This is a genomic window from Pseudomonas sp. GM78, from assembly GCF_000282475.1.
In the GTDB taxonomy this organism is placed as follows: Bacteria; Pseudomonadota; Gammaproteobacteria; order Pseudomonadales; family Pseudomonadaceae; genus Aquipseudomonas.
In genome coordinates, this window is the sequence record NZ_AKJF01000037.1 from 1 (window position 1) to 47214 (window position 47214).

Annotated in this window: 44 protein-coding genes, 1 tRNA gene and 6 pseudogenes; 28 read left to right on the forward strand and 23 right to left on the reverse strand. The window is 57.6% G+C overall.

All coding sequences use genetic code 11. From position 1 onward, the window contains the following. The 7 genes from PMI35_RS34545 to PMI35_RS27485 form a co-directional block, all read left to right on the forward strand. The coding region (locus tag PMI35_RS34545) for a pyocin knob domain-containing protein (protein ID WP_008055633.1) at window positions 1-985 on the forward strand (985 nt) is incomplete at its 5' end. Beyond that, window positions 982-1632 carry a hypothetical protein gene (locus PMI35_RS0132205; RefSeq protein ID WP_008055634.1) on the forward strand — a complete coding sequence of 217 codons (651 nt, stop codon included), beginning with the start codon at window positions 982-984 and terminating at the stop codon, window positions 1630-1632. The genes PMI35_RS34545 and PMI35_RS0132205, both read left to right, overlap by 4 nt. 4 nt (window positions 1633-1636) lie before the next feature. Then, complete coding sequence (locus PMI35_RS33575) at window positions 1637-2170, forward strand: hypothetical protein (RefSeq protein WP_008055635.1); 534 nt, start codon at window positions 1637-1639, stop codon at window positions 2168-2170. Continuing rightward, on the forward strand, window positions 2167-2568 hold the full coding sequence (locus PMI35_RS27500) for a DUF1353 domain-containing protein (RefSeq protein ID WP_008055636.1): 402 nt from the start codon (window positions 2167-2169) through the stop codon (window positions 2566-2568). The genes PMI35_RS33575 and PMI35_RS27500 overlap by 4 nt, the downstream gene beginning before the upstream one ends. Window positions 2569-2628: 60 nt before the next feature. Beyond that, complete coding sequence (locus PMI35_RS27495; RefSeq protein WP_157295546.1) at window positions 2629-3402, forward strand: hypothetical protein; 774 nt, start codon at window positions 2629-2631, stop codon at window positions 3400-3402. Between the two features lie 265 nt (window positions 3403-3667). After that, the gene (locus PMI35_RS27490) at window positions 3668-4225 is read left to right on the forward strand and encodes a glycoside hydrolase family 19 protein (protein ID WP_008055638.1); all 558 of its coding nucleotides are present in this window, start codon (window positions 3668-3670) and stop codon (window positions 4223-4225) included. A gap of 26 nt (window positions 4226-4251) precedes the next feature. After that, window positions 4252-4482 (forward strand): hypothetical protein, encoded by a 231-nt coding sequence (locus PMI35_RS27485; protein ID WP_008055639.1) that lies wholly within the window; start codon window positions 4252-4254, stop codon window positions 4480-4482. Window positions 4483-4600: 118 nt separating this feature from the next. Here the strand turns inward: PMI35_RS27485 and PMI35_RS0132215 are convergent, their stop codons facing one another. Continuing rightward, window positions 4601-5446 (reverse strand): lipopolysaccharide kinase InaA family protein, encoded by an 846-nt coding sequence (locus tag PMI35_RS0132215; RefSeq protein WP_032831350.1) that lies wholly within the window; start codon window positions 5444-5446, stop codon window positions 4601-4603. Window positions 5447-5649: 203 nt separating this feature from the next. Between PMI35_RS0132215 and PMI35_RS27480 the strand changes: the two are divergent. Both PMI35_RS27480 and PMI35_RS33580 read left to right on the forward strand, forming a co-directional pair. Next, window positions 5650-5874 (forward strand): annotated as a pseudogene (locus PMI35_RS27480) (glycoside hydrolase family 19 protein); the annotation flags it as partial. Next, window positions 5861-6022 (forward strand): annotated as a pseudogene (locus tag PMI35_RS33580) (DUF2514 family protein); the annotation flags it as partial. The pseudogenes PMI35_RS27480 and PMI35_RS33580, both read left to right, overlap by 14 nt. Before the next feature lie 123 nt (window positions 6023-6145). Here the strand turns inward: PMI35_RS33580 and PMI35_RS27475 are convergent. Next, the gene (locus PMI35_RS27475) at window positions 6146-6685 is read right to left on the reverse strand and encodes a hypothetical protein (protein ID WP_032831352.1); all 540 of its coding nucleotides are present in this window, start codon (window positions 6683-6685) and stop codon (window positions 6146-6148) included. Between the two features lie 203 nt (window positions 6686-6888). On the opposite strand from PMI35_RS27475, the pseudogene tnpC reads away from it, so the two are divergent. Further along, window positions 6889-7449 (forward strand): annotated as a pseudogene (tnpC, locus tag PMI35_RS27470) (IS66 family transposase); the annotation flags it as partial. 290 nt (window positions 7450-7739) lie between these two features. Here the strand turns inward: tnpC and PMI35_RS27465 are convergent. Further along, window positions 7740-8063, reverse strand: coding sequence for a hypothetical protein (locus PMI35_RS27465; protein WP_008055646.1), 324 nt, complete (start codon window positions 8061-8063; stop codon window positions 7740-7742). A 90-nt stretch (window positions 8064-8153) separates the two neighbouring features. Further along, a complete protein-coding gene (locus PMI35_RS27460; protein WP_008055647.1) occupies window positions 8154-8363 on the reverse strand; it encodes a hypothetical protein in 210 nt (69 codons plus the stop codon). Between the two features lie 425 nt (window positions 8364-8788). On the opposite strand from PMI35_RS27460, the gene PMI35_RS27455 reads away from it, so the two are divergent. Beyond that, window positions 8789-9244: a glycine zipper domain-containing protein gene (locus PMI35_RS27455; RefSeq protein WP_008055648.1), complete on the forward strand. Its 456-nt coding sequence runs from the start codon at window positions 8789-8791 to the stop codon at window positions 9242-9244. Between the two features lie 59 nt (window positions 9245-9303). Further along, the gene (locus tag PMI35_RS35075; RefSeq protein ID WP_008055649.1) at window positions 9304-10650 is read left to right on the forward strand and encodes a tetratricopeptide repeat protein; all 1347 of its coding nucleotides are present in this window, start codon (window positions 9304-9306) and stop codon (window positions 10648-10650) included. Between the two features lie 683 nt (window positions 10651-11333). Here PMI35_RS35075 and PMI35_RS27445 read toward each other — a convergent pair. The 3 genes and pseudogenes from PMI35_RS27445 to PMI35_RS35145 form a co-directional block, all read right to left on the reverse strand. Next, window positions 11334-12278 carry a hypothetical protein gene (locus PMI35_RS27445; RefSeq protein ID WP_008055652.1) on the reverse strand — a complete coding sequence of 315 codons (945 nt, stop codon included), beginning with the start codon at window positions 12276-12278 and terminating at the stop codon, window positions 11334-11336. A gap of 399 nt (window positions 12279-12677) precedes the next feature. Beyond that, window positions 12678-13043, reverse strand: a complete 366-nt coding sequence (locus tag PMI35_RS27440; RefSeq protein WP_008055653.1) for a GNAT family N-acetyltransferase — start codon at window positions 13041-13043, stop codon at window positions 12678-12680. A gap of 514 nt (window positions 13044-13557) precedes the next feature. Next, window positions 13558-13756 (reverse strand): annotated as a pseudogene (locus PMI35_RS35145) (hypothetical protein). Window positions 13757-14132: 376 nt separating this feature from the next. Between PMI35_RS35145 and PMI35_RS27435 the strand changes: the two are divergent. Further along, complete coding sequence (locus tag PMI35_RS27435; RefSeq protein ID WP_008055654.1) at window positions 14133-14933, forward strand: GNAT family N-acetyltransferase; 801 nt, start codon at window positions 14133-14135, stop codon at window positions 14931-14933. A 53-nt stretch (window positions 14934-14986) separates the two neighbouring features. Here the strand turns inward: PMI35_RS27435 and PMI35_RS27430 are convergent, their stop codons facing one another. Next, window positions 14987-15196 carry a hypothetical protein gene (locus PMI35_RS27430; protein WP_008055655.1) on the reverse strand — a complete coding sequence of 70 codons (210 nt, stop codon included), beginning with the start codon at window positions 15194-15196 and terminating at the stop codon, window positions 14987-14989. A gap of 473 nt (window positions 15197-15669) precedes the next feature. On the opposite strand from PMI35_RS27430, the gene PMI35_RS27425 reads away from it, so the two are divergent. Beyond that, window positions 15670-16095: a LexA family protein gene (locus PMI35_RS27425; protein ID WP_008055656.1), complete on the forward strand. Its 426-nt coding sequence runs from the start codon at window positions 15670-15672 to the stop codon at window positions 16093-16095. Beyond that, the gene (gene umuC, locus PMI35_RS27420; protein ID WP_008055657.1) at window positions 16088-17365 is read left to right on the forward strand and encodes a translesion error-prone DNA polymerase V subunit UmuC; all 1278 of its coding nucleotides are present in this window, start codon (window positions 16088-16090) and stop codon (window positions 17363-17365) included. The genes PMI35_RS27425 and umuC overlap by 8 nt, the downstream gene beginning before the upstream one ends. Window positions 17366-17402: 37 nt before the next feature. Here umuC and PMI35_RS27415 read toward each other — a convergent pair whose 3' ends face one another. Beyond that, window positions 17403-21551 carry a CheR family methyltransferase gene (locus PMI35_RS27415; RefSeq protein WP_008055658.1) on the reverse strand — a complete coding sequence of 1383 codons (4149 nt, stop codon included), beginning with the start codon at window positions 21549-21551 and terminating at the stop codon, window positions 17403-17405. Window positions 21552-21969: 418 nt separating this feature from the next. Between PMI35_RS27415 and PMI35_RS27410 the strand changes: the two genes are divergently transcribed. Then, window positions 21970-22056 (forward strand) — tRNA-Leu (locus tag PMI35_RS27410). Between the two features lie 72 nt (window positions 22057-22128). Here the strand turns inward: PMI35_RS27410 and PMI35_RS27405 are convergent. Continuing rightward, complete coding sequence (locus PMI35_RS27405) at window positions 22129-23133, reverse strand: AraC family transcriptional regulator (RefSeq protein WP_008055659.1); 1005 nt, start codon at window positions 23131-23133, stop codon at window positions 22129-22131. A gap of 152 nt (window positions 23134-23285) precedes the next feature. Here PMI35_RS27405 and PMI35_RS27400 point away from each other — a divergent pair, with 152 nt between their 5' ends. The 9 genes from PMI35_RS27400 to PMI35_RS27360 all read left to right on the forward strand — a co-directional run bounded on the left by PMI35_RS27400 (window position 23286) and on the right by PMI35_RS27360 (window position 32575). Beyond that, on the forward strand, window positions 23286-24266 hold the full coding sequence (locus tag PMI35_RS27400) for a quinone oxidoreductase family protein (protein ID WP_008055660.1): 981 nt from the start codon (window positions 23286-23288) through the stop codon (window positions 24264-24266). A 10-nt stretch (window positions 24267-24276) separates the two neighbouring features. Continuing rightward, window positions 24277-25125, forward strand: coding sequence for a TauD/TfdA dioxygenase family protein (locus tag PMI35_RS27395; RefSeq protein WP_008055661.1), 849 nt, complete (start codon window positions 24277-24279; stop codon window positions 25123-25125). 57 nt (window positions 25126-25182) lie between these two features. After that, window positions 25183-26238 (forward strand): 3-keto-5-aminohexanoate cleavage protein, encoded by a 1056-nt coding sequence (locus PMI35_RS27390; RefSeq protein ID WP_008055662.1) that lies wholly within the window; start codon window positions 25183-25185, stop codon window positions 26236-26238. 126 nt (window positions 26239-26364) lie between these two features. Continuing rightward, entirely contained in the window at window positions 26365-27675 is a 1311-nt protein-coding gene (locus PMI35_RS27385) for an MFS transporter (protein ID WP_202949497.1), read from the forward strand. Window positions 27676-27711: 36 nt separating this feature from the next. Continuing rightward, complete coding sequence (locus tag PMI35_RS27380; RefSeq protein ID WP_008055666.1) at window positions 27712-28443, forward strand: SDR family NAD(P)-dependent oxidoreductase; 732 nt, start codon at window positions 27712-27714, stop codon at window positions 28441-28443. 88 nt (window positions 28444-28531) lie between these two features. Then, window positions 28532-29134: an HD domain-containing protein gene (locus tag PMI35_RS27375; RefSeq protein ID WP_008055667.1), complete on the forward strand. Its 603-nt coding sequence runs from the start codon at window positions 28532-28534 to the stop codon at window positions 29132-29134. Window positions 29135-29215: 81 nt separating this feature from the next. Beyond that, window positions 29216-30094 (forward strand): SDR family NAD(P)-dependent oxidoreductase, encoded by an 879-nt coding sequence (locus PMI35_RS27370; protein WP_008055668.1) that lies wholly within the window; start codon window positions 29216-29218, stop codon window positions 30092-30094. A 55-nt stretch (window positions 30095-30149) separates the two neighbouring features. Continuing rightward, window positions 30150-31001 (forward strand): fumarylacetoacetate hydrolase family protein, encoded by an 852-nt coding sequence (locus PMI35_RS27365; protein ID WP_008055669.1) that lies wholly within the window; start codon window positions 30150-30152, stop codon window positions 30999-31001. A 215-nt stretch (window positions 31002-31216) separates the two neighbouring features. Continuing rightward, a complete protein-coding gene (locus PMI35_RS27360; protein WP_008055670.1) occupies window positions 31217-32575 on the forward strand; it encodes a DUF1329 domain-containing protein in 1359 nt (452 codons plus the stop codon). A gap of 135 nt (window positions 32576-32710) precedes the next feature. On the opposite strand, the gene PMI35_RS27355 is transcribed toward PMI35_RS27360, so the two are convergent. Continuing rightward, on the reverse strand, window positions 32711-33091 hold the full coding sequence (locus PMI35_RS27355) for a hypothetical protein (protein ID WP_008055671.1): 381 nt from the start codon (window positions 33089-33091) through the stop codon (window positions 32711-32713). A 200-nt stretch (window positions 33092-33291) separates the two neighbouring features. On the opposite strand from PMI35_RS27355, the gene PMI35_RS27350 reads away from it, so the two are divergent. Continuing rightward, window positions 33292-33804 (forward strand): DUF3016 domain-containing protein, encoded by a 513-nt coding sequence (locus PMI35_RS27350; protein ID WP_008055672.1) that lies wholly within the window; start codon window positions 33292-33294, stop codon window positions 33802-33804. Between the two features lie 15 nt (window positions 33805-33819). Here PMI35_RS27350 and PMI35_RS27345 read toward each other — a convergent pair whose 3' ends face one another. Further along, entirely contained in the window at window positions 33820-37962 is a 4143-nt protein-coding gene (locus PMI35_RS27345; protein WP_008055674.1) for a CheR family methyltransferase, read from the reverse strand. Window positions 37963-38370: 408 nt separating this feature from the next. Between PMI35_RS27345 and PMI35_RS35150 the strand changes: the two genes are divergently transcribed. Then, complete coding sequence (locus PMI35_RS35150) at window positions 38371-38703, forward strand: hypothetical protein (RefSeq protein WP_008055675.1); 333 nt, start codon at window positions 38371-38373, stop codon at window positions 38701-38703. Between the two features lie 7 nt (window positions 38704-38710). Here PMI35_RS35150 and PMI35_RS27340 read toward each other — a convergent pair. From PMI35_RS27340 to PMI35_RS27325, 4 genes and pseudogenes are all read right to left on the reverse strand, one after another. Continuing rightward, window positions 38711-39547, reverse strand: a pseudogene (locus PMI35_RS27340) (TolC family protein); the annotation flags it as partial. A 30-nt stretch (window positions 39548-39577) separates the two neighbouring features. Beyond that, window positions 39578-40450: pseudogene (locus tag PMI35_RS27335) on the reverse strand (Ig-like domain-containing protein); the annotation flags it as partial. 124 nt (window positions 40451-40574) lie between these two features. Beyond that, entirely contained in the window at window positions 40575-40784 is a 210-nt protein-coding gene (locus PMI35_RS27330) for a hypothetical protein (RefSeq protein ID WP_008055678.1), read from the reverse strand. Between the two features lie 93 nt (window positions 40785-40877). Then, window positions 40878-41714 carry a hypothetical protein gene (locus tag PMI35_RS27325; protein ID WP_008055680.1) on the reverse strand — a complete coding sequence of 279 codons (837 nt, stop codon included), beginning with the start codon at window positions 41712-41714 and terminating at the stop codon, window positions 40878-40880. Between the two features lie 179 nt (window positions 41715-41893). Here PMI35_RS27325 and PMI35_RS27320 point away from each other — a divergent pair, with 179 nt between their 5' ends. Further along, window positions 41894-42535, forward strand: coding sequence for a TetR/AcrR family transcriptional regulator (locus tag PMI35_RS27320; RefSeq protein WP_008055681.1), 642 nt, complete (start codon window positions 41894-41896; stop codon window positions 42533-42535). Window positions 42536-42579: 44 nt separating this feature from the next. Here PMI35_RS27320 and PMI35_RS27315 read toward each other — a convergent pair whose 3' ends face one another. The 7 genes from PMI35_RS27315 to modA all read right to left on the reverse strand — a co-directional run. Next, window positions 42580-42864 carry a hypothetical protein gene (locus tag PMI35_RS27315; protein ID WP_008055682.1) on the reverse strand — a complete coding sequence of 95 codons (285 nt, stop codon included), beginning with the start codon at window positions 42862-42864 and terminating at the stop codon, window positions 42580-42582. Window positions 42865-43060: 196 nt separating this feature from the next. After that, window positions 43061-43291, reverse strand: coding sequence for a hypothetical protein (locus PMI35_RS27310; protein ID WP_008055683.1), 231 nt, complete (start codon window positions 43289-43291; stop codon window positions 43061-43063). A gap of 128 nt (window positions 43292-43419) precedes the next feature. Then, window positions 43420-43641: a hypothetical protein gene (locus PMI35_RS27305; RefSeq protein ID WP_008055684.1), complete on the reverse strand. Its 222-nt coding sequence runs from the start codon at window positions 43639-43641 to the stop codon at window positions 43420-43422. Window positions 43642-43713: 72 nt separating this feature from the next. Further along, on the reverse strand, window positions 43714-44733 hold the full coding sequence (locus tag PMI35_RS27300) for a DNA topoisomerase IB (RefSeq protein WP_008055685.1): 1020 nt from the start codon (window positions 44731-44733) through the stop codon (window positions 43714-43716). Between the two features lie 75 nt (window positions 44734-44808). After that, on the reverse strand, window positions 44809-45888 hold the full coding sequence (modC, locus tag PMI35_RS27295) for a molybdenum ABC transporter ATP-binding protein (RefSeq protein ID WP_008055686.1): 1080 nt from the start codon (window positions 45886-45888) through the stop codon (window positions 44809-44811). 3 nt (window positions 45889-45891) lie between these two features. Beyond that, window positions 45892-46572 carry a molybdate ABC transporter permease subunit gene (modB, locus tag PMI35_RS27290; RefSeq protein ID WP_008055687.1) on the reverse strand — a complete coding sequence of 227 codons (681 nt, stop codon included), beginning with the start codon at window positions 46570-46572 and terminating at the stop codon, window positions 45892-45894. Then, on the reverse strand, window positions 46573-47214 hold a 642-nt coding region (modA, locus tag PMI35_RS27285; RefSeq protein ID WP_008055688.1), incomplete at its 5' end, for a molybdate ABC transporter substrate-binding protein.

Consider the following 47214-nt stretch of genomic DNA (forward strand, 5'->3'; position numbering starts at 1 on the left):
GGCAGCAGCCGCTTCAGCTACCGCCGCGTCTGGGTCAGCGACAGCTGCTGCAGGTAGTGCGACAGCCGCAAACACTAGCAAGGTAAACGCCGCAACGTCTGAAGCGAATTCGCTCGCTTCCAAGAATGCCGCAGCCACCAGTGCGACCAATGCGGCAGCCTCCGCTGCTCAGGCCGTACAGGCAGCGGCCGGTATTGCCGATGGGCCGGTTACCAGCGTCAGCGGAAAAACTGGAGTTGTGACACTGGTCAAGGCGGATGTTGGCCTTAATTTAGTGGACAACACTTCGGTAAAGGCGGCTGGTATGGGTATTAATACCCAGCTGTCTGATACACCCGATATCGACGATTACACCCTACCAAATGGGTGGTATGGAGTAGGGCCTGGTAGTGCCGGTGTTAGGCCATTTGGGAGTAACTCGGGAGCGCTTCAGGTTTCAAGCCGAGCGTTTGGCACGACAACACGGGTTAATCAACTAATGTTCGTGGAAACAGGTGTGGCACCCCGCCTGTTTATTCGAATTAATTACAATACTGCTTGGACTGATTGGGTCGAGATCACGTTACCGTCAGTAGCTGGGCTGTCGCGCAAACCCCTCACCACAGGAGAAGCCAGTGCGACCGCTCGCGAGTGGTCTGACACACTCAGTATTCCCAAATACATCGACAAGCTGAGCACGGCAACCGCTGCTGCATCGCATGCGCTAAATCTTTCGGTGGCAACAGTATTTGATCTGACTCTTTCCGTTAACACGACATTTACCATATCTAACATGCCTTCTCTATCCGGGGAGAGTTTGACCCTAGTGATCAGGGTTCGGCAGGCCGCCGCTCCGAAAACGATCACATGGTTCAGTGGCATCACCTGGCTTACGCCGGGCGGTCTTGTTCCAGCAGTCCCCGCGGCAAGCCAGATCGTTGAATACATCCTGAGCACAACGGGCACCGGCACTACTTGGGTCGGCCGTGTAGGGGCTTCGACATGAGACTATCGACAGCGCTTATGGGGGGCAGTCAGCAAATCCCGACTGTCTCCGGCACGCCCTATGGCGGGGGCTTTTACGTTGGACGGATGCTGGTGGGCGCGCAGAAATATGCCTTGATTGTGGCCCCTAAGGCCAGCGGGCAAACCACATCGGCGTGGAAAGCGACGAACACCACGACCGCGAACACGGCCAGTGCTTGGGATGGCTTCAGTAATACGGCCGCCATGGTGGCCGATGCCGTGAATCATGCCGCCGCTCAATGGTGCGCAGCGCTTTCGATTGGTGGATTTGCTGATTGGTTTTTGCCAGCAACCGAACAACTTGAACTCTGCTATCGCAATTTAAAACCTCGCACAAACAGCAACGACGCAGCGGCAGCTTCAGGCTTCAACGGTAACTCTGATCCACAGGGCATTACCTATACCGCCTCGGACCCGGCGCAAACGCCATCAGATGCATTTCGCTACGTGGTGGCAACCAACGTGCATGGGCCTGAAGAATTTGATGTTACGGCGGCCTATTGGACTTCGACCAATGCCAGTGCGGCGAGTACTTACACGAAAGAGTTTTTAACCGGTGCGCGAGCCGATGCGACCAAGGTCAGCAGTCTTTTAGTCCGTGCCTGTCGAATGATTAAAATAGGATAACTTCATGAAATTGGTACTGACAGTCACTCGGGAAGTCATTAGTCCTAACGAACTGCGCGCGGCTTACCCTGAAGTGTCGTTTCCACCTGACAGCGACATGAACAATGAGATGTTGCAGGATTATGGCGCGGCGGTGCTCGAGGAGGATCCTCGCCCGGAACTGCAGCCGCTGGAAGGCCTGGATTACGGTGATATCCGCGAAGAGGATGGCCGCTGGTTCCGCGCATGGGCCGTAATTCCGGCGGATCCCGCCCAGGTGGCCGAGGCGGTTAGGTCGACTTTCGAGCAAGCGATTCAGGGCCATCTGAATGCTGCCGCTGTGGCCGCAGGCTACGACGATATCGGCACGGTCGTGAGTTACGCGGAAGAGCCGGCCGTGCCGAAATTCCAGAATGATGGCATCGCTTTTCGCAAGTGGCGCTCACTGGTCTGGGCCTATGCCTACGAGCAACTGGATGCGGTGAAGTCGGGTGAGCGTGAACAACCTACGGTGGGTGAATTCCTGCTTGAGCTGCCGGTCGTGGAGTTGCCAGCATGAGCCGCTTCGTCACCACCCTGAAGACCGAACAGACCGACCGGCGCACCTACACGCTGCTGGCTGACCTGGTGCTGGCCGATGAAGACGAACGCATGATCATTGTGCCGGCCGGCTTCGTCACGGACTTTGCCAGCATCCAGGTTTTGCATAACGCCTTTCTGTTCGTGTTGTTCGCCCTGGTGTCCGGTTACGGCAACTACGCCGCGACCGTGCACGACTGGCTGTACTGCGGCGGGCAGGTGAGTCGCAAGGAAGCAGACGCGGTGTTGTACCGGGCGCTGCGCGCAGAGGGTGTCGCGCGCTGGCGGGCCTGGCTGTTCTGGGCTGGCGTCCGAATAGGCGGCGCGAGGCGCTACGGCCGAAATGCGAAAGAATCGACATTTCCTCGGGCGCCCTAAAGAGTATTCGCCGCGTGCCGATAAGTTCATTTCACCGGTGTTTTATAAATATGGAGATTCATGATGCTTAGCCGTTTATTCGCGATGGTTGCATTGATTTTTTCGACGAGCGCATTTGCCGTGTTGCCTTCAGCGCCCTTTACCCCGGAGTCGGTTCAGGAGATTTCGCATGAGTTCGAGGGGTATGTTGAGTCCTTCAATAAGGAAACAGCTCAGTTAGGCGCGGGCACGCCGCAAATGGCGTATGTTTACGGTAGATATATCACTGCTGCATTCGCAGATGCTGGCTACAGCTTAGATGAAACAATTTATACATACGTCTCAAAGGCACGTCCGAACAATTTGAATATGCATAGATTTATACAGGATCTAAATCTTGGAGCGATTCTTCTCCCTATAACACAGCCAGCAATTGCTGATGCCTATATTCAATCCGGGGCTCTGACCAAGCGAACTTACTCTTTCATAGCGGATCGCTCTAATAAGTATCCAGTCACCGAAGCGGATTACATTCTGGAAGGATACCCTACGGACTTTCCAATTAGCGCAGAGACCGAACATTCTAATTTTACTGAGATCGGGCATCTCATCGAAGGTAAGGCGGGCGGAAATTGGGACGGCTGGATAGTTTTTACTAAATCGGATGACGGCTCCGATAGTCATGCGATAGGCTTGGTGGAAGTCGCCAAAATGGATGAAGGCGAAAAGAGTATATTAAGTGGGGTTGTGGCCGACAAAAGCAGGGTGAAAGTAGAAGGTGGTTTAGTTCGCAATCCGCGTAGCGATACATTCATTGACCGCTCTCAAGATTTTTTGATTAAAACGATTCATTAATGAATGGTGTGCCTTTCTGAAAAAGGTCGATTGATTCCTGACAGACCCCGACAAGTTCGGGGTTTTCTTCGTCTGGAGATTGAAAAGACAAAGCCCTGGCGGTTCGCAATCGCCAGGGCTTCTATTTTCTCTGCGTACCCTCATAGGCGGAGAACGTGGCGCGGATGCTACCAGCGCGCCCTCCGCCAACCTGATCGCTGACGACTACAAATTTCAGCTATCCAGCCCGCCGAGTTGCGGGCTTTTTTTCGTCTGGAGAAAAGCTATGCCAATCACCGCGCAGCAACTGCTGCAAATCCTCCCGAACGCCGGCACTAAAGCCGGCGTTTTTGTTCCTGTGCTGAACACGGCCATGGTCCGGTTCCAGATCGTCGGCGCCAAACGCATGGCCGCCTTCGTTGCCCAGATCGGCCATGAGTCCGGCCAGCTGGTCTACGTCCGTGAGATTTGGGGCCCGACCCCAGCGCAGGCCAAGTACGAGGGTCGGAAGGACCTGGGCAGCTCCGTCCCGGGCGACGGCTTCAAGTACCGCGGGCGGGGACTGATCCAGATCACCGGCCGCGTGAACTATGCTGCGTGCGGCGAAGCCCTGGGCCTGGACCTGATCAATCAGCCGGAGCTGCTGGAGCAGCCGAAAAACGCCAGCCTGTCGGCCGCATGGTTCTGGGCCACCAATGGGCTGAACACCCTGGCTGATGCTGGTGACTTCGAAAAAATCACGCGCCGGATCAATGGTGGGCTCAATGGGCAGTCAGAGCGATTGAAGTTGTGGGCGAAGGCTACGGCAGTGCTGTCGGCCGGGACGTATGCCGATATCCTTTAGCCGATCACTCTAATAAAGGTGGTGGAATGGAAGGTGTAGAGCTGAGTCCAAAGATTGAGCGCGAAGCCGACAAGCTTCTTGCTCAGATTGCACAGGCGGACTCGATGATTGTTGCGGTGAAAGCCGGCGCACGCGCTGAGGGGTTTGTGCTTGGCTTGGAATCGGCCCGCGCGCTAAGTGAGGCAACCATTGATCGGCTCTACGTAATCTTCGATACCGCGACGGAAGAGCGGCTGAGATCGCTGGCCGCAACTTAGAACAAGCCGCTTTCCTCGGCTGGCTTTATCAGGTCGGGACCCTGATTGCGCACGTTGCCAACCGCGCGGTCCACCTTGAACCACTCAAACGTCCCTGTTGATTCCCCGTTGAGCATGCTCAACTCAAATCCAAGACACCTTCTAAAAAAATACGCCTGCGTTCTTTTCGACCGATTTTCTCGTGTTTGCCGGCTTGGTAAAAAGTTTTGAATTTTTCCGGATCAAGGTGCTTGTACGCCTCTATCGCCTTTGCCGCTAACTCATCGTAACGGGCTTCGGTGATGAATCGGTAAATCTCCCGGTGATAGAGAAAGCCGAACTGAAATCCCAAAGTTTCGCTCGGATATTGAGGAGGGGTGTGAAAGCAATTCTCCAAGTCGATGGCTTTCGCAGGCTGGCTGCTTTGTTCGTCAAGCATCAAATTGGCGGCCCATAGGTCCATATGAGTGATACGCCTCTCATGGAGGGCACCCAGTGCTGCAAAGGACTTTTTGATCAGCGTATCTACCTCGTCCGGATTTCGTTCAAGCCATTGCAAGCCATCGATATGCTGATCGAGCAACCGAGTGATGATGAAAAACTCTTCAATTATTCCCAGGCGAGATTTTTTAAAGCCGTACCCCATCAACGCAGGCACATCCGCTCCGCGCTTACATGCCTCAACCGTGTTCAAAAGTTCTTCGACAGGCCAATCAAATCTTCCATCACGCTGGGGCTTCCCGAGTGTTATCCGAATTTTGGCTTTAATGCTATCAACAACCTGGGCTTTAGCGAACAGATGTGCATCGCTACAGACTACAGGGGTGCTGACTCTTTTAACTTTCGTGTGTCGTCGATTATGGATGAGCCCGAACAGAGCTTGGGATGTGCTAGCAGAAGGGGGGTGTTTCAGATATAGAGTTGAGCGGGCGCTCTTGACAATACAGGGAAAGTCAAGGCGAAATTGATCTTTGTCGATGGGCATTGCCACTTCCATGTCTTCTTGGTAATAGGAATTTTATATAATTATCACGGAATTTTCACATTTATATGATGACTGATCATTTCGGAGGCCCGTGTTGCATTTTCTTGCAGTGACACAAAAGCGGCGGCGAGTTGTATAAGGGCTTGTGTTCTGTCGGCAGGACAGTGGAGATGAATCGCAGGATATTTCTTGTGGAGAGCCTCATGCCCATCACCGCGCAGCAGCTGCTGCAGATCCTCCCGAACGCCGGCGCAAAAGCCGGCGTTTTTGTTACTGTCCTCAACACGGCAATGCAGCGTTATCAAATTGTCGGCTCCAAACGCGTGGCCGCGTTCATTGCCCAGATCGGCCATGAGTCTGGCCAGTTGGTCTACGTCCGTGAGATCTGGGGGCCAACCACCCAGCAAGCCAAGTACGAAGGCCGCAAGCCAGGCAGCTACCCGCGCAGCAATGGTGCTTGCCAACGTGCTCAAGCGCGCTGACGAAAGAGCGGGCGATCTGGCTGAAGTTGCTGACCAAGCCAGAGACGGGGGGGTGATCTGCGAGCAGGCCTACATTTCAATCGGGGAAAATTAACATGACGCCGGCGGCTTGATCACGCCTGCCCCCTTAATTGCGTGCGTGCACCAGTGAAAATCATCCTTCGGCTCAAAAGCAGCCGCAAATGGCAGGCAGTCGAGCCGCCTGTACGCTCCGCTTTCAGCTTTTATAGCTGACCTCAAACACGGCAACCGCCATATGCAGAGGATTTCGATTGTTGTCATCCTTCGCCCAGTGCCGGATTGGGTGGTATCTCTTAAGGGAGTACGCCACCTGGCTGCGCGCTCTCGGGTGATTACGCCTGCGTTCCGCCTCCTGCTCTTGCAACATCGTGAGTAGGCGCTCTTCGGATTTTTTTGTTGTGAACACCAGATAGTTGGTTTCCAATCGGGCGCCCGCATGTACGGTTCTAGTGACATAGGCTAGGCGGATCAAATCCTTCAAAAGATGAGCGCTACGCGAACCCCTCTTGAATTCCAGCACGTGTGCCGGCGTGCCTTTCTTGCCAGTTCGGAGCACTAAGTCAAATCGACCGTTGCCACGTAGATCATCATTTCCCATCAGGTCGTCGATTTCGTCGTCATCGACCCCTGCATCAGCCAGGGTTTGTTTTACAGAAGCTTCCAAGCGATAACCGAAGTTTGCAAAGGACTTGGCTACATGCTGCGCCACGTGAACGGCCATGAAATATTCAGGCATACGGCTCAAGGTAAGCGGCCAGCGAACACACCTTCAGAAATCCGGAATTAAGGGCGATGGTGTCCGCCTATTTTTAAGCGGACGCGATCACCCTTATCGCCAGGATTTCCATGCGCCAACGAAGCTCCTATCCCAAACCCTTCAAAGCCCAAGTCGTGCAGGAATGCCTGGAGCCCGGTGCCTCAGTTTCCAGCGTCGCCATCATCACCGAAATCGGCTGCATGGCGCATGCCCGCCGTAAGTTCTTCGACCTGCATGTGGCGAACAAAAGCCAGTTGGCCGAGCAAGCGCTGCACTCAATCGGTGGGTTGTACGAAGTTGAACGGCAGGCCAAAGACATGAGTGATGAAGAACGATGGCGATTACGCCAAGAAATAGCGGTGCCCATCGCACAGAAGTTACATGAGTGGATGCTGGCTCAGCGCGACCTCGTGCCTGAGGGGTCGGCCACGGCCAAGGCTCTGGATTACAGCTTGAAACGCTGGGTAGCGCTGACGCGCTACCTAGAAGATGGTGCCGTGCCCATCGACAACAACCCGGTGGAGAACACGATCAGGCCATGGGCGCTTGGGCGCTCCAATTGGTTGTTCGCCGGGTCTCTGCGCAGTGGCAAACGAGCGGCAGCGATCATGAGTTTGATCCAGTCGGCACGCATGAACGGGCATGATCCGTACGCGTATCTCAAGGATGTACTGACGCGATTACCGACGCAGAAAGCCAGCGAGATCGAGCATCTACTGCCGCATCAATGGATGCCTGGCTGATCTACGCAAGGCGTATTCCCCGTACGCTTACGGCTCAAGGGCATGTCGGCATGCTTGTGCGCCATATCGCTGGCATGAAGGAGGCCCTCTACGATGGCGTCAAGACGATTATTCGGAGATGATTTTTGTAGCGACGTCACTATGGACCCCTTCTAATTAGTGCGCTGCCATCCAGCAGAGCGCGTCCACGCCGTCGACGGCGAGGACTCGATCAGGTTATCGGCGGATGTCGAGGATCTCTTGAGGGATGGGACCCTCCCTGGCGGTGTTACGTCGGGAGAGCTCAGCTGCTAGGCTTCTTCTGCAACCTGGGAGTTCATAGCAATAATTGCTTCAGCCTGAGCCTCAGACATCATTCGCAAAGCCTCGGCCGGATTCGTCTCTGCAAATTTCAGCAGCCAGCTTCTCAGCTCCGCTTGGTCAAATTCGAACTCTGCCAGAAACGAGCCGGTAAGAGACACGCGTTCAATTTTACCGTATGCGCTGAGTCCATCGTGCCATGTGAGTGAGCCTTTCTTGCTCTCAACAAACCCCTGCGATGTGTGCTTCACGGGTTTGAGTACGTGATTGTGAGCGTGGACCTCACGCTCCCAGCCTCTGAATGTGACCTTCATGAAAATGCTTTCCTTGCCTAACGAGCTATTGATAATAGCAATATGCTACGTGTCCAGATTGATTCGCTCAACCTGGAAATATGCGGCTCGTCATTCGGGGGGCATTAAAACCGCAAGCGTCAGCTTGATGAACTCTTCATTCTTGTCGATGGTGTCCAGGGCACCGCGTACGTTGTCGGCAACCTCGGCCGCGCCGCGCTGCTCGACCCAATTCGATAGCTCCATGATGGCGGCTTCGAGGGCGAGTTGGTTTTCGTTGATCTTGAAGAGCAGGGAAGGGAGCAGGTCTGAGTTGGGCATCGCGAATCCTCCGTGGAGATGTCAGCGTAGCACCGGAAGGCCGGGGGAGGCCGGGTCGGAGGGTTCAGAAAAAGCAAAGCCCCGAAGGTTCGCGGCTCCGGGGCTTCTATTTTCGCCCGCATCCCTTAATGCCTGGCGAACGTGGCGGCGAGAATACCAGCGTTGAAGCGGTGACTCACTACGATCGGGAGATTGTGTTCGGCGCGTTAGGACGATCGACCGCCATTAGTTTCGCGAAGATGAGTGAATTGAGCGCAAAGGCTGGCAACTAATGTATGCGCATCCTAAGCTCTCTAAAGTGCGTTTTAACCTTTCCTTGTTTCAGGATTTGTCGCTCTTCAAACTGAGACATTCTCAGGAGGCACGTCTGAGTTTCCTCAATAAGGCGAGCAAGTGCCCGTCTTCAGGCATCCTGGGAGTAGCACATGAGCACTCGATTTTGGAGCGTCCTTCTCATCAGTGTGCTGGTCACAGCATGCAGTTCAACCGGTAATAAGCAAAGCTTGGGCGCGATGTTGGGTGGCGCGGCAGGTGCGTTAGTCGGCGCCAAGGTATCAAAGGACTCCAACCGAGCCGCCAGCGTCGCAGTTGGTACAGCCGTAGGAGCCCTAGTGGGCTATGGAGTTGGTCGCTATCTGGATGACCAGGACCAAAAGCAACTAGCTGCTGCCACCGTCAAGACGGCAGAAAGTGGCAAGGCGCAAGAAGTTCGTAATAGCGAAACGGGTACGACCATCCGCACCACGCCGGTACCAAACACCTCTCAGGCGTCGAGTGACGGTTGCCGGACGGTCAAGCAGTCCGTCGAATTACCTGACGGACGCCACGAAACCGAGGACGTTCGACTCTGCAAAGGACCCAATGGTTGGGAAGCAGTGTGAGCCCCACGCGAGTATTAGCCATTCCGCTGGCCAGCTGCCTGTTGGCCAGCGGAATAGTCATGGCCGAATGGGAGAGGTTATCGCTGCCCAAGTATCCAGGTATGACAGCGATCATCGACCATTGCGCGCAGACCCTGCCGGTCTCGATAGTGGCTTTGAAGACGAATGACCTGGCGGATGGTACCGCGGTGCGCAAGGTTATCGCCTGGGCGCAACTAATGGCGCAGATGGAATGCCCTCAGGCGACGGCCATTGTGTTAGAGGCCAGTGTCCATGGAAAACATGTCTACAAGGGTATTGCGCACAGAGCCGATGGCTGGGTTTTGTCCGAGGTCAAGCCTCCGAGTACAAAGGTGCAGATAAAGACTAGTGCTGCTGAAGCCCCAAAGATTAAGACAGTGGCAAAAGATACTCCACGCACTGACGGGAGTACTGTCGTTACTGCAAAGGAAAGTCCCAGCCCATCCAGCGAAGTTAATGAGCCCCTTCAACCGCCCGCAGGCCCGCCAAAAACAGTTGTCCCCGTCAGCGAAGCCAGTGTTGCAGCAATGCAGAATGGGGCGGTTGCCAGTCAAGCGCCATCCGGCGGCGATCCCGACAAAATTGTACAGGGGCATAGTTCTGAGGGGGCATCAACCAAGCAGGCCCCAAAGACGCATGCCTCTGAAGCTCTGGAGGGGCTGCGTCTGGCTGCAGAGCAGGGCAATCCCGAAGCTCAGCATGATCTCGGGTTTGCGTACTACAACGGTCGCTACGGCTGGGGTTTGGAAAAGGACCTGCAGCAGGCCGCGTTCTGGTATCAGAAAGCGGCGGAACAGGGGCAGGCCGAGGCGGCGAACGATTTAGGAGTAATGTACGCCAAGGGTGTGGGGGTAGCACAGGACAAACAGCAGGCGGCCCATTGGTATCAGAAAGCAGCGGAACAGGGGTACGCCACGTCTCAGAATAATCTCGGGGTAATGTATACCAACGGTCAGGGAGTGGCACAGGACCAACATCAGGCGGCCTCGTGGTTTCGGAAAGCTGCGGAACAGGGCTTCGCCAAGGCTCAGTTTAATCTCGGGGTGCTTTACTTCAATGGCCGCGGCGTGGCACAGGACCGGCAGCAGGCGGTCTCGTTGTATCAGAAAGCGGCGGAACAGGGCTACGTTGAGGCTCAGTACAATCTCGGGGTGCTTTATTTCAGAGGCGAGGGATTGACAAGGGACCTAAAGCAGGCGGCCTACTGGTATCAGAAAGCCGCGGAACAGGGCTACGCTAACGCTCAGTACAATCTCGGGTTGATGTACGCCAAGGGCGAAGGCTTGGCTCCAGACGAACAGCTGGCTCGCACCTGGTTTCAGAAAGCCGCGGAACAGGGCCACGCTGGGGCTCAACATGCCCTGAATATCACAATGAAAAAGTGAAGGGTAACTGTCACGATTGAGCGGAAAAGACCACTTTCTGGCTGCCTACACGCAATGTGAAGTTTTCTATCATGCTTGATCTCTGACTACGCAATCTTTTCACAAACGCGACCCTTCGTAGGCGGTTTAGCTGCCGTTCCTATCTGGTCATTGTCGATTCTACGAATTTATTCTGCGAGGTGCATCAGACTACCCGAAGGGCGCTAAACGTGCCCGGCCGCGCCGCTGATTGACCCGGGCAGTGAGTTTCATGATGACGGCATCCAGGGCGATTTGTTTTTCATTGAACATGAAGAGGAGGAAGGAGTGGGTGAGAATTTGGCAGCGCGAAAACTCCGTGGAAATTTCGGCGTAGCGATACTTGGGGGGGGCGAATGGTAGGAAGGACGCCATGGGAGGGGATCAAGCTTGTACCAATTTTTGTACCACTGACCGTGTAAAGCAGGTTAAAACCGGGTATTCCAAAGTAAGGAAGTGCCCGATTTCATTGGCCCTGAGTACTTTGCCTTACCCCTTTAGAATCGCGATGTATTTCTGCACTGACGAAATTAAGCCGATTGCTGGGCGCAAACGACTGCAGTCGAATCAAATCCGACGCTGGCGCAGGCCGCAAGCGGCGGCACAGAAGGCGCCCATAGGTGCAGCTTGTTAATGTCCGATTCACCGATTAGGAGATTGCGCTGTCATTTGCGAAGTCGATCTCGGGTTTCGAAGATATACGCCATTTCGTGGCCTGCCTGCCAGTGCTTCATATCATGATGCTTTTCGGCAATGTTGAGAGCCACCTTACCCAGCTCTATTGCAGCTGCACTTAAGAGACCTACCTCAAGACCTCCAAAAAGGCCTGCGACGACACCAGCACTTGCAGAAGTTTGAAGTGATTTCGCATCCAATAGCATTCCTAGCGACGAGGTTAGCGTGGTGAAACCGAACTTCTTTGTCGCTAGCTCATAGTCATCGACCCGACGAAGTAGGTCATCTTCAATAAAAGATGCAGATTGCCCTTGAAAATCTTCGTGCAGAAAAAGTCGCAGACGAGCAAGTTTTCGCCGTGAGGCGTCATCTTTGCGAACGTCCAGAATCTGACGCCAGTCAGCGGCGGTTGCGTCGATCAAATGCAGATTTGAGAGCGTCAAACTAGGATCTGCATGACTTCCAACTGCCTCAGTTGGGAGGGCGACAGAAAAATTTCGCACTCCTAGAGAACTGGCGAACTCAGATAATGCCTGTCGTATCGATGAGGCTCCATGGGCCTGGGCGTTTGAAAGGTATGCATTCAGAAGTTTTTGATGTTCTTCTTGGGGGTCGTGTTGGGAGTCTTTCCGTGGATCAGGTGCCCACAGCTTGGCATACGGAGATGCCTTTCTAGCGAACTCGACCCACTTGTTCGCGGTGAACTCCATGACGCGGGTGGCATGGCTATAGGTAACCGTATCGCCCTCAACTCCATCAATCAAATGTGAGAGCGCCGCAGAAGGGATGGGCTCGGGGTGGCCGATGAGAATGTCGCCGATGTCGGGGTCGCCTTGCATTCGACTCATGTTTAGCGGAAGGACTTGGTCGAAGTACAGAGCCGCTTCCTTGAAGTTCTGGAAGCAGAGGATTGCACTGGCACGGAGGTAGGTCATACAAGCAGTCCTAACGTTGGACGTAAGCGGCGCCGAAGCGCAGCGGTGAGGAACAGAGCGGTGCTAAGGCTAACGTTGGTGATAGCGGGCAACAATCCCTGTCCTCACGATCTGTGGCGATTCTCTACTTCGTCCAGCGGCGGCAGGCTTATCTGGATGGGGGATTCAGTCGGCAGGAGGCCGTGAGGGTTGTGCGCAAAACCTCCTCTGGAGGCCGCGTGTTTCCGTTTGCATAAGCACAAAAAAGAGGATGTTTTGCCACTGCCAGAAATGAATATTATCCTTATATAACGAGTACATGGGTCGTTATGGTCCCCAGCATGGGGTGCTAGTGAGATTTGGCGGTTAGGCAAAGAACGCTAGCCAGCCAAACCTGGTTCCGCTTCTCTATAAAAAATTTCAATCGACATAGTCGTCAAATTCTGACGGTTCTGTGTTGTCCAGAATTTTTTCGCGTAGGCAGCGAGCAATCAGGGCTGCACCTTCTAGCGTGTAGTAGCTATCACTGCTTGCATGTCGGCCACCCACAGCGTTTAAGCTTGGCTTTCCGAAGCTCCTGCCATGAATATCTGCGGCCACCTTCATCATCGCGGTTCCAATCCCGGCCTTTTGGTATTCGAGGTCAACATTCATGGCGAAGAGAGAAATAAAGCCGTCGCACTCATCAAATTCGATACAGCCAATAAGTCGGCCCTCATAACGGGCCTCAATATCCAGGTCAGCATCTATTACTATGGTTCGGCCTTTTGTGTCAGTGAACTGCATGATTTTCCTGCTGGTAAGCGATTAAAATAGGGTTGATTTTGGGCCAGTGATAGCGAAATAGACCGTACCAAAGTGTTTGAAAATTCACGTAAATGCTGCTGTCGCCTTACTGAAAAGCACCTGCATCATCGCATGATAAACCTCCCCTGAGGCTGCGGCCCCATCCAATAGAGGGGTAATTGTCTAATAACGTTGAGCATGGAATGCTAGGGCGACAAGGAGAAGCATAAATCCCCTGACGTATGCAAAATCGGCATAGCCTTCGGTATCAGAAGGACGTAGTGAATGACCATTGTCTGCATAAATCAGGGTGTTTTTCGGTCCGCAATCAGTAGCTGGTGAGCGGAAACATTGGCCTCTATAGCAACCTTTAAGGCTTGATTGCGGCCCGAAAAAGCTATGACAAGGCGCAGCCTGATTGATTTTCCCTTGGGACTTAAAATCCCTCGCCTATTGAGTGTGTCGGTTCGCTAGAGGCCCAGGGTGACGACCGCCAGCTGCAATCACTCCGGTGTCAACTCACCGCTAGCGTCAGCTTGATGTATTCCTCATTCCTATCGATGGTATTTAGGCAGCAGCGCACGTTGTCGGCTACTTCGGTGGCACCGCGCTGCTCGGCCCAGTTCTACAGTTCGACAGTTCGAGAGCTTCTAGAGCGAGGTGGTTTCGTTGCTCTTGAAGAGTAGGGAAGGGAGCAGATCGGAATTCGGCACGGGCAAGTTCTCAGATGATGAGAAATAGCGCAGCACCTTTAAACAAACTGACGAACGGTCGGCAGGACGCCGAATGAGGGAGTGAAGCTCGTACCAATTTTTGTACCACTGACCGTGTAAAGCAGGTCAAAACCGGGTACGTCTAAGTAAGCAAGTGCCCGGATTTATTGACTATTGTTACTTTGCCTTACCCCTTTAGAATCGCGGTGTAATTTTGCACTCTCGGAATTAGGTCAGTTGCTGTGTGTCTCGAAGGGCTACAACCGACCCTAAGCTGACAGTGAAGCAGAGCCAACTACTGGTACGTACTTGGACGCAAGCGTATTGTTCGATGCGCTTTCCCTCCCTTGGAAATCTTCAAAAAAGGACGACTTACATGGATGTTGAACTGGCACATCAGATTGAGGCCGCAGAAAGCGAGTATTTACGTTCGCGTGTTCAGAACTTGGCAGGGATAAGTGGAAATCCTTATGGCGCACGTGTTTTTTCCAACGGAGACTTTCCGTGCTTTCAGGTGAACGCATCACCTAGCCCAATGTTCAACCGCATCTACGGCGACAGCGCCCGTGATCCCCAGGCACTGTTGAAGTTGCTCAAAGATTCAGCGGAACATTCGGTCGTAACTCCCCTTATCGGGAAACCTGCTGCGTTGGGGCAGTACTCACTTGTGGGCGAAGTGCAGCTTGAGCGTTTGAGGGGCTGGACTCACTTGCAATTTGCGTGTGCCATCGAGAAGGTGGTCTTGAGTCGCCACTCATTCGAAATCGAGGAAGTCACGTCAAAAACTCTTGCTCAGTTCGCAGATGTGCATGCGGGTGGTTTTCATACCAAACCAGAGTACCAATTGCTGAATCAAGCATCATTCGCAGAGCAGACGTCGAGCGGACGTCTGAAAATCTGCGTCCTGAAGGCTGATGGGAAAGTCGTGGCAGGAGCCTCAATGTATCTGGCCAGTAATGGCATTGCCTACCTTGGAACGGCTGCCACCCGAAAGGATGCCCGGGGCCTTGGCTACCATGGAGCACTGATATCTCATCGAATTGAGCAAGCGAAGAAGCATAGCTGCCACTTGATCGCCGCGACCGCGCTGGCCAGCTCCCAAAGTCGCCGAAATCTGCAACGTGCCGGGTTGACGACATCTCATGCCCAAGCACTGTACCGCCTCGCAGATAACTAAGATAAACGGCTGAATACGACCGTCCGCTCTTGGCCGATCACTGCCTGTTGCGTTCACTCCGGCGTCATCATCACCGCGAGCGTCAACTTGATGAACTCCTCGTTCCGGTCGATTGCGACCAGGGCACCGCGCACGTTGTCCGCTACCTCTTCTCCGGCATGCTGCTCGATCCAGTTCGATAACTCGAGTATCGCGGCTTCGAGGGCCAGCTGATTTTCGTTGATCTTGAAGAGCAGGGAAGGGAGCAGGTCTGAGTTTGGCATCGCGATTCCTCCGTGAAGAGGTGAGCGTAGCATCTGGGAAATGAAGTGTTCGAGGGGAGTTGAATTCGGTCGGCAGAACGCCGGAGGAGGGGGTAAAATCAGTTCCCAAACTCAAGGGCAAGCCCGCATTCTACGCGGTCTGTAGTGCATCTGTTTTGCCTCAGTTTCGGAACTAAAAAAGGCTACAGGCCGCAGCCAGTATGCGTTTCACTAGCGGATTGCAAATCCGCCTACGCCGGTTCGATTCCGACCTCGGCCTCCACTATAAATAGCCCCGTAGATCAATGATCTACGGGGTTTTTTATTGCCCTCGGGAAAGTGAAAGTTTCCGCAATTTTTGGAAGGTGTTCCGCAACCACAACTTCGAGTGCGCGTTGACTCACCCATCTATCAGATTTTTCCTACAAAAAAATTGACCGCAAGGCCTTCTGGACGTTAACTGTATATTCGTACAGTATTGGAAGTCGTGCGTCATGAGCTTTGCAATTTTAGGACCTATTGGCCAAGGCGGTCGCAAACTGCCGCTCTGTCTGTTCCGGGTGCCGGCAGGTTTTCCATCGCCCGCAGCGGATCACATCGAAGCGCACATCTCGCTGGATGAAGTGCTGAACATTCGCGCACCGCACGTCTACCTGGTATCGATAACCGGGGAGAGCATGCAAGGGGCGGGGATTTTCGAGGGGGATCTGGCGGTCGTGGACCGCTCGCTTGAACCCGCCCATGGGCATATCGTCGTTGCCTTGCTGAACAACGATCCGGTCTGCAAGCGTCTGTGCTTCCGGGGCAAGGATGTGATCCTGTTGTCGGAGAACCCCAAATACCCCCCGCGCTATGTTCTTGAGAGTGACGAGCTGTCGATCTGGGGTGTGATCACAGGCAGTGTGCGCAGCCATGTCTAAGCCAGCGCCGGTCTACGGTCTGATCGATTGCAACAGTTTTTACGCAAGCTGCGAGCGGGTATTTCGCCCGGACCTGGCCAAGGTCCCGATCGTTGTCCTCTCGAACAACGATGGTTGCGTCATCGCGCGTAGCTACGACGCCAAGCCTTTCGTGAAAATGGGCGAGCCGTATTTCCAGATTAAAAACAAGCTTCGACAGCAGGGCATCGTCGCCTTCTCCTCAAACTATGCCCTGTATGGCGATATGAGCGAGCGGGTGATGACGCTGATCGAGTCGATGGTGCCAGCGGTCGAGGTGTACAGCATCGATGAGGCGTTTGCCGACCTGACCGGTATCGAAGGGCTGGACGTATTCGGTCGTCGGATTCGCAGCCAGGTGCTGCGGTGCACGGGTATCCCGGTAGGCGTTGGCATCGCCCCCACCAAGACCCTGGCCAAGTTGGCCAACCACACGGCGAAAAGATTGCAGGCGCAGACTGGCGGTGTGGTGAACATTTGCGACCCGGTGAAACGCGATTGGGTGCTGCGCAACACCGACGTGGGTGAAGTGTGGGGCGTGGGCCGACGCATGAAAATGCACTTGAATGCACTGGGCATCAAGTCCGCCATGGACCTGGCCAAGGCGGATGCCTGGTCGCTGCGCAAACACTTCAGCGTGGTGATCGAGAAGACCGCCCGGGAACTGGCGGGAACGCCGTGCCTGGAACTGGATGAACCGGACCCGCCAAAGCAGGAGATCTGCTGCAGCCGAATGTTCGGCATGCGGCTGAAGGAACTTGCACCGATCAAGGAGGCCGTCGCCACCTACATGATGCGCGCCTCGGAAAAGCTCAGGGCGCAGAATTCCCTGTGCAAGAAGATCAGGGTCAGTATCCGTACCGGCATGTTCAATCCCGAGGAGGCCAAATACGCGAACGGTGTGGTGGTGGATCTGCCGTACCCAACAGACGACGTGCGCCTGCTGACCAGGACGGCCGTCGACGCGCTTGATCGAGTATTCCGCCCGGGATACGCCTACAGCAAAGCTGAGGTCATGCTGCTGAACCTGTGCCAGCCCGGCGAGTATACGGATGATCTGTTCGCCGCCTCGCAACCGGCTGAGGCCAGTCGCGTGATGGCGGTGCTGGATCAGATCAACGGAAGGTGGGGAAGGGGAACGCTTCGGGCCGCCAGTGTGCCAACCCATCCGGATTGGGGCATGCGCCGGGAAATGATGAGCCAGAGCTACACCACGAAGCTCGACCAGCTTTGGAAGGTCCAGGCCATATGAGCTTGTCTGCGCAAGCTCACCGTATCAGCTGCGCACCTCAATAGGGTCTTGAATTACACGCCTCATCAATGATGTCGATAAAATCATCATGGGACACCGGCTTGCTCACGTGGTAATTAAAGCCCGATTGCCTGGCCTTTTTCTCGTCGGTGCTGGTGGTATAGCCCGTCAGGGCAATGGCCGGTGTGTGTTTGAGTTGGGCGATCTGGCGAATGGCGTGAATCAGTTCGTGCCCATTCATGAGCGGCATGCCGATGTCCGAGATGATCACGTCGTAGCTGCTGTCCCTGGCCGCTTGCAGGGCCTTGAGCGGATCGCTGAAGGCATCGACGTGGGCATCCTCCATTTCCAGCAACATCTGCAGGACTTCCATCACGTCGCTCGAATCATCCACCAGCAGCACTTTCTGGCCGATCAGGCGCCCCGGTTCAGCGGGGCTTTGCGGTTGGTCGTTGGCGTGCTGTGGCGTCTGGCACAGTGGCAACAGGACGGTAAACCGGCATCCGCGGCCCAGGCCTTCGGAATGTACGTTCACCGAGCCGCCATGGGCTTCGACCAATTGGCGCACCAATGACAGGCCGATGCCCAGGCCTTCGCGCTGTTGCGGGGTGTGCTGGTTTTCCGCCTGGCTGAACAGGTCGAACACCTTGTGCAGGTTATCCTGTTCAAGCCCTGCGCCGCTGTCGATGACATCCAGGCGTGCCATGCCGTCGACCTGGCTGGCAATCAGCTCGACTTGACCATTTTCCGGGGTGAACTTCAACGCGTTGTTCACCAGGTTCCAGATGATCTGTTCCAGGCGTGTGCTGTCGGCATCGACCACCAGCGGCGGCTCGGGGGGCTGAGGCACCTGTAGCGTGATGACGCACGGATGCTGGTCATTGACCACCACGGTGTGAATGTCCTGGAGAATCCGGACCAGGTCCACGGCCTGTTTTTTCAGCTTGAGCTTGCCGGTGCGCACGCGGGCGACATCCAGCAGGTCGTCGATGATGCGCGCCTGGCTCGTCACGGCATAGCAGATGGTATTGACCGCCTTCATGGCCGGGCCGACGGATTTGGTCATCGGCAGTCGCCGCAGCAGTTCGGCATTGAGCTGGATAAGGTTGAGCGGGTGCTTGAGCTCGTGGGACATCACGGCAAAGAACTCGTCCTTGAGGTGACTGCTGGTCTGGGTTTCGGCCAGTTGCTGGCTTTGCTGGTCATGAATGCGCTTGTGACCGGTGAGGTCGCGGGCAATCTTCACATAGCCCTGCAGGCTTTCCCCCTTGAGCAGGGCGACTTCGCCGCTGCAATAGAAGCGGCTGCCGTCCTTGCGCAGGTGCCAGCGCTCGTCTTCGCCTCGCCCATGTTCGCGTGCCGCCGCCAGTTCAGCCTCGGGCACGCCATCGGCGCGGTCCTCGGGGGTGAAGATCAGGTCGTAGCAGGCGCCCAGGACTTCGTCCTTGGCGTAACCGAAAATCAGCTGCGCACCGGTGTTCCAGTCGGTGATCATGCCGTGGTCGTCGAGAATGATGATCGCGAAGTCGTGGGTGCTTTCCGCGACCAGGCGCATGCGCTCCTCACCCAGGCGCAGCTCGTCTTCGGCGGCGCGACGCTTGGTGATGTCAATGAAGGTCAGCACCGTGCCGTCGATGTGGTCCTCGCTGGAACGGTAGGGCAGCAGGCGGGCGATGTACCAGCGCTGGTCGTTGCTGCTGACCTCGCGTTCGATCATGTTCAGCGAATCGAAGACGGTCGCCGCGTCCTCGGCCAACTGCGGGTAATCCAGGCGGTGGGTGATGTCCATCAGCGAGCGCCCGGTGTCGACCGGCAGCATGCTGAAGATGTCCGTGGCCCTGGGGGTGAACCAGCGGATGCGCATGTTGCGATCGACGAAGACGGTGGCAATGTCGGTGGAGGCAATCAGGTTGGTGAGGTAGTCGTTGATCTTGTCGGTTTCTTCAACCTTGGTCTTGAGCTCGTAGTTGACGGTCAACAGTTCCTCGTTGATCGATTGCAGCTCTTCCTTGCTGGTCTCCAGCTCTTCGGTGGCCGAACGCAGCTCCTCGTTGATGGCCTGCATTTCCTCGTTGGAGGCCTTGAGCTCTTCGCTGGAAACCTCCGATTGCTCGATGGTCTCCTGCAAATGCAGCTTGGTGCGCTGCAGCTCTTGCTCGAGATTGCTCAACATCCGGTTTTCGGTCTGGTTGGCGACGTTGGCGAGGGAGTCCTGAGGCACTACTTCGCGCTCTTCGAAGATCACCAGGACGTACTCGTTTTCTGTCTCGTCGTCCTTGTACGGGTGCGCGGTCAGGTCGACCAGGTAGTTGCGCTGCTCACGCTCGATCCGCACTTTGCGCGAGGTCACTGGCGTGCCGGCCTGCTGCACCTGAAACAGCGTGGTACGGATCTCCAGTCGCAGGTCCGGGTGGGCGAGCGTCAGCAAGTTGCGCGACAACTCTCCCGCCACGTAACGCAGGAAACGTCCGGCACCTTCGGTGATGTGCAGGATATTGGCATGGGTGTCGACGATGATGCTCGGCGGCGCGGCCTTTTCCAGGGCGCGCAGGTGGATATCGGCGTAGGACGTCTTGCGCACGGTTTGGGTGACGACTGGGCTGCTGGCGACGGTGGTGCGCACGTAGCCACCCCGCGGCATGGCCGGTGCCCGCCGGGTATTGGCCAGGCCGCTCTTCGCGCGGAAGATGCGGTTGCGTTTGTCCACGGGGGTGAACAGGTCCAGGCAGGCGTCAGCGGACTCGGAAGACCCCAGGAACAGGTAGCCGCCTGGGCGCAAGGCAAAATGGAACATCTGCATGATGTCGCGCTGCACGTCGCGGTCGAGGTAGATCAGCAGGTTTCTGCAGACGATCAGGTCGATTTGCGAGAACGGCGGGTCCAGCAACAGGCTGTGCCTGGCGAACAGCACTTTCTCGCGGATTTCCTTGCGTACGCGAAAGTGCTGTTGCTCCCGGCTGAAGTACCGGCGCATGTAGGACGACGGCACGTCCGTTGCGATCGCCTCGGGATAGACGCCGTTGCGGCCGAAGGCGATGGCCCGGTCATCGATATCCGTGGCGAAGACTTGCAGCTTGGCAGGGCTGTCTTGCTGCACCAGCTGTTCGGTCAACAGCATCGCCAGGCTATAGGCTTCTTCACCGGTGGAGCAGCCCGCCGACCAGACACGGATCTCATCACGGTGCGGCAGTGAGTCCTGCAACGACTTGAGCAGGCCGGGCACGACATCGCGCTCCAGCGCCTGGAAGGCTTCCCGGTCGCGAAAGAAATTGGTAACGCCGATCAGCATGTCGCACAGCAGTTCCCGGGTTTCTTGCGGGTGTACTTGCAGGTACTGATAGTAGGCGGCCAGATCCGGTTGCGCGGTCACTTGCAGGCGCCGCTCGATGCGGCGCAGCACCGTGGCGCGCTTATAGTGCTTGAAGTCGTGGCCAGTGCCCGCGCGCAGTTGCAGCAGAATGTCCTGCAGCAGCTGTTCCGCGACGACAGCGTCGCGCTCGCTGGCAGCAGGGCCGATACTGGCGTCAGGGTCGTCGGTGATGGGCAGGTGAATGGCTTGCGAGTTGTGCCACAGCTCCAGCAGTTTTTGCGGCATTTGCACCACCGGCAGCACCAGATCGACCATCTGGGTGTCGATGGCGGCGCGGGGCATGCCGTCGAACTCGGCATCTTCAGGGGCCTGCACCAGCGTGACGCCGCCTTGTTCCTTGATGCGCGACAACCCCACCGCGCCGTCGGAACCCGTGCCCGACAGCACCAGGCAAAAGGCACGCTCCTTGTGCACATCCGCCAGATCCCTGAAAAACAGGTCGATGGCGATGCTCAAGCCAGGGTGACGATCGGCCGGCGTCACCGACAGGTAGCCATCGCTCATGGTCAGGTGGTGCGCGGGCGGGATGACGTAGACAGTGTTCTTTTGGATGTCAGTGGTTTCGGTCACCTGCAGCACTGGCATCCCGGTGACTTCCTGGATGATCCGGTCGACGATGCTCTGGTGATCCGGTGACAGATGAAGAATGACCACGAAGGCCATGCCGTTGTCATCGGGCATGTGCTGGAAAAATGATTTCACGGCCTGAAGCCCGCCGGCTGAAGCGCCGATGCCTACCACAGGAAAGTCCAGCGTACTCGGGGTCAACTCTCTGCGCTGGGGGGCATCGGGGGCGTGCTTCGTGGAAGACTTCATCAATTAAGGCCTTAAATGGCGATGGCGGCAGCCTGCCGACGCCAATTCAAACGGGTCCAGGAAAGGGGTGAGGATAATGCGGACTGCACCGCATTGCGAAGGCAAATATTGGCGCTGCTGGCACCAGCATAGATCAGGTTGCGGGGTTGGCTGGCCTGGCAGCGGGCGAGGGCGGTGAAAAGGTAGGGTTGTGCCGCCAAACTGTTGAAACATAAGGTGATATTGTCGTTTTCGCGGCGCAATGGGGGCAAGTTCGCTGTCGATCTTGCCCGATGCTGTAAAAAAACACCGTAGATCCATGATTTCAGGCGCTTTTTTTTCCGCAACCGGGTCGATCCAGTGTTCGAAAAACACCGTCGCAAACTTGCTTCGCCCGGACGGGATGTATATATTCCCCCCTCTGATTCACCGCGCTACCGCCCGAATGGCGAAACTGGTAGACGCATGGGACTTAAAATCCCCCGCTCGTAAGGGCGTGCCGGTTCGATTCCGGCTTCGGGCACCATGAATATCAAGGGTTTACCGTTTATGCGGTAAGCCCTTTTTTATTGGCTGCGGTTTTTGAGCGCGCGCCACACTACGCTCGCTGCTTCTCCCTACGCCATGCCGTCACACTGCAACCAAAGCGCCCCGAAAACCATCTCGAAAAGGCACTCAAGGACGAGAAGCCTAGAAGAATGGCGACTTCTGAAAGCGATCGCTCGCGGTTCACGACATAACGGTTCACCAGATCGACCCGAACGTCATCAACAATGGATGAGTAGCTTTGATCGTGATGGGCGAGATGGCGATACATAGTCTTGCGGTCCACGCCAAGCTGCTGGGCCACTTTTTCGGCTACGCATTCGCCCGCCGGCAATAGCGCGAAGACTAATTTGCGCACTTTGTCAGGCATCGTCACGTCGGACTGGGCCAGTTTTGCATCGAGGAATTCCCGTGCATGACGCGCAATCAATGGGTCATAGGACTGGATCGCCGCATCCAGATCGCTGGTGGCCAGGACAATGCCGTCGAATTCATGGTTGAACCGAACCGAAGCACCAAACACCTGCCGGTGCATCGCCAGGTTGGCTGGCGCCTGGTGCGTGAAACAGACACTGCGAGGTTTCCAGGCGGGGCCAAGCAGTTGTTTCAATGTTCGGAAAATCACGCAGGTGACGAGCTCGGTCGCTTGTCGTACTGACCCCCCCATGTTGTCCGTGAGTTCCTGCTTGAAAATCGCCACGCCGTTCGCTTCTTCAATGCTTAAGTCCATTGATTCGTTAGTGAGCCCGAGGCGGCGTGTCAGCGATTGCCAAGCTTTGCGCAGCGTCTGCTCCTCGCGCAGGGCGATGGCCAGGGGACCGAGGTTATCCAGCTGGCGGGTTTGGCCCATGCGCAGGCCAAAGTCTTCGATCTTCGCGGCATACGCAGAGTCTTCCAACAAGTGCATGACCGATTTTGCCGGGATCATGATGCTTGGATCCATCAGCGCCGCATCGGTGATGCCTGCCTTGCGCAATTGTCGATAGGGGTCCAGGCCGACGGAGAGGGCTACGTCGATAAAATTCGTCAGGCTTGAACTTCTAAGCAAACTCGGCATTGGAACTCCATTTTTGCCTCGAGATGTAAAAAAAATACCCCAGAATGTCAAGTCCAACAGCGGACATTCGCGGATACTTTTTCTACGAGTGGCGCTAACCACACTGATATTGAGCGCAATCGATCGGCATTTCGTATTCGAGGAGAATCAATTTGGCACACGTAATTCGTATGAATGAAACAGGTGGTCCGGATGTTCTGCGGTGGGAAGAAATAGAGGTTGGCGATCCGGGTCCTGGGCAGGTTCGGTTGCGTCATGAAGCGGTGGGCCTGAATTTTGCCGATACCTATTTCCGCTCGGGGCTGTACCCGATGCCGCTTCCCGCCGGCATGGGCGTGGAAGGCGCTGGCGTGGTCCAGGCCGTTGGCGAAGGGGTGAGCAATGTTGCGGTCGGCGATCGGGTTACCTACACCGGCTTCCTTAACACCTTGGGTGCCTATAGCACCGAGCGCCTGATACCCGCGGCGCCCTTGATCAAACTGCCCGATGCCATTTCGTGCGAAACAGCGGCGGGCATGACCATGCGCGGGCTGACGTCGTCCTACCTGATGCGTCGCATCCATGACTTCAAGGCCGGCGACACCATCCTCATGCATGCGGCGGCGGGCGGGGTCGGACTGATCGTGTCGCAGTGGGCCAAGCTGCTCGGTGTGACGGTTATCGGCACCGTATCGAGCGAAGCCAAGGCCGAGATTGCGCGGGCCCATGGTTGTGACCATACGATCAACTACAGCCACGAAGACGTGTCCGCACGGGTCCGCGAGTTGACCGATGGCGTTGGCGTCAACGTGGTGATCGACAGTGTGGGCAAAGACACCTTCGATGCCTCTTTGAATTCGGTCAAGCGGCGCGGGCTGGTCGTATGCCTGGGCTTCGCCTCCGGCCCGGTCTCAGGCTTTGATCCACAAATCCTTGCCACCAAGGGGTCGCCTTTCCTGACCCGTCCGGCACTGGCGGATTACATCGTCGATCCGGTGGAAAAGGCCGCACTCGCCGGGGAAATCTTCGGTCATGTTGCAGCCGGTCGCATCAACATCCCGATCAACCAGCGTTACGCGCTACAGGACGCGGTGCAGGCCCATCGCGATCTGGAAGCGCGCAAAACCACGGGTTCCTCGATTTTCGTGATCTGAGGAGGTCACCATGCGAGTTGAACAACTGACCTGTTCCATCGGTGCCGAGCTAACCGGTGTCAATGTAGCCGATGCAATCCACGACGATGAAGTGTTCGGGCTTATCCGCGAGGCGTTGATCAAACATCGGGTACTGTTTCTGCGTGACCAGGACATAACCAGGGCTGAACATGCGAGGTTTGCACGCCGCTTTGGCGATCTCGAGGACCACCCGGTAGCGCCAACCGACCCCGAGGCGCCCGGTCTGGTGCAAATCTACAAGCGCCCGGACGCGCCGCTCGAACGCTATGAGAACACCTGGCATACCGATGCCACCTGGCGTCAGGCACCGCCGATGGGGGCCGTGCTGCGCTGCGTGGAGTGTCCGCCAGTAGGGGGTGACACGATGTGGGCCAATATGGTGTTGGCCTATGACAACCTGCCGGATCAGGTCAAGGCGCAGATAAGCGACCTGATTGCCAGTCATAGCATCCAGTCGAGTTTCGGCGCGGCAATGCCGCGTGAAAAACGCCATGCGTTGAAGGCCCAGTTTCCGGACGCGGAGCATCCGGTGGTCCGCACTCATCCTGAAACCGGCGAAAAGGTCCTGTTCGTCAATGCCTTCGCGACGCACTTCGTGAACTACCACACCAAGGAACGCGTGCGTTACGGACAAGATTGCAACCAGGCCGGTGGCGACCTGCTGCAATACCTGATCAGCCAGGCGTACGTACCGGAATATCAAGTGCGCTGGCGCTGGAGGAAAAACAGCATGGCGATCTGGGACAACCGCTGCACCCAGCATTACGCCGTGATGGATTATCCACCGTGCCATCGCCAGATGGACCGCGCCACGATCATCGGTGACCGGCCTTATTGAGCGGGTAGGCACAGCCTTTTTCCAATCCGATCCAACTAGCTGACAGTGAGATAGAAAATGCAATTTCTAGACGATTCGCTGCACCCGGAAAACCAGGAAAAAGTAGTTATTACCGTCGCTCCGTACGGTCCCGAGTGGATGCCTGAGGATTTCCCGGAAGATATACCGGTCACCATGGCAGAACACATCGAAAAGGCAGTGGAGTGTTACGAGGCTGGCGCCACTGTGCTGCACCTGCATGTGCGCGAACTTGATGGCAAGGGCTCCAAACGCCTGTCCAAATTCAATGAGCTGATCGCCGGAGTGCGCGAAGCTGTCCCGGACATGATCATCCAGGTCGGCGGTTCAATTTCATTCGCCCCGGAAAACGATGGCCAGGCCGCCAAGTGGCTGTCCGACGACACGCGCCATATGCTGGCAGACCTTGATCCGAAGCCCGACCAGGTGACGGTAGCGATCAACACGACGCAGATGAACATCATGGAGTTGCTCTATCCCGAATACATCGAGGGCACCTCACTGGGCAATCCGCTACTCGGCGCAGCCTATAGCGAGATGACAGTGCCCGCGGGACCTGCCTGGGTGGCGGAGCACCTGCGTCGATTGCAGGCATCCGGGATTCAGCCGCACTTCCAGCTCACGGGTATCCACGCGCTCGAAACCCTGCAGCGCCTGGTCCGCAAAGGCGTTTACACCGGCCCATTGAATTTGACCTGGATCGGGGTGGGCGGAGGATTCGAGGGCCCCAATCCGTTCAATTTCATGAACTTCGTCCAGCGTGTACCGCAAGCGTGCACATTGACCGCCGAGTCTCTGCTCAAGAATGTGCTGCCGTTCAACATGATGGCATTGGCCATGGGGTTGCACCCGCGCTGCGGCAACGAAGACACCATCATTGGTCAGCATGGCCAGCGCTTCGGCTCTGTGGATCAGGTCCGGCAAACGGTTCGTGTGGCAAAAGAGCTGGGCCGCGAGATTGCGACCGGCAAGGAGGCGCGCCAAATCTACCGCATTGGCACCTGGTACAAGGACGCAGACGAAACCCTAGCTGCAAACGGCATGCTTCCCAACCGCACTGCGGGCCCGATAGTTCCCTCGACCCACGGTCGATAGTTCTCCTCTCAGAGCACGGGCAGAAAGGCGGTAGCGCCTTCCTGCCCGGACTGCAGCCGTGCGCAATTCGCTTGAATTGCGTGGGATAAAAATAATGGGGGCGATATGCAGGTAGAGAAGTTTTCCATGTCGATTGCAGCGAATCCTCCGCGCGAGATTTCACGCCCGCGTGCCTATTGCTGGCTGGTATTTATCGTTATCTATGCATTGATGCTGTCTGACTACATGTCGCGACAGGCACTCAATGCAGTCTTTCCACAACTGAAGGCCGAGTGGGCCTTGAGCGATGCGCAACTCGGCCTGCTCAGCGGTATCGTGGGCCTGGCGGTGGGTTTGCTGGCTGTACCGGCCGCGTTGATGGCGGACCGCTGGGGGCGGGTTAAAAGTGTGGTGATCATGGCGCTGTTCTGGAGCCTGAGCACTTTGGCCTGTGGGCTGGCAGAACACTATAACCAGCTGCTGCTCGCCCGATTGTTCGTCGGTATAGGCGAGGCGGGCTACGGCAGCGTTGGGCTTGCAATCATCTTGAGTGTATTCCCGTCTTCCATGCGTGCCACGCTGACCGGGGCCTTTACTTCCGCCGGGATGTTTGGCTCGGTACTGGGGCTGGCTTCAAGCGGCGTGATTGCGAATCACTTTGGTTGGCGCGCCGCGTTGATTGCCATGTCGGCGCTCGGATTTCTCTTGATCCTGTTCTTTGCATTCACGGTGAGTGAAACACGCCTGGCGCGGTACAGGCACCTCGAGTTGGCCGAGTCGCCGGTGGAGGGCAAACGTGTTGAAAAAATTCGATTGCGCTCACTTCTCAAGACCTTGTTCGGCGCGCCTACGCTGGTGTTCACCTATGTTGGCAGTGGCCTTCAGCTCTTTACCGCGTACACCATCATTGCCTGGATGCCCAGCTACCTTAACCGCTACTACGATTTACCCGCTGACAAGTCGGCACTGGCGGCGGCCGTTTTACTGATCGCCAGCGGGCTCGGCATGGGTTTGTGCGGCGTGTTCACTGACTGGGTGGGGCGCAAGTCGGACAAAAATAAAGCGCTGCCCGCCATCCTCTACTGCCTGGGATCCTGCGTATTGCTGATGATCAGCATGCGCTTGCCACCCGGCACCGGACAGTTTGCGGTCATCATCACGGGCGTTTTTTTTGCGGCTGGCACTTATGGCTCGGCGGGCGCCATCGTTACCGATCTGGTGCATGTCTCTCTCCATGGCACCGCCATTGCTACCCTGGCGCTGGCCGGCAACCTGCTGGGTGCCGCGCCAGGGCCCTATCTGACGGGCCTGCTCGCCGACAGAATCGGCCTGCTCGGTGCGTTGCAGTGGGTCCCGTTAGTCTCGATTGGCGCAGCATTGGCGTTTGCTTTCGCAAGGTCTCATTACCTCCACGACCTGCGCCGCCATGCGTCCTCCAGTTGCCAACAATCGCGTTGAAAAACACCTCTCACATCCCGTAAGGAAATGCAGACGATGAATCACATCCTTTCAAAACCGCTCAAGGGTAAAGTCGCCGTCATCACCGGTGCTGGTCGTGGCATTGGCCGCGCCATTGCCCTGGCCTATGCGCAGGCCGGCGCCGCGGTGGTTTGCAGTGCACGCAGCGCAGCGGAAATAGCCGAGACCGTGCGCATGATCATCGAGGCAGACGGCCAGGCTGTCGCCCAGACAGCCGACGTGGGTGACTACGCCGCAGTCGTCGCCCTGTACCAGCGCGCCAGCGATGAATTCGGCGGTGTCGATATCGTAGTCGCCAACGCCGGCATCGCGAACGAGCAACGACGGATCGAGGACAGTGACCCTGCACAGTGGCGCAAGACCATCGACATCAACCTGACCGGTGCCTACCACACCGCTCATGCCGCCATCCCGCACCTGCGCCGGCGCGGTGCCGGGAAAATCATCATGATCGGTTCTGGCCAGCGCCACCGTGCCACCCCCGGTTTTTCGGCCTACTCCTGCAGCAAGAGCGGTATGTGGATGCTCACCCAGTCGCTCGCGCTGGAACTGCTGGAATACAACATCAGTGTCAACGAGCTGATTCCAGGGCCTGTACAGACCGAGATGACGCGCGATGCGGCGATCCCCCCGGGAGAGTGGTTCAAGACCCCGGAAGACGTGGTGTCGCTGGCCTTGTTCCTGGCGGATATGCCCGAGGCAGGACCTACCGCTCAGAGTTACAGCCTTATGCGCCGCGCGATCTGATGAGTAAGACGTTTTGGAACAAGTGACGACTCTAACTTAACTAATGAATGTCGCTTTAACTAAAATTCATCAAGATGAGAAGAGTTAAATGAGCGAAACTGCATTGTTTACCCGGATGGATCAAAGCACTCAACAAGACTGGGATATCATAGCTGCAGAGTTTAAAAGCTTTGCCAGCGCCTTGCCGGATCGAATTATCGCGCACATGAATCTGCTGTCGGGTGATTTTTCCGGCTTTCCGATTGATCGCCTGAGTCACTGCCTGCAAACGGCTACGCGCGCCTATCGTGATGGTCGCGATGAAGAGTATGTGGTGTGCGCGTTACTGCATGACATCGGTGATACGTTAGGCGCCTACAATCACTCTGAAGTGGCGGCGGTTATCCTCAAACCCTTTGTCAGCGAAGAAAATCACTGGATGATCCAGAATCATGGGATTTTTCAGGGTTATAACTTTTTTCACCGCATTGGAATGGATCGCCACATGCGCGACATGTTCAAGGAACATTCGAACTATGTGCGCACTGCAGAGTTTATCGAGTTGTACGACAGTCCTGCCTTCGACCCTGAAGGTGAAACGTTGCCCCTGAGTTTTTTTGAACCGATGCTGCGGCGTGTATTTGCCAAGCCCAGGTTGTCCCTCTACGGACCCATGTTTAGCGCTGAAACACCCGCTTACCCCAAAATGTAAAATTATTACCCCAGATCGTCAAAACCGGATTTATTTTTCTGCAGATACTTGTCTCACGTCAACCAAATACCGGAGTCATTTATGCCATTGGACGAGCAACTTGAACACGCGCCATTTGAAATGGCGCAGGCAAGCACGCGCAACTTTGCAGGCCGTGTCGTATTGATTACCGGCGCTGGCCGTGGCCTGGGGGGAACCATTGCACTGCATTTCGCGAGGGCCGGTGCGGATGTCGTGATCTGCGATATCGATATTCCCGCCCTGGAGGAAACCCGAAAGGCTGTTGAAGCGGCAGGTGCCAACTGCCTGGCCCTGCACTGCGACATCTCTTCGAGCAGCCAGGTCGTCGCCATGTTCGCCGACATTGTCCAGCGTTTTGGCACTTTGCACATTCTGGTGAATAACGCGGCGCTGGCTCCCACGGGGGCAGCTGACGCAGTACGACGCAATAAACACTACGCCTACATCACGACTGCGCAACCGAGACAGTCGCTAGGTTTCACCAGTGAAATTACCGACGAGGAGTGGCATCGGTACTGGGATGTCAATGTGCACGGCATGTTCTATTGCACGCGCGAAGCGCTCAAGCTGATGCAGGAACAGCGCTATGGTCGCATCGTGAACCTTGCCTCGATCGCCGGGATGTCGGCAATCAGTGCGCACAGTCCGCACTACAGCGCGTCGAAGGGCGCCGTCATTGCCTTCACCAAATCGGTCGCGGCGGAAGTTGCCGGGGGCAATATCCTGGTCAATGCCTTGGCACCGGGCGGGGTGTCGACTCCTTTCTTTGAAGAATATCTCGACTCCATCGGCGAGGAAGGTCGGCGCAGGTTCTGGCAAGTCATACCGGCGGGCAGGTTCGGGACAACGGATGAATATGCGTCCGTGGCGACGTTCCTTGCAGGCGATCACTATTTCGTGGGGCAGGTCATCAGTCCCAATGGGGGCGCCGTCCTTTAAACAGCGCGAACTGGCTGTTGAGTACAACACCCCACTTCAACATCTGGACGAAACTATGCGATTGGTAAGATTCGGAGAAAAGGGCAGGGAGAAGCCTGGGCTGCTCGATAGCCAGGACATCATCAGAGACCTGAGCGGTATGCTCAGCGACATCGACGCAAGTACATTCACGCCATCATCTCTGGCGCATCTACAGGATATCGACCCGTCGACTCTCCCAGCCGTGGAGGGGAGTCCAAGGTTGGGGGCGCCACTGCGGGTAACCGGCAAGTTCCTCGCGATTGGGTTGAATTACCGGGATCATGCGCAGGAAGCCAATCTGCCGATTCCCTCGGAACCTATCGTGTTCATGAAGGCCAACTCCTGTGTCACGGGCCCCCATGATGAAATCATCCTTCCACCCGATAGCCAAAAAACCGATTGGGAGGTTGAACTTGGAATTGTTATTGGCAGTGAAGGCGCCTACCTCGATAAGAAAGATGCACTCGCGCATGTAGCGGGTTATGTCCTGGTTAATGATGTTTCGGAAAGAGCCTATCAATTGGAGCGTGGGGGGACCTGGGATAAAGGAAAGAGTTGCGATAGTTTTGGCCCGATCGGCCCATGGTTCATCACCAAGGATGAGATAGGCGACGTACAGAACTTATCCATGTGGCTGGATGTGAACGGCGTTCGCCGGCAAACAGGGAACACGGCGACGATGATTTTTGATGTGCCCACCCTCGTGGCGTATATCAGCCAGTTCATGCGGCTTTACCCTGGCGACATTATTACCACGGGTACGCCTCCAGGCGTTGGGATGGGTATCAAGCCCACACCGGTTTTCCTTGAAGAAAACGACATTGTCACTTTGGGTATTGAAAAACTCGGCCAGCAACGCCAGGCGTGTGTTCGCTATAAAGGTTGATTTCAACAAGCAATGATCTCGGCAGGAAAGTGCAACCCCGTCATCGAAATACTTGATGTTGTTTAGATAAAAACAAAAACAAACGGAGACAAGTCAATGCATGAACATAGCGTTTGTAGTACGCGTTCGAGGCGAAGTCAGTTGGCCGTGGCCCGACCTTGAAAAAACTTTCTAAACATTCGCATTGCCCGGATTCCGGGCAGGAGATCTACAGAATGATGTTCGTGAAAAGTTTGATGGCGACTTCCCTTGCAGTGGTGTGCACAACGGCGGTACAGGCCGCGGTTTCCCCCGAACAGGTGGCCAGGCTGGGCACCAGCCTGACCCTGGTGGGGGCGGAAAAGGCCGGTAATGCCGATGGCTCCATTCCGGCCTACAACGGCGGCCTGACCACCGCTCCGGCCAGCTTCAAGGCGGGCGACACTTTTCGTCCGGACCCCTTTGCCAGTGAAAAGCCGGTGCTGGTGATCGACGGCAAGAACATCCGCCAATACCAGGGCATGCTCACGGCCACCACGGCGAAGCTGATCGAGCGATATCCCAGCTACCGTGTCGATGTTTATCCGACCCACCGCACTGTAGTACTACCGCAGGCGGTACTGGATAACAGCGTGAAGAATGCTACCGGGGCCAAGTCCCTCGAAGGCGGGTTGGCCATCGACAACGTCTTGCCGGGCGTGCCATTCCCGATTCCGCAATCGGGCGCCGAGGCCATGTGGAACTTCCTGCTGCGTTACCAGGGCGTCAATATCAATGCCAAGTACGATTCCTGGAACGTCGACTCGGCCGGTGTGGCCAGCCTGGCGACCACTGCTCAAGCGTTCATCAACTACCCGATCTACGAGAACATGTCGCAGCCGATCACCAGCTCCGACGTGTACTACCAGATGAAACTGTATTACACCGGCCCGGCGCGGCGCGCCGGTGAAGCCATCATGCTCAAGGACGCCACCAACGCCATCGAGATGCCCCGCCGCGCCTGGCAGTATCTGCCTGGCCAGCGCCGAGTGAAGCTGGCCCCGAGCCTGGCCTACGACACGCCCAACCCGGGCACGGCCGGCACCGGCACCTACGACGACGTGTTCGTGTTCAACGGCGCGCTGGATCGCTACGACTGGAAGTTGGTGGGCAAGGAGGAAATGATCGTGCCCTACAACACCTACAAGCTGACCTACGCCCAGGATCCGAAATCGCTGACCACCTCCAACCATCTGGCACCGGATATGGTGCGCTGGGAGAAGCACCGCGTCTGGGTGGTGGAAGGCAACCTGAAGTCCGGCGCACGTCACGTTTACCAGAAGCGCCGCTTCTACCTGGATGAAGACAGCTGGGTGGCCCTGGCCTCTGACCAGTACGACTCCCGTGGCCAGCTCTACCGTGGTTCCTTCGCCTTCCTGAGCCAGAGCTATGACAAGCAGGTGCCGGACGCCACGCCATACATGATCTACGACCTGGTTGGCGGTTCCTACAACATCAACGGCGTGGTTGGCCCGTACGGCGGCATCCACTACATCAGTGCGCTGTCCAAGGCACAGTGGTCGCCCGAGTCCCTGGCAGGGGCGGGCATTCGCTAGCATCCATGTGCTGCGCTGGCGAGCCATCGCCAGTGTGGCCGGGTGTATGACTGTCGCCGTGAAGCTTATTTGAAAGCCATGAAAAAGCCCGGCACCTGGCCGGGCTCAGGAATGCTGCGGTCTGCACATTCAACGCTATGTGAAATACTTCGTAATCGCCTGCTTGCCTATTGCCGCCTCAATGTCCCGATAGGTGCGCTTCTCGGTCGCGCACAGCAGCGACCTGCCATCCCTGAGCTGCATCGAAAAGGTCAGTTCGACCTCATCGTCCGCCAGTATCACCCCGGCGACAGCGCCGATCGGTCCGAGGGCCAATGCGCCCGCCAACCCCAGGCCGACAGTGCTCGATACATCCCGATAAGACGTTTCACTGACGACCGTGGCATCGAGTATTTCGGATGTGGCAATCTTGAGGCCGGGCCATGGGTAGACAGCCGTTTCTATCGTGATGAACCCAGGTTCCAGCACTGCATTCCCCTCAAGGAAATCCCCGGCCAGGATTTTTATTTTTGCCATGTTGTGTCCTCCCTGTATGAGCTACAGGAAAATTCAACGCTTGCGGGGTGGGTGCGTCAACGCTCTCTGGACGAGGGTACCTTTTGCCCGACTAGTGGATTAGCGCGCCATGGATCATCCAGTACCCCACACATGTACCTGGGCGTAAACTGAATAGGGTGCAGCCTGCATCGAATCGCGCTGCGCCTGGAGGTGAGGCCATGCGCTCGATAATCGCTTGCATCTCGATCGCCCTGTTGGCGGTGCCACTCGCCAACGCAGCGTCTTCGGTCGAAGTCGTCTTCAAGAACCCCGAGAGTTTCAACGATGCCAGCCTGGATAGTCCGGGCTATGAACGGGGTGCCGATCCTTACGTCATGAACGCGTTGCGCAGCCATATCCAGAAACTGGGTGAGCGCTACCTGCCACCTAATCAGGCGTTGCAAATCGAAATACGCAACATCGACCTGGCCGGTCGCTACGAACCCTGGAGGCCCAATGCCTACGACGTGCGCTTCATGCGCGATATCACGTGGCCGAGCATCGATCTGCATTACGTGCTCAAGCAAAGCGGTGAGATCGTCAGTCAGGCCGACGCCAGGGTCATGGATCAGATGTACCTCCAGCGCCCGGGGCGCCTCAGCCGAAGTGACAGGCTCTATTCCGAGAAGGCCATGCTCTCGGACTGGTTCCGCAGGCAATTCGCGGGAAAACATCAGGTAGGGACGAATTGAACGGTACGCGGCCGTTCAGTAAGGCCGCGTACTGCAAGCCTCGTCAATGAGGTCGATGAAGTCGTCATGGGACACCGGCTTGCTCACGTGGTAGTCAAAGCCCGATTGCCTGGCCTTTTTCTCGTCGTCGCTGGTGGCATAGCCTGTCAGGGCGATGGCGGGCGTGTGTTTGAGTTGGGAAATCTGGCGGATGGCGCGGATGAACTGATGGCCATCCATGACCGGCATGCCGATGTCCGAAATGATCACGTCGTAGTTGCTGTCTTTGGCCGCCTTCAGGGCTTGCAACGGGTCACTGAAGGCTTCTACGTGGGCGTCTTCCATTTCCAGCAACATCTGCAGGACTTCCATGACGTCTCGGGAGTCATCCACCAGCAGCACTTTCTGCCCGACTAAACGCCCCTGTTCGGCGACGGCCGGTTGCTCGCTCGGTTGCTGCGAGGGCCGGGAGAGTGGCAACCGGATGGTGAAGGTACAACCGCGCCCAATGCCTTCGGACTGCACATCCACCGAACCGCCGTGGGCTTCCACCAGTTGGCGCACCAACGACAGGCCGATGCCCAGGCCTTCGCGCTGTTGCGGGGTGTGCTGGTTGTCCGCCTGGCTGAAGAGGTCGAACACTTTGTGCAGGTTGTCCTGTTCAAGCCCGGCGCCGCTGTCGATGACATCCAGGCGTGCCATGCCGTCAACCTGGCTGGCGATCAGTTCGACTCGACCGTTTGCCGGAGTGAACTTCAACGCGTTATTCACCAGGTTCCAGATGATCTGTTCCAGGCGTGTGCTGTCGGCATCCACCACCAGCGGCGGCTCGGGGGGTTGAGGCACCTCCAACGTGATGACGCACGGATGCTGGTCGTTGACGACCACGGTGTGAATGTCCTGGAGAATCCGTCCCAGGTCCACCGCCTGTTTTTTCAGCTTGAGCTTGCCGGTGCGCACCCGGGCGACGTCCAGCAGGTCGTCGATGATCCGTGCCTGGCTGGCGACGGCATCGCAGATGGTGTTCACGGCTTTCATGGCCGGCTCGGCGGATTTGGTCATCGGCAGGCGCCGCAGCAGTTCGGCATTGAGCTGGATGAGATTGAGCGGGTGCTTGAGTTCGTGGGACATCACCGCAAAGAACTCGTCCTTGAGGTGGCTGCTGGTCCGGGTTTCGGCCAGCTGCTGGCTTTGTTCGTCATGCATGCGCTTGTGACCGGTCAGGTCGCGGGCAATCTTCACATAGCCCTGCAGGTTCTCGCCCTGAAGCAGCGTGACTTCGCCACTGCAATAGAAGCGGCTGCCGTCCTTGCGCAGGTGCCAGCGTTCGTCTTCGCCGCGACCTTGCTCGCGGGTCTGGCGCAGCTCGGTTTCCGGCACGCCCGTCGCGCGGTCTTCGGGCACGAAAATCAGGTCGTAATACGCGCCGAGCACTTGCGCTTTGGTGTAGCCGAATATCAGCTCGGCACCGGTGTTCCAGTCGGTAATCACGCCATTCTCGTCCAGGATGATGATGGCAAAGTCGTGGGTGCTTTCCGCGACCAGGCGCATGCGTTCCTCGCCCAGGCGTAGCTCGTCTTCGGCGGCACGACGCTTGGTGATGTCGATGAAAGTCAGCACCGTGCCGTCGATATGATCCTCGCTGGAACGATAGGGCAACAATCTGGCGATGTACCAGCGCTGGTCAATGCTGCTGACCTCACGCTCGATCATGTTCAGCGAACCAAACACGGTCTGCGCATCCTCGACCATTTCCGGATAATCGAGCCGGTGGGTGATGTCCATCAACGAGCGCCCGGTATCGACCGGCAGCATGCTGAAGATGTCCGTGGCCCGGGGGGTGAACCAACGGATGCGCATGTTGCGATCGACGAACACCGTGGCGATGTCGGTGGAGGTAATCAGGTTGGACAGGTAGTCGTTGATCTTGTCGGTTTCTTCAACCTTGGTCTTGAGCTCGTAGTTGACCGTCAGCAGTTCTTCGTTGATCGACTGCAGTTCTTCCTTGCTGGTTTCCAGCTCTTCGGTGGCCGAACGCAGCTCTTCGTTGATGGCCTGCATTTCTTCGTTCGACGCCTTGAGTTCTTCACTGGAGACTTCCGAGTCTTCGATCGTCTCCTGCAAGTGCGTCTTGGTGCGCTGCAGTTCATGCTCGAGACTGGCCAGCAGCTGGTTGTCGCTCTCGTTCGAAGCCACATCCAACTGTAGATCCGCAATGATTTCCTGCTCCTCGAAGATCACCAGCACGTACTCGCTGTCGCTCTCTTCATCCTTGTACGGGTGCGCGGTCAGGTCCACCTGGTAATAGCGCTGCTCGCGTTCGATCCGCACTTTGTTCGAGGTGACTGGCGCGCCTGTTTGATGAACCTGGTACAGCATCGTGCGCAGCTCCAGGCGCAATTCCGCAAGCGCGAGTGCCAGCAAGCTGCGGGTTAATTCCCCCGCCACATACCGCAGGAAGCGCCCGGCGCCTTCACTCAAGTGCAGGATGTTGCCATTGGCGTCGACAATGATGCTCGGTGGCGCGGTCGTTTCCAGCGCGCGCAGATGGATATCGGCGAAGGAAATCTTGCGAGTCGGTTTGGTTTCGATGGGGCTGGCGGTGGTGGGGATTCGCGCGTGGCCATCGCGAAACAGCGCCGGAGCGCGCCGGGCGGAAGTCGAAGCGCTCCTGGCGCGGAAGATGCGATTGCGTTTGTCCACCGGGGTAAACAGGTCCGGACAACCGTCGGCGAATTCGGAGGACCCCAAGAACAGGTAGCCACCTGGCCGCAAGGCAAAATGAAACATCTCGTAGAGAGTGCGTTGTACGTCGCGGTCCAGGTAAATCAGCAGGTTCCGGCAGACGATCAGGTCGATCTGCGAGAACGGTGGGTCGAGCAACAAGCTGTGCCTGGCGAACAGCACCTTGTCACGGATTTCCTTGTGCACCCTGAAGTTCTGGCCCTCCTTGACGAAATGCTGACGCAGGCGCTGTGGCGGGACATCAGTGACGATCGCCCCGGGATAGACACCTTTGCGCCCAAAGGCAATGGCGCGCTCATCGATGTCAGTGGCAAACACTTGCACTTTGGCCGTGGCCGCGTCGAGTGCCAATTGCTCGCTCACCAGAATGGCCACGCTGTAGGCTTCTTCGCCGGTCGAACAGCCGGCTGACCAGACGCGGATTTCCTCACGGTGCGGCTGGCTGTTGCGCAACGATTTCACCAGGTTGGGCACCACTTCACGTTCCAGCGCTTCGAAGGCTTCGCGGTCGCGGAAAAAGTTGGTCACGCCGATCAACATGTCGCCCAGCAGTGCGTTGTTTTCTTCCGGGTACGCTTGTAGGTAGTCATAGTAGGCGGCCAGGTCTCGCTGGGCGGTCACCTGCAAGCGCCGCTCGATCCGGCGCAGCACCGTGGCGCGCTTGTAGTGCTTGAAATCGTGGCCGGTATTCGTGCGCAAATGCAGCAGAATGTCCTGCAGCAAACGCTCGGTCATCGCTGCTTCCCGTTCGGCGGGAAGGGGCGTCTTGAGGCCAGGATCATTGGCACCGGGCAGGGTAATGGTCTGTGCGTTGTGCCAGAGCTCCAGCAGTTTTTGTGGCATTTCCGCCACCGGCATTACCAGGTCGACCATCTGTGTGTCGATGGCCGCGCGCGGCATGCTGTCGAACTCGGCTTCTTCGGGCGTCTGGACCAGGGTGACCCCCCCTTGCTCCTTGATGCGCGACAGGCCGACCGCGCCATCGGAGCCGGCGCCGGACAGCACCACGCAAAACGCCCGCTCCTTGTGCACATTCGCCAAGTCCCTGAAGAACAGATCGATCGCGATGTGGCTGCCCGCCGACCGCTGTGCAGGGGCGACCGACAGATAGCCGTCGTTCATGATCAGGTCATGGGCCGGCGAGATGACGTACACCGAGTTTTTCTCGATCGAGATCGTCTCGGTCACCTGGCGCACCGGCATTTGCGTGACGTCCTGGATGATCCGGTCGGCAATGCTTTCATGGTCTGGGGCGAGATGGAGAATCACCACGAACGCCATGCCATTGTCATTGGGCATATGCTCGAAGAACGATTTCACCGCGTTGAGGCCACCGGCAGAAGCGCCAATCCCGACCACCGGGAATGCAAGGTCGCTGGGGATCAGTTCCTTTCGTTGCGGAACATTGGGTGAGCGCTTCGCAGTGGTTTTCATAGGGTTCACCTCAATCGCCGGGGCAGGATCTGCCTCCAGCTGCCCAACGTAAACCGCGATTTCGGTAGCTGCTCCATGCAGAAGGGGTACAGAGCCAGGTAGCGCTGAACGGTAACGTAGCGTCGGTCTGCGTATAGGTTGTGACCACGCAATCTCCGTTGAGTATCAACCTTTTCACTGGAAAAATCAGATTGATTCCCAAGTATGGAGATCACTGTTTAATCCATTTGGAAAAACTAAATTTGCAGAAAGTTCGATATTGAAAATATATGTTTGGGGGGAATTGCGTGGCGGAAAACCACCCGACAAATGGCAGCGTTCAGGAAGTTGACGCTGTAGATTTGTCGTACTAAATATTTCGTACTGCGTTGGTTTTCATTGATATTCAAACAAGAGGAGGCCGCGAAGATGATGCGCAGAGGTTCCACTTATTGGCTCTGGGCGGACTGCGAGTTGCACTGTCGGTCGCACGACGAATTGCAAGATGATGGCACCCTGATTGATGTTCAAACCAGAGTTTCGAGAAAGGGCAGAACGCAGTTATTCATCGGTGTCTACGACAAAAACGGATCGCCCCTGTTTGAAGAGGCCCAAGACTGCTTGCCCCACGATACGATGACGACAGCGCTGGCGTGGGGTGTATGTCGTGCGCGGGAAGTTGCCGCGGGTAACCTGGTCATGAATGCCCGGACTGGCCGGAGTCACAGCGCGGCCAGCGATTCCCAGCGATCCGCCGGTTGAAATCCGCGACTTCCGGCAATGGCGGCTCGGTGGTGTCGGCCAGGACCATTTTTGAGCCCGGTGGCAACGACATCAGGGCCGCCAGTTCCGCCTGAGCGAACTCCAGGTCCTGGCGGCGCACGGTCAGCAGGTAGATCGAGTCGAGCAGGGCGCGTTGGTAGGCGAGGATTTCCTGGCGCGGCAACAGGCCCCGGTTTTCCGCGTCACGGGCCGAGGTCAGGGCGGTGTGGGTGCGGATCAGCAGTTTGTCGACTTCCGGCATCAGGCGCTGGGCGCCGAGCGCGCGCCAGTAGGCGTTGCGCACATCCTGCAGCACGTTCTGTGCGACTTTGCGCCGGCGTTCCTCGGCCATCAGGATCTGATCGGATTTCTGCTGGGTGCGGTAATAGGCCACGCCGAAATCCAGCAGGCTCCAGCTCAGCCCCAGGCCATAGAGTTCGCGATAGCGTTCTTCGGAGGTCGATGCGCGCAAACTGACCTGCCGGTCCTCGATGCCAATGGAGGTACCGCCGGAGTCGTTGTTGCGTCCGGCATACCCGGCCGACGCCACCAGGCGTGGCAGCATCTCATGGCTCGACACGTCGCGCAGGTCCGAGGCCAGGGCGCTTTCCATCAATTTGAGGCGATAGTCGAGGTTGTACTTGAGCGCTCGCGCGGCCGCCTCATAAAAGGTGATGGGCGCAGTGACGGCTTCCTGGCCGGAATACATGCGCGATTGATCGGCGAGGATACGCTGGCGGTTTTCCTCCTCGGTGGCGGGTTTGGGCTCCAGCGATGAGCATGCGCTGAGCAGCAGCGTCGAAACGAGGGCGGAGCTCAATAGCCTGGTCGCGGTTCTTTGCATATTCAATCCTTTGCGTTTACCGGTTCTTATTCAGTTCGACGGATTTTCGGGTTCACGATTGACCGGGTACAGCCTGGTGGCGGCATTGCGTAACTGGGCGCTGAAGCCCCGGGCCTGGCGTGGTTCGGCCGGTTTCTCGGCTTGCGCCGGGCCCTGGGTCATGTGGGCACTGTCGATGGTGAACAGCGACGGATCGCTCAACAGGCCATCGGCGCTCAGGCTGGTGCGGCCCTGGCGTCCGAGAATCCACAGCAAGTCCAGGTCGCTTTCCAGGCGACTTTCACGCACGGCCTGGGCGACGAACTGGCCGGGCACGATGCCCAGTCCCGCGCCCAGCGAATCGCTGGTGAATTCGCCCACGCTGGCGAGGCGCAGGTTGGAACCCCCCGCGCCCCAGGTCGAGACTTCGAGTAAACGGGCCTCGCGTTCCACCACCGGGGTGATGAAGATCGCAGGGGTCGGATCAGGCACGCGCAAGTTGGCGTTGCGGTCGTTCGGGTCGCGGTCGAAGAAGTTGCCCTGCGGTGCCGGGATGAACGGTGTGGCGATGTCCAGGGCGATCACCAGTTCGGCCTGGTCGGTCGCGCCGTTGATGTCGCTGACGGTGTAGGTAAAGACGTCCTGCAGCACCTGGCCCAGTCCGGCGGCGGCCAGCACCGCGGGGTTGCTCTGGTCGATGGTGTAGGTGTAGCTGCCATCGGCGTTGAGGATCAACGTGCCATAGAGGCCGAGGATCGGCTGGCCGATCACGCCGGCCGTGCCGGTGCCGGTTTCGCTGCCGGTGCGCACGGCGACCACTTGCAAGCCGTCGTTGGCATCCACGTCGCTGTCGTTGGGCAGGACGTTGCCGGTGGCTTGCGGTGCCGGTACCTGATCGCTGGCCGTGGCGCTGTCGTTCTGCGCCGGGCAAAACCTTTTGCTTACTTTTCGGCGTTTGGAAAAGTGAGTCGCCGTAAGGGCGAAACCATAAGTCGCCGTTACCGCAGCAACGGATATGTACACCGAAAAAAGGGTCAGGCGCGCCTCCCTACTCCTGTTTATCCTCACCGCCCAAATCCGCCTTGCGCCGATCACTGCCGTTCGGGTTGCCGACATTGATCAGCCTTCTTTCCAGCAGAATGTTTTGCAGTGCCTCACGCTCTGACGGGGACATCTGGTGCTCTCGCTCCTTGAGTTCAAGCAGGATCGGGCTGGACCACTGGCGATAGGTTTGTTCGGCATTACGCGTGGATGACATCGGTTCCTCCTTGAGTTGATTTCTGCCAATCAAAACGCCTCGGTTCGATACGCAAAGTGACCCTAGCCGAGGAAGGCGATTGTTGCCAATGCCTCACATCGGACAAGCCCATGCACCGGCTGCAGCGGTACGCCGGGCGTAGTCGCGAAAGTCCCGCGCCGGCCGTCCCAGCGCACGTTGCACACCGTCGCCGAGCGCGGTGTTACGGCCATCGAGTACGGTGGTGAAAAGGTACATGACGAGGTCGATCAGCTGGGGCGCAAGCTGTTGCTGTTCCAGCGCCTGGCGATACTCACCGGCCGGCACAGAGATGAACCCGATGTCGCGGTTTGCTGCGCGGCCAATCTCGGCAACCGCCTCGGCGAACGTCAGCGCCCGTGGCCCGGTCAATTCATAGAGCTGACCTGAGTGACCGGGTTGGGTCAGTGCCGCGACGGCGACGTCGGCAATGTCCTCTGCGTCGACAAATGGCTCCGCGACAGGGCCGACGGGCAGGGCCAGTTCGCCTTGCAGGAGCGGCTCGAGAAAGTGCGCTTCGCTGAAGTTCTGGCAGAACCAGCTGGCCCGGAGTAGGGTCCAGTCGACGACACTGTTGCGCACCACGCTTTCGGCCTGTTGCGCCTCGATTTCCCCGCGGCCCGACAACAACACCAACTTGCGCACGCCCAGTTCAACGGCCTGGTCGGTGAATGCCTGAATGCTCTCCAGGGCGCCTGGTACCGCAAGGTCGGGTTGATAGCAGATGTAGGCCGAGTGAACTCCTTCGAGCGGTGTGGCCCAGGTCGATCGATCGTCCCAGTCAAAGGCAGGGTTCGCCCCTCGGCAACCCTGGCGAACGGGCAAGCCGAGCGCTTGCAGGCGTTGAACGATACGCCGACCGGTTTTGTTCGTCGCGCCGAGAATCAGGATGGGCTCTTGAGAGGTTTTCATCGCGTTCATCTCCAATGAATAATGTGAGTGATGCTCACGTTTAAAAGATGATAAACCCTCATATTTCCCCGTCAATCGACCGAAGCGCAAAACCGACGTATGGACGCGACCTGTTGGGTCCGCCTGCGCACAATGCTAAGGTGAGTGATTGTCATGTTATTGATCGGGGAGGCAGCCACGTGCCGGACCACACCACTGAAGTGTCCCAGCAGGCGCCGAGTCGACGGGTTCCTGCGCAACAACGCAGCCGTGAGCGTCAGGAGCGAATTCTTGCGGTGGCCACGGAGTTGATTGCAAGCAAGGGCAGCGATCAGGTGAAGATGAGTGAAATCGCCGGGCTGTCACAGATTTCGATTGGCTCGCTTTATCAGTACTTCCCCGACAAAAGCTCGATCGTTCGCACCTTGGCCGAACGCTATAACGCCCAGAGCCGTGACTGTATCGAGGCGGCGCTAAGTGCGGTCGAGGATGTGCAAGGGTTGCAAGCAGCCTATACGGCGCTGCTCGATGAGTATTACGAGATCGTATTGGCAACGCCGGCAATGCGCGATATCTGGTCCGGCATGCAGGCCGACAAGCAATTGCTCCAGCTGGAACTGCAGGAGAGTCGAATCGCCGGCGCCATGCTCGCCCAAGCCATGCAGCGGGTAGCGCCAGGCGCCGACGCGCAGCGCCTGGCGGATTCGGCATTTTTGATCTGGCACCTGGGTGAGGCGACCATGAGGCTAGCGGTTTCATCCGGGCCTGAGGAAGGCCGCCGGTTGGTGGAAGCTTTCAAGCGCATGTCGCTGCACGAAATCCTCGGGCTGGTGCGTCAATAACCAGTAAGGATTGGGCCAACGGGTTCGACCCAATCCTGTTGTCTCTAGACAAAGGCTTGCCCATGAAAACCCCGTGGCAGCCGTTGCAGTCCGGCCATGGCGGTGAGCCGCTCGGTCCAGGCCTGGCGCCAGTCATTGACCACCTGAACGGTTTTGGCCTTGCGGGCGGCGCGGCGGGCAGCGTTGCGTTCGGTTTTTCGCGCCTCTTTATAAGCGTCGGTGTTTCGACAGCTTCTGCATTTCACCCGATTCAGTTCCCGGGTGGAGGTGAGGTTGCTGCCCTTGTGACCGCAGGCAAGGTGCCCGCTGACTTTGAAGTGGGTGACCATCAAAACGCCTCCTTCGTAACGAAGTAAACGTTGGACAACCCTGTTTTAGTGATGTTCGCCGCTTGCGGGCACAAAAAAATCCCAGCGCCTGGCTGGGTTGGGGCAGGAGTCAGACAGACACGCACGCGGTGACGATAGCGTCGCCGGTCATGCGTCCCGCGTCAGGTCGTGTCTGTGCATCGGTATCCAGACGGGATCATCTGAACCGTGGCAGTGGTGGGTCGACTGGCTTGAGCGACGACAGTGTATTGCGGATCAGCGGTGTATCCTTTTCGATGTCGTTCAGACGATCACGAATTCTTAGCGCAGTCGGGTGTCCGCCTTGATGATCGACCCAGTCGGCGATTTCCTTGCACGCGGCAGCCAGGCGGACCTGACGGGAGTCGAGCAGGGTGAGCAGGGTGGTGATGGACTCTTTTTCGGACATCGGGAACACCTCCATTGAGAAAACCTGAAGATTGGCAGTAAAAAGCCCGCCGCAAGCGAGCTTTCTACCGATGGGGCGCCGATCCTTCAGCCTTCAGTATAGACCCGTAACCGCTTGGCGGATGTTCGTCAGCCTTGCCGGACCGTCATTTGCGACCGGGCATTGAGCTGTTGGCATATGCGTTGGGCATCACGTTCAAGATCGTAGCCGTCACCGATGAAACCGTTGGTGCGGGTATCGGCGATGCGGTACCAGACGGCGGCTTCAGCGGGTTGATGTACGGTTTCTCCAGCCCGGCGCCCATGGATGATGATCTTGTTGCAGCGCTTGACGACGAAAATGTCTTCCATGGCTTCACCGCAGCTGATTGGCGTACAGATCAACTATAGAAGCCATTTGCAATCGTGCAAAAAATAGGCAGGTCAGTTCGTCGGCTCAACGGCCATTTTCTCCAGCAGCATCGCCAGCCCGACTTCCTCTGCCCGCAGGCCTTTGCGCACCCTCGGCCTTGGCAGTTGCGCCAGGGCGCCGAGCACAAAACCCTCAAGCACCGCCGGGTGGATGTAGCACTTGCGGCAGACTGCCGGGGTGTTGCCCAACTGCCTGGCAACGTCCTTGACCATCGTCACCACGTGCTGTTTGGCCTGTGATTCGGGTTGCCACTCCAGCTCGCGCAACACCGCCAGGGCCAGGACGCTGCCGGCCCAGGTGCGGTAGTCCTTGGCGGTGAAGTCGGCGCCGGTCAGGGTTTGCAGGTAGGTGTTGACGTCGGCGGAAGTGATGGTGTGTCGCTCACCGTTTTCATCGAGGTATTGAAACAGGTTTTGCCCGGGAATTTCCTGGCAGCGCTTGATGATTCGCGCCAGCCGCCGGTCCTTCACGGTGATTTGATGTTCGACGCCGCTCTTGCCGCGAAACTGGAACAGGATGGCGCTGCCGTTGACCTCCACATGCCGGTTGCGCAGGGTGGTCAGGCCGTAGGAGCGGTTGTCCCGAGCGTACTGGGTATTGCCGACGCGGATCAGCGTTGCGTCGAGCAAAGTGATGACCGTGGCCATGACCTTGTCGCGGCTCAAGCCCGGTGCCGCCAACAAGGCTTCCAGGTGTTTGCGCAATTTTGGCAAGGCCAGGCCGAAATCCCGCAGGCGCGAGTATTTGTCGCTGTCGCGCACCTCGCGCCAGCGCGGGTGGTAGCGGTACTGCTTGCGCCCGCGAGCGTCGCGGCCGGTGGCCTGCAGGTGACCGCGCGGGTCGGTGCAGATCCACACGTCGGTGTAGGCCGGCGGCACTGCCAGGGCATTGATGCGCTGGATTTCCTGGGGGTCGACAATGCGCTGGCCCGTGGGGTGGAAATAACAGAATTTGCCGCGCAGTTTGCGGCGGGTGATGCCCGGCTGGGTGTCATCGACGTAATGCAGGTCACGGGGCAGTGCATCGGGCATGGCGATTGTCCTGGGCGAAGGATCGGGGGCCGTTACAGCCATTGACCCCGCGCCGCGCCAGTCGTGCCCGCGCCGTTATGCCAGCACGGCCACAGCCTTGATCTGCGCCCAGAGTCGCTGGCCCGGGTGCAGGTGCAAGTGGTCCCGGGAATAGCGGGTGATACGCGCCAGCAAAGGGCTGCCCTCGGCGTCCAGGCGCACCAGCACATGGGCGCTGTTGTCGGCAGGCATTTCACTGACCACCGTGACCGGCAGGCGATTGAGGATGCTGCTTTGGTAATCGCCTTGCAGGCTGAGGCTGACATCCCGCGCTTGTACCTTGCAACGCAACGCCTGGCCCGTGGCCATCGGCGTGTGCGTCACGCGAATGTTCAGGTCCGTATCGGGCAGTTGCAGCGTCAACAGCTGGTAGTGGGCGTCATAGGCGGCGACATGCCCCTGGATCACCACGCCGGCGTCGTCACCCAGCGCCAGCGGCAAGTCCAGGCGTGCCAGGGTCTGGCCGATGGGACCGCTGGCCAGTGCCTTGCCGTCGCTGAGCAGGACGATGTGGTCGGCCAGATGTGCGACTTCATCCTGGGAGTGGCTGACATAAAGCACCGGGATGTCCAGCTCATCGTGCAGGCGTTGCAGGTAAGGCAGGATCTCGCTTTTGCGTTGTGCGTCCAGCGCTGCCAGGGGTTCGTCCATCAACAGCAGTGTCGGGCTGGTGAGCAGGGCGCGCGCCATGCCGACACGCTGGCGTTCGCCGCCGGAAAGGTGCTGCGGATGCCGGTCGAGCAAGTGACTGATGCCCAACAGTTCGGTCGCGTGCGCCATGTCGACCCGGCGCTGGGACTTGGGAATGCGCTTGAGGCCGAACTGCAGGTTGGCCAGCACCGACAGATGAGGGAACAGGCTGGCTTCCTGAAACACGTAACCCAGTTCGCGCTTGTGCGGCGGGACGAAAATCCCCTTGGCGCTGTCTTGCCACAGATGCTCGTTGACTTGGATAAATCCCTGATCAGCCCGTTCCAGCCCGGCGATGCAGCGCAGGCAGGTGGTCTTGCCAGAACCGGAGTGCCCGAACAGCGCGGTCACCCCGCGGCCGGGCAACTGCAAATCGACATCCAGGGCGAACCCCGGATAACTCAGCTTCAGACGCATTTGAATCATCGATCAGCTCCAGCCCGCTTTGGTTTTACGGCTGGAGTACAGCGCCAGCAACACCGCAAAAGAGAACACCAGCATGACCCCGGCCAGCCAATGGGCCTGGGCATATTCCATGGCTTCGACGTGATCGTAGATCTGCACCGAGACCACTCGGGTCTTGTCGGGGATGTTGCCGCCGATCATCAGCACCACGCCGAATTCGCCGACGGTGTGGGCAAAGCCGAGGATGGCCGCGGTGATGAACCCAGGCCGGGCCAGGGGCAGGGTGACGCTGAAAAATGTGTCCAGGGGACCTGCGCGCAGGGTCGCGGCCACTTCCAATGGGCGGGTGCCAATGGCGGAAAAAGCGTTTTGCAGCGGCTGGACCACGAACGGCATCGAATACAGCACCGAGCCGATCACCAAGCCTGCAAAACTGAAGGTGAGGGTGCCCAGCCCCAGGGATTGGGTGAACTGACCGACAAACCCGTGGGGGCCGAGCGCCAGCAACAGATAGAAACCGATTACCGTGGGTGGCAACACCAGCGGCAGGGCGACGATCGCCCCGACCGGGCCGCGCAGCCAGGATTGGGTGCGCGAGAGCCATAATGCCAGCGGAGTGCCGACCAGCAGCAGGATGACGGTCGTCAGGGACGCCAGTTTCAGGGTCAGCCAGATGGCGGAAAAGTCGGCACTCGAGAGCGACATTTAGATCTGGTAACCGTAGGACTTGATCACAGCCGCGGCTTTTGGCCCCTTGAGGTACTCAACCAGTGCCTTGGCGGCGGGGTTGTCCTTGCCCTTATTGAGGATCACGGCGTCTTGTTTGATCGGGTCGTGCAGGTTGGCCGGGACGATCCACGCCGAACCGCTGGTGATCTTGCCGTCCTTGTAGATCTGCGACAGCGCGACAAAACCCAGCTCGGCGTTGCCGGTGGACACGAACTGGTAGGCCTGGGTGATGTTCTGGCCTTCGACGATCTTGTCCTTGACCTTGTCGGTCAGGTCTTGCTTGGCCAGCACTTGGGTCGCCGCCAGGCCATAAGGCGCGGCTTTCGGGTTGGCGATGGACAGGTGCTGATATTGGTTATCGGCCAGGACTTTGCCCTTGGCGTCGACGTAACCTTCCTTGGCCGACCACAGCGCCAGCGTGCCGATAGCGTAGGTGAAGCGCGAGCCCTTGACGGTGTCGCCTTCGGCCTCAAGTTTTTGCGGGGTGGTGTCGTCTGCCGAGAGGAACACCTCGAACGGCGCGCCATTCTTGATCTGGGTGTAGAACTGGCCGGTTGCGCCGAAGGCCGTGACCAGCTTGTGCCCGGTGTCCTTCTCGAAATCGGCGGCGATGGCCTG

Coding starts and splice junctions, on each gene's coding strand:
- PMI35_RS27460 (WP_008055647.1), bottom strand. CDS start 8,363: ATGCCCAACTCAGACCTGCTCCCTTCCCTGCTCTTCAAGATCAACGAA.
- PMI35_RS35075 (WP_008055649.1), top strand. CDS start 9,304: ATGGCCGAATGGGAGAGGTTATCGCTGCCCAAGTATCCAGGTATGACA.
- PMI35_RS27455 (WP_008055648.1), top strand. CDS start 8,789: ATGAGCACTCGATTTTGGAGCGTCCTTCTCATCAGTGTGCTGGTCACA.
- PMI35_RS27375 (WP_008055667.1), top strand. CDS start 28,532: ATGAGCGAAACTGCATTGTTTACCCGGATGGATCAAAGCACTCAACAA.
- PMI35_RS27315 (WP_008055682.1), bottom strand. CDS start 42,864: ATGGTCACCCACTTCAAAGTCAGCGGGCACCTTGCCTGCGGTCACAAG.
- PMI35_RS27500 (WP_008055636.1), top strand. CDS start 2,167: ATGAGCCGCTTCGTCACCACCCTGAAGACCGAACAGACCGACCGGCGC.
- modC (WP_008055686.1), bottom strand. CDS start 45,888: ATGATTCAAATGCGTCTGAAGCTGAGTTATCCGGGGTTCGCCCTGGAT.
- PMI35_RS27475 (WP_032831352.1), bottom strand. CDS start 6,685: ATGCCTGAATATTTCATGGCCGTTCACGTGGCGCAGCATGTAGCCAAG.
- PMI35_RS0132205 (WP_008055634.1), top strand. CDS start 982: ATGAGACTATCGACAGCGCTTATGGGGGGCAGTCAGCAAATCCCGACT.
- PMI35_RS27330 (WP_008055678.1), bottom strand. CDS start 40,784: ATGTCATCCACGCGTAATGCCGAACAAACCTATCGCCAGTGGTCCAGC.
- PMI35_RS27415 (WP_008055658.1), bottom strand. CDS start 21,551: ATGAAGTCTTCCACGAAGCACGCCCCCGATGCCCCCCAGCGCAGAGAG.
- PMI35_RS27370 (WP_008055668.1), top strand. CDS start 29,216: ATGCCATTGGACGAGCAACTTGAACACGCGCCATTTGAAATGGCGCAG.
- PMI35_RS27300 (WP_008055685.1), bottom strand. CDS start 44,733: ATGCCCGATGCACTGCCCCGTGACCTGCATTACGTCGATGACACCCAG.
- umuC (WP_008055657.1), top strand. CDS start 16,088: ATGTCTAAGCCAGCGCCGGTCTACGGTCTGATCGATTGCAACAGTTTT.
- PMI35_RS27350 (WP_008055672.1), top strand. CDS start 33,292: ATGCGCTCGATAATCGCTTGCATCTCGATCGCCCTGTTGGCGGTGCCA.
- PMI35_RS27355 (WP_008055671.1), bottom strand. CDS start 33,091: ATGGCAAAAATAAAAATCCTGGCCGGGGATTTCCTTGAGGGGAATGCA.
- PMI35_RS27440 (WP_008055653.1), bottom strand. CDS start 13,043: ATGCAGTTCACTGACACAAAAGGCCGAACCATAGTAATAGATGCTGAC.
- PMI35_RS27380 (WP_008055666.1), top strand. CDS start 27,712: ATGAATCACATCCTTTCAAAACCGCTCAAGGGTAAAGTCGCCGTCATC.
- PMI35_RS27425 (WP_008055656.1), top strand. CDS start 15,670: ATGAGCTTTGCAATTTTAGGACCTATTGGCCAAGGCGGTCGCAAACTG.
- PMI35_RS0132215 (WP_032831350.1), bottom strand. CDS start 5,446: ATGCCCATCGACAAAGATCAATTTCGCCTTGACTTTCCCTGTATTGTC.
- PMI35_RS27485 (WP_008055639.1), top strand. CDS start 4,252: ATGGAAGGTGTAGAGCTGAGTCCAAAGATTGAGCGCGAAGCCGACAAG.
- PMI35_RS27490 (WP_008055638.1), top strand. CDS start 3,668: ATGCCAATCACCGCGCAGCAACTGCTGCAAATCCTCCCGAACGCCGGC.
- PMI35_RS27390 (WP_008055662.1), top strand. CDS start 25,183: ATGCAATTTCTAGACGATTCGCTGCACCCGGAAAACCAGGAAAAAGTA.
- PMI35_RS27345 (WP_008055674.1), bottom strand. CDS start 37,962: ATGAAAACCACTGCGAAGCGCTCACCCAATGTTCCGCAACGAAAGGAA.
- PMI35_RS35150 (WP_008055675.1), top strand. CDS start 38,371: ATGATGCGCAGAGGTTCCACTTATTGGCTCTGGGCGGACTGCGAGTTG.
- PMI35_RS27465 (WP_008055646.1), bottom strand. CDS start 8,063: ATGAAGGTCACATTCAGAGGCTGGGAGCGTGAGGTCCACGCTCACAAT.
- PMI35_RS27310 (WP_008055683.1), bottom strand. CDS start 43,291: ATGTCCGAAAAAGAGTCCATCACCACCCTGCTCACCCTGCTCGACTCC.
- PMI35_RS27445 (WP_008055652.1), bottom strand. CDS start 12,278: ATGACCTACCTCCGTGCCAGTGCAATCCTCTGCTTCCAGAACTTCAAG.
- PMI35_RS27405 (WP_008055659.1), bottom strand. CDS start 23,133: ATGCCGAGTTTGCTTAGAAGTTCAAGCCTGACGAATTTTATCGACGTA.
- modB (WP_008055687.1), bottom strand. CDS start 46,572: ATGTCGCTCTCGAGTGCCGACTTTTCCGCCATCTGGCTGACCCTGAAA.
- PMI35_RS27325 (WP_008055680.1), bottom strand. CDS start 41,714: ATGAAAACCTCTCAAGAGCCCATCCTGATTCTCGGCGCGACGAACAAA.
- PMI35_RS27385 (WP_202949497.1), top strand. CDS start 26,365: ATGTCGATTGCAGCGAATCCTCCGCGCGAGATTTCACGCCCGCGTGCC.
- PMI35_RS27495 (WP_157295546.1), top strand. CDS start 2,629: ATGATGCTTAGCCGTTTATTCGCGATGGTTGCATTGATTTTTTCGACG.
- PMI35_RS27395 (WP_008055661.1), top strand. CDS start 24,277: ATGCGAGTTGAACAACTGACCTGTTCCATCGGTGCCGAGCTAACCGGT.
- PMI35_RS33575 (WP_008055635.1), top strand. CDS start 1,637: ATGAAATTGGTACTGACAGTCACTCGGGAAGTCATTAGTCCTAACGAA.
- PMI35_RS27430 (WP_008055655.1), bottom strand. CDS start 15,196: ATGCCAAACTCAGACCTGCTCCCTTCCCTGCTCTTCAAGATCAACGAA.
- PMI35_RS27305 (WP_008055684.1), bottom strand. CDS start 43,641: ATGGAAGACATTTTCGTCGTCAAGCGCTGCAACAAGATCATCATCCAT.
- PMI35_RS27435 (WP_008055654.1), top strand. CDS start 14,133: ATGGATGTTGAACTGGCACATCAGATTGAGGCCGCAGAAAGCGAGTAT.
- PMI35_RS27365 (WP_008055669.1), top strand. CDS start 30,150: ATGCGATTGGTAAGATTCGGAGAAAAGGGCAGGGAGAAGCCTGGGCTG.
- PMI35_RS27360 (WP_008055670.1), top strand. CDS start 31,217: ATGATGTTCGTGAAAAGTTTGATGGCGACTTCCCTTGCAGTGGTGTGC.